General features: G+C 35.7%; 45 protein-coding genes, 1 tRNA gene and 4 pseudogenes (1 of these 50 only partly in view). 17 read left to right on the forward strand and 33 right to left on the reverse strand.

The features are described 5' to 3' along the window. Nucleotides 1-549 precede the first annotated feature (549 nt). Nucleotides 550-1,797 (forward strand): IscS subfamily cysteine desulfurase, encoded by a 1,248-nt coding sequence (locus ACE38O_RS03780; protein WP_353272849.1) that lies wholly within the window; start codon nucleotides 550-552, stop codon nucleotides 1,795-1,797. A gap of 63 nt (nucleotides 1,798-1,860) precedes the next feature. Here the strand turns inward: ACE38O_RS03780 and ACE38O_RS03785 are convergent, their stop codons facing one another. From ACE38O_RS03785 to ACE38O_RS03800, 4 genes are all read right to left on the reverse strand, one after another. Next, complete coding sequence (locus tag ACE38O_RS03785; protein WP_374698289.1) at nucleotides 1,861-2,082, reverse strand: hypothetical protein; 222 nt, start codon at nucleotides 2,080-2,082, stop codon at nucleotides 1,861-1,863. Between the two features lie 170 nt (nucleotides 2,083-2,252). Continuing rightward, entirely contained in the window at nucleotides 2,253-3,167 is a 915-nt protein-coding gene (locus tag ACE38O_RS03790) for an LD-carboxypeptidase (RefSeq protein ID WP_374698290.1), read from the reverse strand. A 56-nt stretch (nucleotides 3,168-3,223) separates the two neighbouring features. Further along, nucleotides 3,224-3,841, reverse strand: coding sequence for a lipoyl(octanoyl) transferase LipB (gene lipB, locus ACE38O_RS03795; RefSeq protein ID WP_374698291.1), 618 nt, complete (start codon nucleotides 3,839-3,841; stop codon nucleotides 3,224-3,226). Then, the gene (locus ACE38O_RS03800; protein WP_374698292.1) at nucleotides 3,819-3,959 is read right to left on the reverse strand and encodes a hypothetical protein; all 141 of its coding nucleotides are present in this window, start codon (nucleotides 3,957-3,959) and stop codon (nucleotides 3,819-3,821) included. Before ACE38O_RS03800 ends, lipB begins: the two co-directional genes overlap by 23 nt. 203 nt (nucleotides 3,960-4,162) lie before the next feature. On the opposite strand from ACE38O_RS03800, the gene ACE38O_RS03805 reads away from it, so the two are divergent. Continuing rightward, a complete protein-coding gene (locus ACE38O_RS03805) occupies nucleotides 4,163-5,356 on the forward strand; it encodes a phage portal protein (protein ID WP_374698293.1) in 1,194 nt (397 codons plus the stop codon). Between the two features lie 260 nt (nucleotides 5,357-5,616). Here the strand turns inward: ACE38O_RS03805 and ACE38O_RS03810 are convergent, their stop codons facing one another. The 4 genes from ACE38O_RS03810 to murJ all read right to left on the reverse strand — a co-directional run bounded on the left by ACE38O_RS03810 (nucleotide 5,617) and on the right by murJ (nucleotide 10,303). Beyond that, the gene (locus ACE38O_RS03810) at nucleotides 5,617-5,778 is read right to left on the reverse strand and encodes a hypothetical protein (RefSeq protein WP_374698294.1); all 162 of its coding nucleotides are present in this window, start codon (nucleotides 5,776-5,778) and stop codon (nucleotides 5,617-5,619) included. A 79-nt stretch (nucleotides 5,779-5,857) separates the two neighbouring features. Beyond that, nucleotides 5,858-8,392: an AsmA-like C-terminal region-containing protein gene (locus ACE38O_RS03815; protein WP_374698295.1), complete on the reverse strand. Its 2,535-nt coding sequence runs from the start codon at nucleotides 8,390-8,392 to the stop codon at nucleotides 5,858-5,860. Further along, nucleotides 8,389-8,814 carry a WPE palindromic element domain-containing protein gene (locus tag ACE38O_RS03820; RefSeq protein ID WP_374698296.1) on the reverse strand — a complete coding sequence of 142 codons (426 nt, stop codon included), beginning with the start codon at nucleotides 8,812-8,814 and terminating at the stop codon, nucleotides 8,389-8,391. Before ACE38O_RS03820 ends, ACE38O_RS03815 begins: the two co-directional genes overlap by 4 nt. After that, on the reverse strand, nucleotides 8,807-10,303 hold the full coding sequence (gene murJ / locus ACE38O_RS03825; RefSeq protein WP_374698297.1) for a murein biosynthesis integral membrane protein MurJ: 1,497 nt from the start codon (nucleotides 10,301-10,303) through the stop codon (nucleotides 8,807-8,809). Before murJ ends, ACE38O_RS03820 begins: the two co-directional genes overlap by 8 nt. A gap of 150 nt (nucleotides 10,304-10,453) precedes the next feature. Between murJ and ACE38O_RS03830 the strand changes: the two genes are divergently transcribed. After that, a tRNA-His gene (locus tag ACE38O_RS03830) sits at nucleotides 10,454-10,529 on the forward strand. 65 nt (nucleotides 10,530-10,594) lie between these two features. Further along, entirely contained in the window at nucleotides 10,595-11,056 is a 462-nt protein-coding gene (locus tag ACE38O_RS03835) for a hypothetical protein (protein WP_374698298.1), read from the forward strand. Between the two features lie 643 nt (nucleotides 11,057-11,699). On the opposite strand, the pseudogene ACE38O_RS03840 reads toward ACE38O_RS03835, so the two are convergent. The 12 genes and pseudogenes from ACE38O_RS03840 to prfB form a co-directional block, all read right to left on the reverse strand. Next, nucleotides 11,700-12,788 (reverse strand): annotated as a pseudogene (locus ACE38O_RS03840) (IS481 family transposase). A 381-nt stretch (nucleotides 12,789-13,169) separates the two neighbouring features. Further along, nucleotides 13,170-13,928, reverse strand: coding sequence for a phosphate ABC transporter ATP-binding protein PstB (pstB, locus tag ACE38O_RS03845; protein ID WP_253307333.1), 759 nt, complete (start codon nucleotides 13,926-13,928; stop codon nucleotides 13,170-13,172). After that, nucleotides 13,925-14,719 (reverse strand): 4-hydroxy-tetrahydrodipicolinate reductase, encoded by a 795-nt coding sequence (gene dapB / locus ACE38O_RS03850; protein WP_374698299.1) that lies wholly within the window; start codon nucleotides 14,717-14,719, stop codon nucleotides 13,925-13,927. Before dapB ends, pstB begins: the two co-directional genes overlap by 4 nt. Before the next feature lie 368 nt (nucleotides 14,720-15,087). After that, nucleotides 15,088-15,432 (reverse strand): annotated as a pseudogene (locus tag ACE38O_RS03855) (transposase); the annotation flags it as partial. 105 nt (nucleotides 15,433-15,537) lie between these two features. Beyond that, nucleotides 15,538-15,819 (reverse strand): reverse transcriptase domain-containing protein, encoded by a 282-nt coding sequence (locus tag ACE38O_RS03860; protein ID WP_374698300.1) that lies wholly within the window; start codon nucleotides 15,817-15,819, stop codon nucleotides 15,538-15,540. A 31-nt stretch (nucleotides 15,820-15,850) separates the two neighbouring features. Next, on the reverse strand, nucleotides 15,851-16,198 hold the full coding sequence (locus ACE38O_RS03865; RefSeq protein ID WP_374698301.1) for a DUF5372 family protein: 348 nt from the start codon (nucleotides 16,196-16,198) through the stop codon (nucleotides 15,851-15,853). A 63-nt stretch (nucleotides 16,199-16,261) separates the two neighbouring features. Beyond that, on the reverse strand, nucleotides 16,262-16,537 hold the full coding sequence (locus tag ACE38O_RS03870) for a reverse transcriptase N-terminal domain-containing protein (protein ID WP_374698302.1): 276 nt from the start codon (nucleotides 16,535-16,537) through the stop codon (nucleotides 16,262-16,264). Between the two features lie 37 nt (nucleotides 16,538-16,574). Beyond that, the gene (locus ACE38O_RS03875) at nucleotides 16,575-16,718 is read right to left on the reverse strand and encodes a hypothetical protein (RefSeq protein WP_374698303.1); all 144 of its coding nucleotides are present in this window, start codon (nucleotides 16,716-16,718) and stop codon (nucleotides 16,575-16,577) included. Between the two features lie 245 nt (nucleotides 16,719-16,963). Then, nucleotides 16,964-17,401, reverse strand: a complete 438-nt coding sequence (locus tag ACE38O_RS03880) for a PD-(D/E)XK nuclease family transposase (RefSeq protein WP_374698304.1) — start codon at nucleotides 17,399-17,401, stop codon at nucleotides 16,964-16,966. Between the two features lie 84 nt (nucleotides 17,402-17,485). After that, nucleotides 17,486-17,644, reverse strand: coding sequence for a hypothetical protein (locus ACE38O_RS03885; protein ID WP_374698305.1), 159 nt, complete (start codon nucleotides 17,642-17,644; stop codon nucleotides 17,486-17,488). Continuing rightward, the gene (locus ACE38O_RS03890; RefSeq protein WP_374698306.1) at nucleotides 17,644-18,783 is read right to left on the reverse strand and encodes an ankyrin repeat domain-containing protein; all 1,140 of its coding nucleotides are present in this window, start codon (nucleotides 18,781-18,783) and stop codon (nucleotides 17,644-17,646) included. The genes ACE38O_RS03885 and ACE38O_RS03890 overlap by 1 nt, the downstream gene beginning before the upstream one ends. 64 nt (nucleotides 18,784-18,847) lie before the next feature. Next, nucleotides 18,848-19,952, reverse strand: a protein-coding gene (gene prfB, locus ACE38O_RS03895) for a peptide chain release factor 2 (RefSeq protein ID WP_374698307.1) whose coding sequence is annotated in 2 segments (ribosomal slippage) — nucleotides 18,848-19,876 and nucleotides 19,878-19,952 — 1,104 coding nt in all. Because the reading frame shifts where the segments join, the coding sequence is not laid out codon by codon here. 154 nt (nucleotides 19,953-20,106) lie between these two features. Between prfB and mgtE the strand changes: the two genes are divergently transcribed. Continuing rightward, the gene (mgtE, locus tag ACE38O_RS03900; RefSeq protein ID WP_374698308.1) at nucleotides 20,107-21,477 is read left to right on the forward strand and encodes a magnesium transporter; all 1,371 of its coding nucleotides are present in this window, start codon (nucleotides 20,107-20,109) and stop codon (nucleotides 21,475-21,477) included. Between the two features lie 19 nt (nucleotides 21,478-21,496). Here mgtE and ACE38O_RS03905 read toward each other — a convergent pair whose 3' ends face one another. Next, nucleotides 21,497-22,948, reverse strand: a complete 1,452-nt coding sequence (locus tag ACE38O_RS03905) for a TrkH family potassium uptake protein (RefSeq protein WP_374698309.1) — start codon at nucleotides 22,946-22,948, stop codon at nucleotides 21,497-21,499. Nucleotides 22,949-23,089: 141 nt separating this feature from the next. Between ACE38O_RS03905 and ACE38O_RS03910 the strand changes: the two genes are divergently transcribed. Beyond that, the gene (locus ACE38O_RS03910) at nucleotides 23,090-24,010 is read left to right on the forward strand and encodes a hypothetical protein (RefSeq protein WP_374698310.1); all 921 of its coding nucleotides are present in this window, start codon (nucleotides 23,090-23,092) and stop codon (nucleotides 24,008-24,010) included. A gap of 159 nt (nucleotides 24,011-24,169) precedes the next feature. On the opposite strand, the gene ACE38O_RS03915 is transcribed toward ACE38O_RS03910, so the two are convergent. Continuing rightward, nucleotides 24,170-25,186, reverse strand: coding sequence for a substrate-binding domain-containing protein (locus tag ACE38O_RS03915; RefSeq protein WP_374698311.1), 1,017 nt, complete (start codon nucleotides 25,184-25,186; stop codon nucleotides 24,170-24,172). A 115-nt stretch (nucleotides 25,187-25,301) separates the two neighbouring features. Here ACE38O_RS03915 and ACE38O_RS03920 point away from each other — a divergent pair, with 115 nt between their 5' ends. Together ACE38O_RS03920 and dcd are read left to right on the forward strand one after the other, a co-directional pair. Continuing rightward, complete coding sequence (locus tag ACE38O_RS03920; protein WP_374698312.1) at nucleotides 25,302-25,565, forward strand: hypothetical protein; 264 nt, start codon at nucleotides 25,302-25,304, stop codon at nucleotides 25,563-25,565. An 89-nt stretch (nucleotides 25,566-25,654) separates the two neighbouring features. Then, on the forward strand, nucleotides 25,655-26,212 hold the full coding sequence (gene dcd, locus ACE38O_RS03925) for a dCTP deaminase (protein WP_064125494.1): 558 nt from the start codon (nucleotides 25,655-25,657) through the stop codon (nucleotides 26,210-26,212). 1 nt (nucleotide 26,213) lies between these two features. Here dcd and ACE38O_RS03930 read toward each other — a convergent pair whose 3' ends face one another. Next, nucleotides 26,214-27,644 carry a hypothetical protein gene (locus ACE38O_RS03930; protein WP_374698313.1) on the reverse strand — a complete coding sequence of 477 codons (1,431 nt, stop codon included), beginning with the start codon at nucleotides 27,642-27,644 and terminating at the stop codon, nucleotides 26,214-26,216. 439 nt (nucleotides 27,645-28,083) lie between these two features. Here ACE38O_RS03930 and ACE38O_RS03935 point away from each other — a divergent pair, with 439 nt between their 5' ends. Both ACE38O_RS03935 and ACE38O_RS03940 read left to right on the forward strand, forming a co-directional pair. Then, entirely contained in the window at nucleotides 28,084-29,964 is a 1,881-nt protein-coding gene (locus ACE38O_RS03935) for a glycoside hydrolase TIM-barrel-like domain-containing protein (RefSeq protein ID WP_374698314.1), read from the forward strand. 65 nt (nucleotides 29,965-30,029) lie between these two features. Continuing rightward, nucleotides 30,030-31,118: pseudogene (locus ACE38O_RS03940) on the forward strand (IS481 family transposase). Between the two features lie 48 nt (nucleotides 31,119-31,166). On the opposite strand, the gene ACE38O_RS03945 reads toward ACE38O_RS03940, so the two are convergent. The 3 genes and pseudogenes from ACE38O_RS03945 to ACE38O_RS03955 form a co-directional block, all read right to left on the reverse strand. Continuing rightward, nucleotides 31,167-31,853: a TerC family protein gene (locus tag ACE38O_RS03945; protein ID WP_374698315.1), complete on the reverse strand. Its 687-nt coding sequence runs from the start codon at nucleotides 31,851-31,853 to the stop codon at nucleotides 31,167-31,169. A 208-nt stretch (nucleotides 31,854-32,061) separates the two neighbouring features. Next, nucleotides 32,062-33,150: pseudogene (locus ACE38O_RS03950) on the reverse strand (IS481 family transposase). A 61-nt stretch (nucleotides 33,151-33,211) separates the two neighbouring features. Beyond that, nucleotides 33,212-34,060, reverse strand: coding sequence for a hypothetical protein (locus ACE38O_RS03955; RefSeq protein WP_374698316.1), 849 nt, complete (start codon nucleotides 34,058-34,060; stop codon nucleotides 33,212-33,214). A 316-nt stretch (nucleotides 34,061-34,376) separates the two neighbouring features. Between ACE38O_RS03955 and ACE38O_RS03960 the strand changes: the two genes are divergently transcribed. Then, a complete protein-coding gene (locus ACE38O_RS03960) occupies nucleotides 34,377-35,654 on the forward strand; it encodes an APC family permease (protein ID WP_264328823.1) in 1,278 nt (425 codons plus the stop codon). 8 nt (nucleotides 35,655-35,662) lie between these two features. Here ACE38O_RS03960 and ACE38O_RS03965 read toward each other — a convergent pair whose 3' ends face one another. Continuing rightward, entirely contained in the window at nucleotides 35,663-36,109 is a 447-nt protein-coding gene (locus ACE38O_RS03965) for a hypothetical protein (protein WP_374698317.1), read from the reverse strand. Between the two features lie 140 nt (nucleotides 36,110-36,249). Between ACE38O_RS03965 and ACE38O_RS03970 the strand changes: the two genes are divergently transcribed. The 4 genes from ACE38O_RS03970 (at nucleotide 36,250) to ACE38O_RS03985 (ending at nucleotide 41,612) form a co-directional block, all read left to right on the forward strand. Continuing rightward, nucleotides 36,250-37,266 (forward strand): aspartate-semialdehyde dehydrogenase, encoded by a 1,017-nt coding sequence (locus ACE38O_RS03970; protein ID WP_374698318.1) that lies wholly within the window; start codon nucleotides 36,250-36,252, stop codon nucleotides 37,264-37,266. 932 nt (nucleotides 37,267-38,198) lie between these two features. Then, on the forward strand, nucleotides 38,199-39,308 hold the full coding sequence (locus tag ACE38O_RS03975; protein WP_374698319.1) for a PQQ-binding-like beta-propeller repeat protein: 1,110 nt from the start codon (nucleotides 38,199-38,201) through the stop codon (nucleotides 39,306-39,308). Then, entirely contained in the window at nucleotides 39,301-40,680 is a 1,380-nt protein-coding gene (gene lpdA / locus ACE38O_RS03980) for a dihydrolipoyl dehydrogenase (protein WP_374698320.1), read from the forward strand. The genes ACE38O_RS03975 and lpdA overlap by 8 nt, the downstream gene beginning before the upstream one ends. A 2-nt stretch (nucleotides 40,681-40,682) precedes the next feature. Then, nucleotides 40,683-41,612, forward strand: a complete 930-nt coding sequence (locus ACE38O_RS03985; RefSeq protein ID WP_374698321.1) for a tyrosine recombinase XerC — start codon at nucleotides 40,683-40,685, stop codon at nucleotides 41,610-41,612. On the opposite strand, the gene ACE38O_RS03990 is transcribed toward ACE38O_RS03985, so the two are convergent. From ACE38O_RS03990 to serS, 5 genes are all read right to left on the reverse strand, one after another. Next, entirely contained in the window at nucleotides 41,609-42,910 is a 1,302-nt protein-coding gene (locus ACE38O_RS03990) for an ankyrin repeat domain-containing protein (RefSeq protein ID WP_374698322.1), read from the reverse strand. The two genes, ACE38O_RS03985 and ACE38O_RS03990, sit on opposite strands and share 4 nt — an antisense overlap. A gap of 81 nt (nucleotides 42,911-42,991) precedes the next feature. Next, nucleotides 42,992-43,930, reverse strand: a complete 939-nt coding sequence (gene trxB, locus ACE38O_RS03995; protein WP_374698323.1) for a thioredoxin-disulfide reductase — start codon at nucleotides 43,928-43,930, stop codon at nucleotides 42,992-42,994. Continuing rightward, a complete protein-coding gene (locus ACE38O_RS04000) occupies nucleotides 43,917-44,516 on the reverse strand; it encodes a peroxiredoxin (RefSeq protein ID WP_374698324.1) in 600 nt (199 codons plus the stop codon). Before ACE38O_RS04000 ends, trxB begins: the two co-directional genes overlap by 14 nt. An 836-nt stretch (nucleotides 44,517-45,352) precedes the next feature. After that, a complete protein-coding gene (purD, locus tag ACE38O_RS04005; protein WP_374698325.1) occupies nucleotides 45,353-46,624 on the reverse strand; it encodes a phosphoribosylamine--glycine ligase in 1,272 nt (423 codons plus the stop codon). A 34-nt stretch (nucleotides 46,625-46,658) separates the two neighbouring features. Further along, a complete protein-coding gene (gene serS, locus ACE38O_RS04010) occupies nucleotides 46,659-47,936 on the reverse strand; it encodes a serine--tRNA ligase (RefSeq protein WP_374699080.1) in 1,278 nt (425 codons plus the stop codon). A gap of 304 nt (nucleotides 47,937-48,240) precedes the next feature. On the opposite strand from serS, the gene ACE38O_RS04015 reads away from it, so the two are divergent. Both ACE38O_RS04015 and dusB read left to right on the forward strand, forming a co-directional pair. Continuing rightward, the gene (locus ACE38O_RS04015) at nucleotides 48,241-50,175 is read left to right on the forward strand and encodes a Ulp1 family isopeptidase (RefSeq protein ID WP_374698326.1); all 1,935 of its coding nucleotides are present in this window, start codon (nucleotides 48,241-48,243) and stop codon (nucleotides 50,173-50,175) included. 5 nt (nucleotides 50,176-50,180) lie between these two features. Continuing rightward, on the forward strand, nucleotides 50,181-51,155 hold the full coding sequence (gene dusB / locus ACE38O_RS04020; RefSeq protein WP_374698327.1) for a tRNA dihydrouridine synthase DusB: 975 nt from the start codon (nucleotides 50,181-50,183) through the stop codon (nucleotides 51,153-51,155). On the opposite strand, the gene ACE38O_RS04025 is transcribed toward dusB, so the two are convergent. Beyond that, nucleotides 51,143-57,671: the 3' portion of a DNA-directed RNA polymerase subunit beta/beta' gene (locus ACE38O_RS04025; RefSeq protein WP_374698328.1), read on the reverse strand. 1,991 nt of this gene lie beyond the right edge of the window; the window shows 6,529 of its 8,520 coding nt (coding positions 1,992-8,520); its start codon lies off the right edge, out of view — the gene reads right to left on this strand; the stop codon is at nucleotides 51,143-51,145. The genes dusB and ACE38O_RS04025 overlap by 13 nt on opposite strands.

Genomic DNA, 57,671 nt, shown 5'->3' on the forward strand with positions numbered 1-57,671 from the left:
ATCGTCATTCCGCTACGTGTTAGCGGCTGAGATACCGTGACGGTATAGTAACTCGTCATCCCGCTACGTGTTAGCGGGATCTATGCTTTGAGATACCGCGAATGAATCGCGGTATGACGGTGTAGATGATGGTTAAGTATTCCGCTACGTGTTAGCGGCTGAGATACCGTGACGGTATAGTAACTCGTCATTCCGCTACTTGTTAGCGGGATCTATTGCCGAGATACCGCGAATGAATCGCGGTATGACGGTTAATTATTCTGCGGCGGTATGACGGTTCGCGGTGGCATGACGTAGGACTGCTGTCATTCCAGTCTGGAATCTAGTTCTTATTGTACATTTACTTGGTGTAGAGTTAAGTTTCCTGGATCCCAGTGTTGGCTACTTGGATGACATCATAGGGGCGCTGGAATGACACCATCACAGAGTGAACCAGCGTCATACACACATCCCTTTGGTGACAATGTTTGTTGATGCAAGATTATACCTTGAAAAAATTAAGTTTTAGTGCTATTAAATAGTTGTAAATTTTGTCCCTGTGGTAGCTTTATGAATATTGAAAGTAAGAAAATACATGATACTAAAATAAAATTACCAATATTTCTTGATTATCAATCTACTACTAAAGTGGATCCCCGTGTTTTGGAGGTAATGATACCTTATTTTGGTGAGTTCAGTAATGCACACTCTCGCAGCCATTCATTTGGTTGGACTGCTGAAGAAGCAGTGGAAAAAGCAAGGAAACACATCGCTGATCTGGTGAACGCAGATAGCAAAGAAATTATCTTTACCTCAGGTGCAACTGAGTCAAATAATACAGCAATCAAGGGCATTGCTCACTTTTACAAAAATAAAGGAAATCATATAATAACTGTCTGCACGGAGCATAAGTGTGTTCTGGATTCTTGTCGGCATCTGGAAAATGAAGGCTTTAAAGTTACATATTTGCCTGTTAAGCAAAACGGAATTATAGATTTATCAAAGCTTGAGGAAGCAATTACTGATAAAACAATCCTGGTTTCAGTGATGATGGTAAATAATGAAATCGGAGTAATTCAGCCTGTAAAGGAGATTGGTAAAATATGCAGAAAGCATAATATATTTTTCCATACAGATGCAGCTCAAAGCTTTGGAAAAGTTCCAATTGATGTTAATGAGATGTGCATTGATCTTATGAGTCTCTCTAGCCACAAAATTTATGGACCTATGGGAATAGGCGCATTATATGTCCGTAGAAAGAATCCTCGTGTTAGGCTGATACCATTGATTAGTGGTGGTGGACAAGAAAGAGGTATGCGTTCTGGAACAGTTCCAACACCTCTTGCAGTTGGTTTTGGTGAAGCGGCACGTATTGCTAAAGAAGAAATGGAAACAGAAGCAAGCAAATTGGAAGGACTGAGAGATATTTTGTACAATAAGATAAAAGAAGCATTTCCTGATATCGTTTTAAATGGTGATTATGAAAATAGAATTCCTGGCAACCTAAACTTGAGCTTTCCCTATGTTGAGGGTGAATCTCTCATCATGGCAATCAAGGATTTAGCAGTAAGTTCTGGTTCTGCGTGCACGTCTGCGTCTCTTGAGCCTTCCTATGTCATACGGTCGCTAAATAATGGCCACGACCTTGAGCATTCATCAATTAGATTTGGCCTAGGCCGATTTACAACTAAAGAAGAAGTTTTGTACGCAGCAGATCTTGTTGCTAAAAATATTGGCCGACTGAGAGAAATGAGCCCACTTTGGGAGATGGTACAAGAAGGAGTAGATTTGAACACCGTGAAATGGGACTTTCATTAAATATATCCATTCAGCCAGTCCAACTGCAAATGCACTTTGAAATTACTCTGTAACCATTCACACTTAATTCTGCAATTCTTTGATCTCACTCCACAACTGTACGAACGTTGTAGTTTGGGCCACCAGTGGGCAGTGCCCAGACACTGGGATCCAGAAATTTTGCTTATAACTGAGCTGATGAGCTAAAGGTAGTTGTCTTACGCTAAAACAAACGTTTTTAATTAAGTTGCATAGAAGCTGGATCCCAGTGTCAAGCACTGGGATGACACCCTCCTGATGGGACAAAATCACAACGTTCGTACAGTTGTGGATACCGTGACGGTATGATGGTTCGCGGCGGTATAATGACTCGTCATCCCGCTTTGTTAGCGCCGCGACGGTATGACGGTTAAGTACGTGTTAGCGGCTAAGAGATACCACGGCGGCATGACGTAGAGCTCACATTAGCTATAAGGTTAGCTAACATTCTGCACATCCATAAAAAACAAACCTTCTTTTTCGTCTTGAACGCTAATAATAGCGTGAGTGTTAAGAGGTAAAGGGTCATTTGTATGTCCATGGCCTACCCCTTTCATTGTAAATACAGGAAAGTTAACACTTTTTGCAAACCTTTCTTTTACAACTTCAACAAGATTATCATTATAACAGTTAACGAAATCCCCAAAGATTACTGCATACACTCCATCAAAAATGTGAGCTTGTTTTAGGTGATCTAAACTGCGCTCTATTGCGTATGGGTAAACTCTTATGTCCTCTAAAAATAGAATTTTACCTTTCGCATTTATTTGCCAAGCGGTTCCTATACTATTTTCAACTAAAGTCATATTACCACCGATGACTTTAGACTCTAATCTGTCATCTTTTAGTCTAATGCCATTGTTTATCATCTTTAGGTTATCAAATCTGATAGAATCCCGCTTGTTAAGAATTAACTCTTTCAATTTTTCAACAGAGCTTTCAGAAACGGAGCTATTTACTATCATTTCCAACATGGTGCCGTGAAGAGTTTGCCAATCATATTTAGCTTGTAGATAGATGTGCAAGGCAGTTATATCGCTATAGCCTATGAGGATTTTTTTGTTTTGAGCAATCCTTTCTTTTTTATCATTAGGTAACTTTTCTAGATAGGGAATTAACCGAGAAGCCCCTTCTCCTCCTCTGATACACCAAATTATTTTACTATTATCAGTTAGTGCATTAATTAAGTCGTTCGCTCTAAATTCATCAGAGTTAGAGTAGAATGGGTTATCATTACTATATATTTTCTCCGAAATATGGGGATTAAAATCCAAAGCTTCTACATACTTTTTTATGGTAGTCAGATCTAGCTCTTTTCCCTTGGAAGAAGGAGCAATAATGTCAACGTTCATTGCATAAATACCTATATTCATGTATAAAGTGAAACATAAAAGAAGGTAAAAATACATTAAAATATCTTATAAAACTCTTTTTTTAGTATATCATCCAATTCAGAAAGTTGAGCTTTCACTCCTAATTTTTTCATTGATGTAACGCCATAACCTTGCAGCCCACAAGGAATAATACCCTTATAGTGAGAGAGGTCTGGAGAGACATTAAGCGCTATGCCATGGTAAGTTACCCATTTTCTTAAACGGATACCAAAAGCTGCGATTTTTTCTTCTACTCCGTTATTACTCACCCAAACACCTATTTTATCCTCTTTAAATTCTCCAGATATATTAAAATGCCTTAAAACATTTATTATCCAATCACCGAGGCCTCTAATATATAGTTTTATATCGCATTTATTTCTTTTTTTAAGATTTAACATTAAATATATAATACGCTGCCCTGGACCATGATATGTGTATTTACCACCTCTACCTGTTTTATATATAGGAAATAATTTTTCAACAATGTCATCATCTGTTGCACTGATCCCTGCTGTGTATAGTGAAGGGTGCTGGAGTAGCCATACCAATTCATCAGATAAATTATTGTGAATTTGTTGAATTTTTGCTTCCATGAATTTTACAGCATAGTTATAATCAATAAGCTGATTAGATATTAGCCATTCTGTCATGTTCAATTTCTTTTCTTTTTAGTATAGCAGTGCGTTCTTTTCCTGTCATCCCAGTAGCGTGACACACAGCTGTACAAACATTGTAATTTGGAAGCAATTGCCACCAGTAGGGTATCATCCCATATTAATTCTACCGCGATTTCAATTTTTTAATAAATTCAATTTTTTTAACAAATATAGCTAAAGTGACTTAGGTTTACCGATAATTTGAAGGACAAAAATTCGTTATCCCGCTGCTTGTTAGCGGGATCTAGAGATACCGCGAATGAATCGCGGTATGACGTAGGGAAACCTGACTTGCATTAGCTATAGGAGGCATATATGAATCTCAATATTTTTCAAAGAAAAAAAAGCGCAGTATTTACTAAATATTCTGCTTTGCAGCTAATGATGGAACCAAGTTGGAGTAAGCGTGATTATGTAAGTTTTGCTGAGGAAGGTTACATAAAAAATGTTATTGCCTTTCGAGCAATCAATATGATTGCAAGTGCTGCATCTTCGGTACCTTTTATTCTCTGCCGGCTTACTGATCAGGGAAAGTCACAACTAAAAGCCCATCCATTACTGAAATTACTTTATTCTCCTAATCCAATGACATCAAAATCGGAATTTATTGAGGGGATTGTAACTTATCGGTTAGTTAACGGCAATTCTTATATATTGATGGTTGAGTCGCAGAACAATAGAAAACCACCAACAGAGCTTTATCTTCTGCGCCCTGATAGGGTTGAAATTGTTCCAGGGAGAAATAACGTTCCTTATATCTATCGTTATACCATAAATAACAACGGTTATGACTTTAAAGTTGATAAACTAACTGGACGTTCAGCGGTGTTGCACCTAAAGACCTTTAACCCTTTAAATGATTGGTATGGGTTATCACCAATTGAGGCAGCTGCATACAGTATAGATCAGCATAATCAAGCAGGTGCTTGGAATCAAGCGATGTTGCAAAATGGAGCAAGACCAAGTGGTGCAATAGTTGTGAAATCAGCGAAGGATGGCAGTGGCGGTAATTTAAGTCAAGAGCAGTACCAACGCTTAAAAGAGCAAATAAATGATCATTATTCAGGTTCTGTCAATGCTGGAAGACCGATATTGCTTGAAGGAGGCTTGGAGTGGAAAGAAATGAGCTTATCACCAAGGGATATGGATTTTATTGAATCCAAACACAGCCCAGCTCGTGATATTGCGCTAGCTTTTGGCGTTCCACCGCAATTGCTTGGCATACCAGGTGATAACACTTATAGCAATTTAGTCGAAGCACGCCTGTCCCTTTGGGAACAGACGGTTTTACCAACGCTAGAAAATATTATCTGTCACCTTAACTCTTGGCTGGTACCAAAATTTGGCAAAGATTTATGCTTGTCATATGACAAGGACGCAATAGAAATTCTCATGGAAAAGAGGCAAAAGTTGTGGAAATACGTAGAAAACGCAAGCTTTATGACACTCAATGAAAAAAGGGAAGCATTTGGCTTGCCACCACTGCCAGGTGGTGATAGATTGGATTGAAATTTTTATATACAATGTAAGTGTAGTAATAGACTTCTTGTATAACCATTGTTTATATGAAAAACCTAGCCCACTCTTTGGCAGCGCGTGACGCTGGAATCTTATTCCTTAATTTCATAATGTAAGTCATTCCAAATTGCACCTATTTGCAAGCAATAATTTGTATCTGTTCAGGATAGCGGCAAGAGTAAAAGTGAGTTTACAAAAAATGGTCAGTGCTTGACACTGGCTTGCCGTAATCTCATCAAGAACGTTGTATTTTAACATAACACTTTTATGCTTACCAACTTAGTAAAATTCCTGGATCCCAGTATCAAGCACTGGGATGACAGGAATAGGCACTGGGATGACAAGAAAGAGGCACTGGCTCTTGGATGGAAACCAGTGTCAGCTACTTTCATGACATCGTTTACTATGTCCATATTGCAATGTTCGTACAGTTACGCTACTTGGATGACAGGAGGTAATGCAAAAAGCCTATTGTCCACTAACCTAAGTAAATTAACTATTTTTCTTGCCAGCCAAAGCGGTGAAGATTTGGTCTACATCAAAACTCATCTTAGGACGCCAAATAGGGCCATTCAAGTGCATATCGATATAGATTGGATTACTATGGTTTGGTGGTATGAAAAAGAACCTGAATATAGAAACTAAAGCAAAGTTAGATAAGATTAAATTAGAAGAGATCGACCCTGATGCTTGATCAATCCCGAATTGTAAACTAGTTGAACATATACCACTCTTAATACTTGCTTTTCCGCTAATATTTTCAAAAAATGTACTGCCATTATATATATCAACATAAGCAAATGTGGAAATTTCAGACTTATTCTTACTGCTTAACAAATTAGTGATAAATGAATTGAAATCTACATTAGTAACTTCTATTCCCTGCGCTTGTAGGTTTACATCTCCTGATAAGCTATTAGCCCAATCATGAAAACTTTTTCCTTGAGTTTTGATTTCACCATTTAAGCTTACCTGACCATTTACATTGTCAATTCCTATAACCTTACCAATCTTTTTAGTGTCCAAATTTACAATAGAAAATCTTGTATTCATTGAGTCTGATCTTAAATAACCCTGAAAAAACACTTGCCCGTGTTCTAATACGTAACTTGCTTGCCTGATAGTGACAACGTTGTTTCTCATTACCGCATCCAAATTAAAATCTTTCAAAACATTCTGCTCGGTTTTAAATTCTGCAGTATTGATTTGCACATTTGCATCAAAGCCTTTTTTGTCATCCAAAAAATCAAGCTGCTTTGTTGACCATTGAATTTGATCTATCTTATTTCTTGAATTTCTTTTTAGCTCTACTAAATTTGGTAATTTAAAGATATTTCCATTAAATTTATTGCCCGTAAGGTTCACATCTAATAAAGGTTTGGCGTATTTTTGATCTACTAATATTTTTGCATTACCGGTAATATCGAAATCTTCTCCAGATAGTTTTATTTTATCTGCAACTAGCTTACCTTTTTCCATTTTCAGCAAAAAATCCAAATTTTTAATTTTCGTATCATTCAATGTAAGGTTATTAACACTGGCCTTTATATTTGCATCATACTGAAAATTTTTCAGCCGTTGCATTTTAGATAAACTGCTAAATAATGAATGATCATATTTATCTGCATCAAGATTATGCATGCTAAATTCACCATCAATCACACTGCGTTTTTTTGTGTGGCTTACTCTAATTGACCCTTGCAAGGATTCCTTATTATTTAGCAGTCTAATGTCTGAGATAGATAATATTCTTGGTGCAAGGTGCAGTTTAGAACTTAGTGTAAATTGATTTTTCTGGTTTTCTTTCATCTTTATAGAAGGAAAAAAACATGAAATGAATGACTCAAAATCATTTCCTTCGACTAATAAATCACCGTCGAATTCAGATAGGGCATTATTATTTGAGATCTCTCCTGATAAGTAAGATATATTATTGATTCCAGGAAATTTAAGAAGCGTATTAACTTTTACTTTGCCATCAGTGGATTTTAGTACAGCACGGAAATTGTCCAATATTTTGTTTTGATATTGAATGTTAGAAGCTTCCATATTAAAATTTAAGCTCAAGTTCTTTGGCACAACTGCTCTAAAGCATTCCAGAAGGTCTTTCATATTCGTTGTTCTTTGTGAATCATTTTGTATGGAATCTAAGTCAACTTTGCTGAAGCTAATATTGAGATTAGTGTGATCGCCTTTTCTATCATTTTGTATTGTACCACTGGCTTGCATGCTTTTGGAATCAATTTTCAAGTCAGTTACCGTAAACTCATTTTCATCGAGGTTGATATTAGATGATATCTCAATATTTTCGCTAGGAATAACACAAGAGAGAAAGCTAAGATTAATGATTTTTGCTAAATCACTCACAGAACCGGAACTATTATTAATCGTTAGTGTTAAATTACCCTGGAGTTCTTCTTGATTTCTATTACCTGTAAATAGCAAATTTACAAAATTTGATTCAACACTAATGTATACATTCTTTTTTGTGATATTAACCTTTCCTGAAAAATCGTAATTATTATCACCTACCTTTACTTCACCAAAAAACTGCTTATTTTTTTTTACAGCAACTTCCTTTATGTTCATAATATCAGCGTTAAAACTTACTTGGCTGTCTTTTATTACTATATCGACTGTGTTACCACTGGCTTTTGTATTTATAATATTAATTAAATTTTCTTTGTTGCTTTTCATGCCAAGCAATGTAATTGACTTTGGTTGCAACGAGAGTAAAAGCAACGATAGGAACGATGGCCTTATTTCAATTTTTCTTACACTAATTAAATCTGATAACTTTTGCTCTTTATTTTCATTGTATTGTACATATACATTATAAATAGTGAGCTTTGGAGTAATGAGTGAAACTTTAATTTTTCCTCCAATATGCACTTTAGCATCATACGTTCTCTCCAACTCTTTTATGATATATCCCTTGTAGCCATTCCAATCTTTGAAAGTTGCAGCAACGTGCATGAGAATGAGTAGCAGCGAGATTGATAATATGGCGTATATTGAGAGCTTCATAATATGCCTCTTAATTGCAATGGAGTTACTCTATTTCCTACCTTTGTCATCTCAGTGTCTATCTTTGTCATCCCAGCACCCACTCCTGTCATCCCAGTGCTTGACACTGGGATCCAGAAAATTTGATTAGACATTAAGTTGGTTAGCAAAAAAGTAGCTAGTCTTATGTTAAAACACAACATTTTTGATGAGGTTGCATGAGAAGCTGGATCCCAGTGTCTGAGCACTGGGATGACACCCTTCCCGGTGGAAATTGCTTTCAAATCACAACACTCATACAGTTGTATGTGTAACACTGAAATCCAGTGTGACTTAAACAAGGTTTTCCAGATCATACAATCAACAAAATTTCTGGATCCCAGTGTCAAGCACTGGGATGACACCGTTTGCTGTTCCTTTAGCAAAAGATCTAGTTTATACATATTTCAAATTATTCAAATTCCCTATAAAAGTTAGGTAAAGAGTACCAAAATAGACAATAACACTCAAAGCTATTAAAGTCGTTAAATAAACAATACGAGCCAATATTTTATCAAAAAATAATCCTGCCAACAAAGAATTAAAAATATAAAGGGCTATTGACATGACTGCCGTTGCTGCAAAAATTTTCATGATATTTAACAATAACGCTTGGCTAACCTTATACATTTTATTTATTGTTAAATAACTAATTAATAGAATAGAATTTATCCAAGTGGAAACAGAAGTAGCGATAGCAATCCCTGTATGCTGGTACTTGTTCATCAACAAAAGGTTCAACACTACATTAATTCCAAGACATATTAATGAGAATATAGTTGGTATTTTCAGACTGCCTTTAGCAAAAAAAGTTGGTAGCAATACTTTATTTATAATAAATGCAGGTAAAGAAAGAGAAAATGCTACTAACGTAGGAACAGTTTGCTGCACTGCATAATGATCAAACTTACCGTAAGAAAAAAGCGTAAGTAAAATTGTGTCGGGAATAATAATAAAGGCAGCAGTTGTTGGCATAATTAACATTAATCCTATGTTGAGAGCCTTGCTTTGTATTTTGACTATATTTTCAGTATTATTTACCTTTTTTGAAATTAAAGGAAGAAGCACTGTACCGATTGCAGTACCGATTATTCCCTGCGGTAGTTGATTTAGTCTATCGGCATAATATATATAAGAAACTGCATTTGGTATAAAACTTGCCATAATTGTATCAATCCATAAGCTTATTTGAGTCACACAGTTGTTGAGAATTGCGGGTATTACACGCTTAAAAAACAACTTTACTTCATTACTTAATTCAAGGCTAAAAGAAAAAGCTGCCTTTAACTTGTATGCACTAAATAGTATCAAAAGTAGCTGGAAAATTCCTCCTATAAGGACAGCTATAGAAAGGTTGTGCGCTGGAGTTTTTACGTAAGGCACAAACAAACTGATGATTAAACAGAGATTCAAAACGATTGGTGCAATAGCTGTTGAAGCAAAATGCTGCTTTACTTGCAGCATTCCACCAATAAGTGATGCAATTGAAACAAAGATTATGTAGGGCATCATAATTCTTGATAAAGTAACAGTAAGGGTAAACTTACTTTGGTCAAATCCAGGAGCAAAAATTTGAATCATATAAGGGGAGAGAGTTTGCATGATAAGGCAAAAAATTACTAGGATAATAAATGCAATTGATATTACACTACTTGCGAAATTAAATGCCTTTTTATCATCGTGTGATTCTGTTGAATATAACGGTATAAAGGACGTGGTAAATGCTCCCTCTGCAAAAAATCCGCGAAATAGATTGGCAAAACGAAACGAAGAAAAAAATATGTCTGCAAGAGAGTTTGCACCAATAACTGTAGCAATTAATACATCTCTTATTAACCCTGAGATCCTTGAAATAGCCGTAAAAAAACTAAATGTGAAAATACTTTTAAACATACCACTACTTCATTAGTGTCAATACAATTAACTATAATAGTAAAAGTATCAATGAAAATATTTATTGGCTAAACTTAAAACCCTCTACAAAAGGAGAGTTAAATAATCAATTGACTATTTGCGCTCGTATGTTAGATATTTTATATCTTGGCGGGCGTAGCTCAGTTGGTAGAGCGTCAGTTTGTGGTACTGAATGTCGCCAGTTCGATCCTGGTCGCTCGCCCCACTAAAATTTTCTGCTTTACAGGAATATGAACAAGTGGTAATATATCAATTTATTATGGAGGTTGTATGGATGACGATACTAAAAGCTTTTTAATATTTTGTGGTGTAGCATCAGTAACAGGTGCACTTATAGGTTTGGGATTGAGTTTCACAGCTTTGTCACCTTTGGTTATAGGTGGAATTGTTGCCGCCATTCCTATAACATTATTAACTGTATTTTTTATATTTGATAATGCAAGAAAAGGAAAATTCTCCAAAAAAGATCTTTTCGAGTCTGCTTGTATATGCATTGCAAGTGCTGCAATTGGAGTTGGCCTTGCTGCAGCTGCGACTGCTATTTTTCCTGGCGCAATGCTTGGAATGGGCTCTGCAGCTTTAGCAGGCGCAACAATAGGGGTAATAGCGCCAGTTGCAGGGTTTTTTGCGGCTATGATGATAGAATTTGCTGCTAAAAAAGTGAATGAGCACATTATATCGCCTATAGTTGAGTGTTTTTCTTCAAAAGGGAAGGAGTACGAATCATTTTAAACCAATTAAGTAAGGTTTCTGCTTTCTGTTATTCTAGTGTGCAGCATATAGCTGTACGAACATTTGTTTGCAAAGGCGGTGTGTTAAGTGTTATAGCCGGTTTTGCCTCAAACACAAAGGCAGTGCCTGGACTCTTGCTTCAATGTTAAACAAAATACCATAGAATTCAAAATGCAAAAAAAATGTTCAACATTGTATCAGGAGTCTAGAAATATATGTATCCGTTCAGAGGTGTGGCTTAAGAGACAATAGATAGAAGGTTTTGAAAGGGATTAAGATTCTTTTGTTTCCAAGTCAGGTATAAAGAAAAGTGGTAAAAATTATTTTAGATATTAAGTAATAAAGCTAGTAATTTATAGACTCTTCTAAAAGAATTATCTTATTTTAGATCAAAATTTCCCAAAAAATAAATGTAACAAACAAGTTTAAATGGTGCTATATTGGGCCTTAACTTGACGCGTATGGTTTATTTAACACTCCCACTATGGCTATACCTAATTGGGCTTTAACTATATCTCAACTTGATATTTTCTTTCCTGGTAGATTGAAAATTGAGTTGAGTTAAAAATGCGGTTTGACACACTTTTTTGAACATTCCCTAACCTCAATTGTAAAAGACAAGATTTAATGTGACAGACAAGAATTAACTGACAGAAGAATTGAGGTAGTCAAAACTAATATCAGGCTCTTGTTTAATGCTACTAATGTTTTTCTGAAAAGCAATATATTTACTATCAAAAAACGTTTGCATAGGTGTTTTGCCATAGCAATACTTACCCGAGTGAGACCTTGTCTCATTATAAGAACGCAACCAATAATCAACATCAATCTGTAGATCTTCCAAAGAATTGTAGATTTTCTTTCTAAAGATAATATTGTAACACTCATCTTGCATGGTTCTATGAAATCTTTCACATATGCCATTGGTTTGTGGAGAGTTGGCTTTGGTTCTAGAATGATCGATATTTTCGATTCCCAAATATAACTGATAAGCGTGATTTTCTGGCTTGCCACAATACTCTGTACCCCTATCAGTTAGAATGCGTAATAATGGAATTTTCTGCTCATCAAAAAATGGAATAACTCTATCGTTGAGGAGGTCTGCAGCTGTAATAGCTGTTCTGTCCGTGTAAAGTTTAACCATTGCAACTCTCGAATAAGTATCAACAAAAGTCTGCTGATAAATTAGCCCTATACCTTTGATATTGCCCACATAATAGGTATCTTGAGAACCCAAATAACCTGGATGTTGTGTCTCAATTTCACCATGAGCTTCCCTTTGTTCTTTAACTTTTTCTAAAGCTGTAAGTTGTTCTTCAGTTAAAATGATTCCTTCTTAAGCTACTTTTGTCTCTAGCGCTTTAAGTCTCTTTTTGAGAGTTTCAAGGTCATTTCTTAGCCATACAGACCTTACTCCTCCCTGAGAAATTATTATACCTCTTTTTCTCAGTTCATTTGCAGCTCTTTCTTGCCCATATGCTGGAAATTCTGTTGCTATACCAATCACTGCTCTTTCTATATCGTCGGAAACTCTGTTCGCTAATAGCGGTTTTTTCTTACTTATTTCATGTAATGCTTCCTCTCCTCCATTTTCATATAACTCCTTAAACCGATAAAATGTATCTCTTGAGTATCCCATCACTTTGCATGCTTGAGATACATTTCCTAGTTGTTTTGCTAGCTCTAATAACCCTAGCTTTGGTTTTAGTATTTTTGTTTGTATTGTACTCATTTCTAACACTCCTTTCTTTTATTATTTTATAACTTACTTATTTTAAGTGTCAGATCAAGTCCTATTTAATACACTTAAATATTTCTCACTCAAGTTTCACTTTAGATCTATAGCTAGTGCAAGTCAGTACGTCATACCGCGGCGGTATCTCTATAGCTAACCCAAGAAAGGTTTCCCTACGTCATACCGCGGCGGCGCTAACTAGTAGCGGAATGACGAATTTGTTGTTTTTCAAATTGTAGGTAAACCTAAGCCACTTTAGCTATAACAAGCAGCGGGATGATGGTTGTCGGTAAATCTAAGTCAGTTTAGCTATACCATGCTGAACGACAGATATGGATACATTTTTTAAAGTAGCCAAGCTACTTTGATGACAGAAATTTAATGATCCAGGATATACTCCTTTGTTAAGGGAGATTGAGCATTTTCGAATATTTCTTGAGTGCTTCCAGACTCAACAATTCTGCCATTATGAAAGAAAATTACACTATCAGATAACTTTTTAGCTTGCTTCATTGAATGAGTTACCATAATTATAGTAAACCTTAATTTCAGCTCTTGTATAAGATTTTCGATTGCATTGGTTGCCATTGGATCAAGAGCGGAGCACGGTTCATCCATTAATAAAATAGTTGGCTTCACTGCAATTGCGCGAGCGATGCATAGCCTCTGTTGTTGGCCACCGGATAAATCGAGTGCACTATCTTGCAATCTGTCTTTTAATTCTTCCCATAAGCCAACTTTAGTTAAACTATTTTCCACCATCTCATTCAATTTTTGCTTATCCTTCACCATACCATGCAGTTTTGGCCCATAAGCAACATTGTCATATATTGATTTTGGAAAAGGATTTGGCTTTTGAAATACCATGCCAACTTTTGCTCTGAGTAGCACAACATCCATATCGCGTGAATATATATCACCCAGCCCATCGATATCTAATTCACCAACAGTTTTGCATCCAGGTACATAGTCATTCATACGATTAAAACAACGCAAAAATGTTGATTTACCGCACCCAGATGGTCCGATAAAAGTAGTAACTTTTCTTTTATAAATATTCAAATTTATATCGAATAAAACTTGCTTAGAGCCATACCAGAGATTTAAATCTTTAACAGAGGCACGTGTATTGCTCATATCACATCCTGCATTGAATAGAGCCCCGGAATTTCTCTTTTATTTTCATATAGCCATACTGCTGCTTGAACAGCTCCTCTAGCAAATGTTGTGCGATCAATTGCTTTGTGGTTTAGTTCTATCCGTTCATCAGAATTAACAAACATCACGCTGTGATCTCCTATTACTCCACCTCCACGAGATACTGCAAAACCTATTCCCCCCTTTTTTCTTATGTTTGAACCACTATGTAAATATTGATTGGACTGAAAATCCACTTTTGAAGCGTTAGCAATTGTTTTGCCAAGTTCTATAGCTGTTCCAGATGGTGAATCCTTTTTTAAGTTATGATGCATTTCCCAAATCTCAACGTCATATTCATTACCTAAAAGCTCAGCAGCTTTTTTTACCAATTTCAGCAACACATTAACCCCAACACTCATATTTGCTGACCATAATATTGGAACTTCAGCAGCATACTCTTTTAAATCGACACCTTCTATTCCAGTTGTGCCACTAACTAGCGGTGTTTTAAATTTTACAGCTGCTTTAAGGCAGTCTAACATACATTCTTTAGTTGTAAAATCTATTACAACGTCAGATGACTCAAATATGCCACTAATAGAGTTAGTAACTTTAATTCCTAGATTAGAACCATAGCCTATAATTGGTCCAATATCTAAGCCTATGTACTTACTGCCTGAGCGGGCAACAGCACCTGCTATTTCCACTTCGGTATTTGTAATTAATTCATTGAGTATTTTCTTGCCCATTCTGCCTAAGCAGCCTATTACTCCAACTCTGATTTTCATAAAGCTTTTTGTGTTATATTAGGCCTTTTTTTAAGCTCTGTCACTTCTGATCTATATTCTATAGCTGACCCAAGCAACACCCGCGGTATCTCATCCGCTAACTAGTAGCGGAATGATGGTTTTTCAAATTGTCGGTAAATCTAAGTCAGTTTAGCTATATATGACTCATTTCTTTACTGTAACTTAACAAGAACTGGTCTTTAGCTAATAGTTATTGACAATAAGGGTAAGTTAACTTTGATAAGAATCTTTTCTGTGTTCAATTGAAGTCTGTATGTTCTGGAATATCTATATAGTAAATTATGCGGTAATCGTAGACTACGCTGCCCACTTAAATTATGCCACAAAGGTTTTCCAAGTGTAACCGTTCACAGATTTCCACTTAATTCTTCAATCTCACTAATAGAAAGGCCTGTAAACTTGACAATAGTGTTGACATCAACATTCTTAGCCAGCATTGCTTTTGCAACTTCAATTTTCCCTTCAATTTTCCCTTCAATTTTCCCTTCAATTTTTCCTTTCTCTTTACCAATTTTTTTACCTTTCTCTTCAGCAAGATCAAGTCTGTATTCAAGAATGGCTTCTTCTTTCCGTAGATCCATTATTCTTTCTTCGTAAGCTACTAAATCTTTTTCGTTCCAACGAAACTTGTCTAATTCATCATATGCTAGCTTTATTATTGGCGCTTTTTCTGCTATCTCTTTTAAGTCCTCAGCTCTTTACCAAAGCAGCTTATGGCTGTTTGAAGCCTGCTCTTGCAAACCGGCTCCGAGGGGCCCTCCCTCATCTATTGCACAGCTTCAACACTTCACGTGTTTCTACGGCGCACAGTCGTCTGCGTACCTGATTACATTCACTCCACTTCTGATTTTTCCTCTTCTTTTGCTACCTAATTTACCAAAGCTACTTTCTAATAACTGTTCAAGACCATCTAAGGTAAAGTTAGCTAGTATTGGAGAAATTATACCTCCTTGCGGAGTGCCAGCAGTTGTGGGATACAAGGTTTTTGACTCTAGGAAACCAGCCTTTAACCAACTATGCAGAATTTTCTTCTCCATAGGAATATGCTTCATTACGGAGGTTTTTCCTTCCGATGGCATAATTTCTTTCCTATAATCATTCTTGCGTTAGTCATTGATCAACCTCCTTGCTATTTTTAGCTTGATCAAGGTCGGTAACCAATTTAACTAACTGCTGAAGATGGGAAAACGATAAAATAGGCGATAAATCAGTAAGGATTTGATAAGGATTAGGATCTGCTTTGTCTGTCCAATCACGTGAAATACCTACTGTACCACGTGCCAACGTTCTCAAACTAAATATATCACGATTATTAAAGTTTTTTGTTGATAATATTTGAAAACTTTGTCCCTTCCATGGATGGAATGGATGAGTAATAGTAACATATCCCGAATACTGACTGGACTTAGGTGCAGTTAATTCTAACCATGGGTATACCAAGAGGCCTTCTTTTGCCATTAGATTTACTGATATAAATTCGTTTGAGCGGAGAAGGTTTATATCCTCTTTGTTTTAACAGCTTTATTCCTTGAAATTTAGCATTGCAAGTTGACCATCCACACCTGCTGTGGTTTTTCCTTGGTTTTCAGTTACTCTCTTAACAGCCAAGGCTTTGCCGCTAAAAGAGCGTGTGAGAAGATGTTGTAAAGTTTTCACCTTACCCCATCTTCCTTGTTGGACAGCCTTAACAATACGTCTTTGTAGCCTCATAACAACTTTTTGGCATTTCTTCCAGGATAACTGGTTCCATACTTCGGAGTTGTTGGTGGGTGCACTTACAGTTTTACTTGTAATCATCTGCTTTCCTACCTTAAGTGGTTAACAAAGTTTCTTGTCACGAAGGACCAAATGGAAGTCTGCTCGTTTTCACGCGAATTAATGTTACAAATTCTATCCATTTCGTTACAAAATGGCATTCGCTTTCTCCATTATCCTTTACCTGCACATCCATCAGCATTCCTTGCGGTTTGCCTGCCATATAGGCGAAAATACAGGCTTACCCTGTTCCTTCTGTCATACAATAGTGGGTTAGGTGACTTCTCTATACCGATTATTTGCGTACATCCAGAAATGAAAAATGTCACATTACCTTTTGGTCGGAGCTTATCAGCATCTTTAGCTCCTTAATCGTTACGATACTTATGAAGCTTCACTTAAGTTCACCATACCACTTAGCCTAGCCCTCCAACCACATGATGCTTGTAGTTTATGCTCCTCTTACGATTACGCATCTTCTTTTTCAAGAGGAGGTTCATTGTCCGCATCGCTCGGCACCAACTGGTTACCCGATTCGCACTGATGCATAGACTCAGATGGCAAAACATCTGGTTTAATAAGTTTTAGAATCCTTTCAGTTTCTTTCTGAATGAATTCCTCTCCTTTTAAACAATATGACCGAAGACTTTCAGGTCGCACCATTTCAATAATTAGCTGGGTTCCAGCAGAATCAGTACAGAGAACATCAACAATGCTCTGCTTTTGAGAAGCAATATCAGGGGCCTGAATGGGACTTAAGAAAGAAACATCTTCTATCTGATCAACACCAGTAAGGCCTAGCATATCATTAAGAAAGTGAATAAGAATGTCCTTATTATTTACAGAGCCAAAAATACGCCGAAAGGCAAAGTCGTTCTTAGGATCGAGAAACTTAGAAATAGCCATAGTAAAAATGCTTAGAAAAGATTAATAATTATACACACAACTATTCAATCATATTTTAAGCTTAACTTGATACTATAAACTGTGTCAAGCTGCCGCCTTGCCACCTCCTAGCACATTCCCATTTACGTTTTGCGCTTCTTTCGTTTCGTCCATTTTAGTACTAGGTTTTAATATGCTATATGTAATACCACCAACTGCTAGTGCCGCTGCTGTAACTATAGCTGCTGCTATCATCATAGACATCAATTCAACTGCAACTGTCCCGGTTGCAAAAGTGCCACTGCTATAGCAGTACTGAGTGCCGCAGTTGCACAGCCGGCAATAATACCGCTTTTAATCGCCTTCTTTTCTAAAAATTGCTTTATATATCCGCTTTTATCAAGATCCATTGGAGTTTTACCATCCTTATTTTTCAATAAAGGATCTGCACCTTTCGCCATTAGAATATCTATTGCCTCTTTATGGCCGTTTTCAGCAGCATAGTGCAAAGGAGTACATCCATTTTCATCTATGGCATTAACACTTATACCTTCTGCTATTAGCACACTTACTATTCCTACATTTCCATATTGAGCAGCTGAATGTAGAAGAGTAAGTCCATCTTTATCTGTTTCATTAACACTTATTTTTTTTATTTTTAGTAAAGTCTTAACTATTTCCGTGTTTCCCCATTTAACAACTGAATGTGAGAGAGTACTTCCATTTTTATCTAATATATTAATATCTATATCTTCTCTCTTTAATAGAGAATTTATTATCTCTATATTTTTGTATATAATAGCCCACTTTAAAGGAGTATCTCCAAATCCATCTATTGTATTAACATTTAAATTTTGTATCTTCAATAGAAAATTTACTACCTGTACATTGCTCTGCTTAACGGCCCAATGTAAAGGAACCCCCTCATTTTCACCTGCATTAACATTTATATCTTTTCTTTTTAATAGGAGGGTTACTATTTTTGCCTCATTGTTCTCGCAAGCCAAATCTAAAGGGGTATACCCAGCTTCATTTATTGCATTAACATCTATATCTTCTCTTTTCAATAGAAGACTTACTACTCCTATTTGACCATTTGCACAAGCCAAATGCAAAGGAGTATATCCATTATATTCGTTTACTGCATCAACATTTATACCTTCTATTCCTAATAGAACATTTACCAATACTAAACAGTCATTTTCAACAGCTAAATATAACAGTGTTTCGTCAAAAACAGTAAATTTATGATTTACGTTAAAATTATCTTGTTTCCACTCTTCGTATTCAGGATATGATTGCAACCTCTCCTGTATTTTTGTAATTATATTATTTTTATAATAATCTGCGTAAGCATTTACATCAGTTAATACTTTTCTCCACTCATCATTGCTCATTGTCATAACTTTACTCCTACTTTAACAATATTTTAATTATCATATATTGTGACAAGAAAGTCAACCCTACCTAATTTTGATTAGTAAGTACACTAACTATGAAACAATCTATATTACCATCAAAAACAGAATTTATATTACCCACTTCATGTCCGGTTCTTAAATCCTTCACCATTTGATATGGATGCATAACGTACGATCTGATCTGATTGCCCCAGCCTATATCGCATTTTTTACCATATTCTTCAGCCATCTTTTGTTCTTTCTTTTCCAGTTCAATTTGGTATAAACGTCCTTTAAGTAATTTTAACGCCTCATCTTTATTTCTGTGTTGAGAACGACCATTTTGGCATTGAACTACAACACCAGTTGGAATATGCGTAATGCGTACCGCACTTTCAGTCTTGTTCACGTGCTGACCGCCTGCTCCGGAAGCACGGTAGGTGTCGATCTTTAGATCCTTTTCATCCACAGCAATATCAATTGAATCTTCTATCACTGGAGTTACTCCTACACTTGCAAAACTGGTATGACGTTTACCATTTGCATCAAATGGCGATATTCTAACCAGCCTGTGAATTCCACTTTCACTTTTTGCCCACCCATAAGCTTTTTCTCCAACGATTTTTATCATTGCAGACTTTATACCAACCGACTCTCCTTCTAATTTTTCTACAACTTCAACTTTAAAGTTGTGATAAATTTCTGCCCACCTTACATACATGCGCATCAGCATTTCAGCCCAATCATTGCTCTCTGTTCCACCAGCTCCTGAGTGGATTTCTAAAAAGCAGTTATTATTATCTGCTTCACCAGTAAATAAGGACTCTGTTTCTTTACACTTGATTAATTTCTCTAGCTTAGCTAATTCATTTTCAACTTCAGAGAAAAATTCTTCATCATTCTCATCAATAGCGGATTTCATTAAATCGATAGCGTTGCTGTAGTCGCTTTCCAGCTTTAAAAACGACTCTACGTCATTCTTAATTTTAGAACGTTCTTTTAAAATTTCTTGTGCCTTTTGATTGTCTTGCCACAGATTATCATTCGACGCTTGGGAGTCCAGCTCTTCAAGACGCAACTTTAATTTTTCTATGTCAAAGACACCTCCTGATAAGAGAAATACTTTTATTTAAGCCTTGAAAGTATTCGAAAATTTCTGAATAAGTTTTCATTATACTTTAGATTTTAATATATTTACTATTACTAACAATAACAGCAAACAAAATAGAAATTTAACCATATGATAGTTAATTCAAAATAATTTCATTATACTTTAATGTTTAAGGAAATCAAGTGTGTATATTTATTAAAAAATAAGGTAAAGTAATGAATATTAAAATAAGTTCTCATTATGGTTTAGACAAAAAGGCTATTGATGACTTAATAGAGTCACTTGATAACGAGGAGCTAGAAAATGTTCGTAATATTGTAAAAACGATAGATAGCGTTCAGTTAGCTTATTTTTTATCTACTTCAATCAATGATCACAGGGAGAAATTAGTTAATATCCTCGATCAACATTTGTTAAGTGATGCTCTAGTGCATGTAGTGCCAGATTTACAAAGAGAGATCATAGAAACATTGGGAATAGAAAATACAGCAAAGTTACTAATGCTCCTTGATGTAGAAGATATAGTAACCATAGTGAAAGATTTGGATAGAAAGTCTATAGAAAACATACTTAACTACTTACCCAATGCAACTCAAAAATTAGTAGAGGAATTGTTATCATACCCAGAAGAAAGTGCAGGAAGGTTGATACATAAAAATATGGTTATAGCTCCATATTATTGGACGATAAATCAGCTAATGGAATTCTTGCGCAACTATAAAAAAATACCAGAAAGATTTCACCAGATATTCATTATCAACTCAAAATTAGAGCCTATAGGCAGTGTTAATTTAAATAAGGTAATATCTCACTCAGGAGACACAATAATAAAAGAGATAATGGATCATGACATAAAAATCATTAAAACTGGAGTAGATCAAGAGGAAGTAGCAAGAATATTTAAAGATTACTCTCTATTATCGGCTCCGGTAGTAAATAAGAATGGTAAAATTATTGGTGTGATCTTAATTGAAGATGTGATAAAAGTTGTTCAACAAGAAACAGAAGAGGATGTACTCAAAATAAGCGGTGTATCTTCTAAAGCCGATATAAATGCCCCTATACATAAAACTATAATTAAAAGGCTACCTTGGTTACTGTTTAACCTCTTAGCTGCAACAATGTGTTCCATAGTAGTTGGCTTTTTCGATGATGTAATAAAAAGTTTTATAGTACTGCCAATAATCATGCCGATAATTGCATCAATGAGCGGAAATGCAGGATCCCAAACAGTAACGCTAACCATCCGGGCAATCGCAACAAAATATCTAACTGAGCAAAATGCAAAAAGAGTACTGATGAAAGAATTTTTAATAGGTCTTATAAACGGGGTGATTTTATCTACCATTTCACTCGTAGTATTAGCAATAAGATTTCACAATTTCAAAGTGGAGATGATTTTTGTGGTCTCCATGATTATGATGTCAATTATTGCAACGTTCATCGGAACTTTCATTCCTATAATGCTTCACCGTTTAAAGTCTGACCCTGCAGTTTCTTCTTCAATCCTAACATCGGCAACAACTGATATTCTCTCAGCTCTTATATTTCTTGGTTTAGCTACGATCTTTTTATTAAACAGTTGACAATATCAAGTTTCACCAACTATTTCTTTCTATTAAATAAGAATAAATTTCCTATACAAAAATAGATTGGCAATATTTCAAGTCTACCAAGCAGCATTAAAAACGACAAAAATAATTTTACTTCATTACTGAAAGAAGAATAGTTACCTGAAGGGCCTATTAAATTACTAAATCCCGGGCCAGAATTTGTAAGCGTTGCAGAGACTGAGCTGACACTAGTTATAAAGTCCGCATTGCTTAAGTAAGACATCACTACTGATGAAATGGTAAACGTTAACATGAAAATTGCAAAAAATATAAAGACAGAATGAACTTCATTATTCTCCAGGGTTTTTCCATTGAATTTTACTCTATTGTCTGCATCAGGGTTTAATAAAAGGTAAAAGTAATTTCTTATAGACCTTAAAAGAACAATCAAGCGGAAGATTTTGACACCACCACTTGAAGAACCACTACATCCACCAACAAAGGTTAGAAAAAAAGCTAAGACTGAAATGAAGCTCCAATCTATATGATTACAGATTGCATAACCAGTTGACGTAATTAAGGAGGTGATGGTAAATGTGCTGCATCTAAATGATAATGATACTCCTAAATCAACATTTTTATACAACCAAAAACAAGCAAATAAAGATGAAACAATAGCTATCTTAACAAAGTAAGAGACCTGTTCATCATAGCAAATGTCTAACCGTCTTATGATTTTTAAATAGCTAAGAAAAGGCAGAGAACCCAAAATCATAAAAACGATCGTTATGACTTCTAACATAGGGTCATTATAGTGCCCTATAGAATCATTATAGTTAGCAAATCCACCAGTTGATACAGCGGACATTCCGTGACATATTGCGTCAAATAGTGGCATACCAGCCAGATAATAGGAAAATATACATAACAAAATTAGGCCATAATATATTGCTGTAATATGAATTACTACGCTTCGCGTGTTCGGCAACTTCCTTTTTGTAGCATCTGAATATTCAGAATAAAGTAAATTATTTAGGCTGAGAATCTTAAACATAGGAAAAACTGCAATTCCTAAAGTGATTACACCAAAACCCCCTATGCCATGTAGCATTGCTCTCCATAGCAGTATTCCTGGAGATTGTTTTTCAATATCATTAAATATAGTTGCCCCTGTGGTTGTGATGCCAGATATCGTTTCAAATAATGCATCAACATAGCTCAGATTATCAAAATAGAAAGGAGTAGCTGCAAACAAAGACAAGGCAATCCAGGTGCAACTAGTAATTGCAAAAATTGCCGGCATGCCATTTAATTTACCGAGTAAAATAAAAATTACGCCAGATGTGCAGGTAATTATGAATCCAGCGAGAAAATTTTTCCATTCGTAGCTGAGATACTTATTGGTAATAGCAGGAATAAGCATTGCTAAGCTAAACAGCAATAGGAATATTCCCACAATAAATGCAATTGAACGTAAAGTTTGTAAACGTTGATGACTTTTCATAGAGTTATTTCCTCGCTATACAAAGCCATAAAAGCTACTCTAACGTCAAGCACTTTGTTGGCCTTTATTAACAGTGATTAACAATATACTTGATTTACTTGTAAATATGTATGATAATTAAATTTTTATTAGAGGTAAGATATGGTTGAATTAACTGATATACAAAAAAAAATTCGAGCTTCATTAATTATAGCAATTAGCAATAACTACCCTCAAAAGGTCCAGGGCATATTCGACAATAATGAATGTGATAATATACAAGCAGTTTTGAACCACGAGGGGATTGGGGCTGGTTACAAAGATAATTTTTTAGATTTTGCTATTATTGGTCTTGACGCTGGAGTTAAAGCTCAAGGAGAAATTGGAGAAAACGTAGAGATCATTAAACAAATTTGGAAAGTTGCTAATCAGAAAACTCGTGATTTTGTGTGTTGTCGTGCAATAGAGAGTTTTCGAGGATTTGGCCTTTATAACATACCTGCTCTTAAAACAGTTATTCAAGAAATAGAAGAGCACAAGAGGGTAATGGATCTTGATATGGCACTAAGGCGTGCAATAAGAAGTCTTAATGTTGATCAAGTTAAAACAGCACTAGAGAATTGCGGTGAAGATGTAGAAAGTGTTTTGACGCGAAATGTATATTGGAGTGATGCTACTGATATTGATTGCTTGTTAATTTATCCTCTGATGGTTGACTATGAAAGAAATCTTGGCAAAGAAGAATTTGAAAAGATAAAAGAGATCACTAAACTTCTTTGGGATAAAGCTTCCCCTGATGTTCGTAACTTCTGGCTTGAAGACCACATGGTTAATAGAGAAGGTCAAAATACAGAAGATAACTATATAATAGGTTCTCTTGAAAAGCAACAAAAAAAGTATGCTAATATAGCTGGTGAGGGATGGCTTGAAGACTTTATTCAAGAAGTTAAGGGTTATAAAAAGGACAGAGAAATAAAGCTTAATGAACACAAAGGGAAGATTGCTCTAAGCGTTGTTGGACTATGCGCAGCTGGTGCTATTGCAGCCTATGTGCTAGCGTATCCTGCAGTTGCACTGGCTTAGCAGTTTTGGCAGCAGTTATATTAATGGGTGCTGGTATTGCTAAGGTTTTAGAAGATCAAAGTGTAGAAAAACAGTTTACACCACAACAAGGAGTATAACGTTAATAATGTCATCCCAGCGCGCTGCGCTGGGACAAAGAATATAAAAGAAGTGTTGCCGTCACGTTATATCATAAACTTTTGCTGAAGCTTTCTTTATATCTTCACTTGAAAGTGGAATTAGACCAAGCCTAGATAGATACCCATCTTCAATGCCGATCGAATCTATAATTTCTTTTATGAATTCTCTTAATCCATCAACAGTATCCAGGTGTTCTTTCTTTATGTAAAGGTATAGAGGTCTTGCTAATATATATTTTCCCGATGATATATTTTCGTAAGTTGGCTCAATTCCTGCAATTGTGCTCCCTTGTATTTTATCTTGATTCCTCATTAAAAAGCTAAAACTAAATATCCCTAAGGCATTCTTGTTACTTTTCAATTTTTGTATTATTATGTTTTCATTAATTCCAACTTCTATATACCTTCCGTCATCCCTTATATTACCACATGCTTTCTTTCTTTCTTCCTGATCTTTATAATTCTCTTTAAAAATTCTCGAGTTCATACATGAGTATTGATCAAGCATAATAGAATTAACCAAAGTTTCGTATGTGCCTGTATTTTGATGTGGACCATAAATTTCAATTTCTGTTTTTGGTAAGGCTTGATTTACATCAGACCAAAACTTCTTATTATTTTTTACTAATTTATCATTTTCTTGAGAATATGCAGATAAAGTTTCAAATAAGTCCTTCTTTGTGAAATCAAATCTATGGCTTTGATTTGAATTTGCAATGACAATTCCATCATAGCCAATGATGATCTCTATCACTTCATTAATTTTATTCCTTTTACATAGTTCTCTTTCTACTTCCTTCATAGGGCGAGATGAAGTGGTGATGTCTGGCGTGTCTTCCCCTATTCCTGAGCAAAACATTTTAAACCCTGATCCACTTCCTATCGATTCCACAACTGGAGTCTTAAAAGAGAATACACGATTGAACTCCTCGGCTACAAATGAGATAAAAGGAAAAACGGTTGAAGATCCAACAATTCTGATGTATTTCCTGGCATCAGCATTTGACAGCGGCGTGAATAATACGAATACAAAAATCAGGAGAAAGTTTCTAAGCATTATTTTTAGTTAAGAACATAAATCTAATTATTGTAACAAAAGATCAAACTGAAAAGCTTTAATTTTCTCTTGTGATTGACCTATAGCTAATCCAATTGACCGCTATTTCAATTGCATGAACATTGTAACAATGGTGTCTGCAAGCAGCTTACTGTACGAACATTGTGATTTGAGAGCAATTTTCACTAGGAGGATGTCATCCCAGTGCCCAGACACTGGGATCCAGTTCTTATTACCTGGTGTAAAGTTAAGTTTTCTGGATTCCAGTGTCAAGCACTGGAATGACATCGTTTACCATGTGACGAAGTACAATTTGTTAGTTAATAATCCATTGTCATCCCAGCGCCATGCGCATAACTGTACGAACATTGTGATTTGATACAAGCTACTTGCATGACAAAAGCTACAGTTTACATTTAAATTTTATTTTATATTATTGTAAGTATTACACAACTTTAAGGGGCAATTATGGCAGTTATGCCAGATAAATGGATAAGAGAAAAAGCTGAAAATTTTGGAATGATAGAGCCTTTTGTGGATCACAAAAGCAGCAAAGGTGTTATATCTTTCGGACTATCGTCTTATGGGTATGATGCAAGAGTGGATAATAAATTTAAAATTTTTACTAACGTTAATTCAGCCATCGTGGACCCTAAAAATTTCTCTGAGAATAGTTTTATAGATAAAGAAACAGACGTATGCATAATTCCACCAAATAGCTTTGTGCTTGCAAGCACAGTGGAATATTTTCGTATACCAAGAAATGTACTGGTCATTTGTGTTGGTAAATCAACTTACGCAAGGTGTGGAATTATAGTAAACGTTACTCCCTTAGAACCTGGATGGGAAGGTCATGTCACACTCGAATTCTCAAACACCACTCCACTTCCCGCGAAAATTTATGCTAATGAAGGCGCATGCCAATTCGTATTTTTAAGCGGCGAAAGTGAGTGTGAGAAATCATATGATGATATGAAAGGAAAATATATGAATCAGCATGGTATCACTTTGCCGCTGGTAAAGTGATTTACTGCGTATTATTTAACACTCCCATTTCGAATGCATCTTTAACTTCTATTTGATATTTTTTTCGCATTTCTTTTTTCTGATCATAGTCTGTAGATGTATTTGTTAAATTGGAGGATGGTAACTCCGCGTATTTAAGATTTTCTATAATACCTTTTATATCATTTGGTATTCCCGGAAATTCTTCATCTAATCTCTTTTTAACCTCTTGCTTTACTTCTTCTAAAAATTCAACGTAAATTTTGTTGACATCACTAGCTTTTTCATCATCGCCCCAATACTCTCTTATAACTTCTTTATTGCTTTCAGATTGTTTTTTGAAAAGCTCATTAACTATTACTGGAGCTTTATATACTGCTGCCTGTTTAGTTCTATCACTACCTAAAGGTGTTGCAACAAGGGGGTGTGAATAATCTAATGTTTCTATAATTTTATTGAAACTACCAACAAAACATGCCTCCTGATTACCATTGTAGGTTGTTTGAATATCGAGTAAATGTCTTATTAACGTAGCTTTTCTTTCTTCATCACTTATAATCGAGCTATCTTCAAGGGCCGTCATTATTAAATTAATGGCTTGCCTTAGTGTCAAGTTATAACGCGTGTCGTTGTTCTGCCTTATACGTTCTAAACATTTAATAACTAACCTTCTCTTTTCTTCCTTAATTTCATCGATAATTTCTCTACTAGAAAAATCTACTCCATATACTCTTAAAGAAGAATTACTACTTTTTGCTTCTTCTATTGCTTCAACCAAAACTTTTGTAAATTCTGTTGAATTAGACTGGTTTAATCTCTCTTGTATTCCTTGATTTTGCATGATTTTCTCAGCAATCTCCTTAGAAGCTACATCAATAGGAAAATCTTTTGTTTCTTTAACATATGTTAAAAGAGCTTCATCAAAGCTTTCAGAAGGTGTGCCATACTTTGCAATTAAATTATCAATAGCTGACTTAATATGTTCATTAACTTGTGTGTCATGAGTGCTTTGACCTCCAGCCAATACATGAAGATTGCGAACCATTAGTTGCCAGGTCTCACGAACAATATTTATTAACTCTCTTATTTCTGAGTAATTTACAAGAGCAAAACACAATAATAATGGAGAAATAAGAATGATAAATAATAAGACTGGTAAAAGAACTATAATATTAAAAATCGTATTTATCACTTTTTTTACTACAGCTAACAGCCTTGGATCTGCCCCATTAGGCTGTAATCTTAATAAGGAAGATATTAGCCCTAAAACGATTGCTATAGGTAGTATGATAAAAAGTGCTGTACATGAAAAAGCAAGGATAATAAAATAATATGTTGTTTTATTGAACGTACGTTTTATTTTGTTTGGGTGATTTACAATATTATCTGCTCTTCTACCCACTTCATGGAGTCTATTTTCTAATTCCGCTTCAATATTCCGATTACCAAACATATTTTCCTCACTTGAATCCGTATATATTAACATTAGATAATTTACAGCATAAAGTCAAGGATCTTATTTAGCGTAGCAAAAATTTACTTCCGCACTTTTTCATTGTTGCTTACAATGATTATAGCTACATCATGTGCTTTTCTTGATTAAAAACTTCAACTATTCATTGTAAGCTGTTGAATTTCTTATCATAGCATCTGTCATCCCAGGGCTCCGACACTGGGATCTAGCAAGCTTTGCTTGCAAATAAGTCTAATACGCGTCGCGTTTTATGCCAAAACACAATTGGAGTTACATGCAAAATAGATCCAAGTGTCACGCTACTTGGATGACAAAGGAGGAAGCACTGGAATGACAAGGTTATAGGTGTCATCCAAGTAGCGTGACACTTGGATCTTTCTCAACAATTTCAAAAAAATCTATCAAAAGGAGGATTATCATGTCCACAATAATTTTATCATCAATTTTTGGTCAAGCAGGCAGCATTTTTGGTCCAATTGGCCAGATTATCGGCTCAGAACTCGGTGCTCTTCTTGGTGCTCAGCTTGATGGTGCGATGTTTAGCCTTGATGCTGAGCAGAAAGTAACGCATGGTGCGAGACTAAAAAATCTGCAAGTTCAAACCTCAACCTATGGAAGGACGATACCAATTATCTATGGCACTGCTCGCATTGCAGGGAACATTATTTGGTCACAGCCAATAAAAGAAGAGGCGATAACCACCAAAAGCAAAATTGGAAGAGGTATGAATGTTGAGTATAATTACTATGCAACGCTTGCAATTGCGATCTGCAAGGGGAAAGTAGAAAAATTAAACAGAATCTGGGCAGATACAACATCACTTAGCTTTGATGAAATAGATTATACTTTTTACCGCGGTACAGAAGACCAAAATCCTGATCCATTTATGTCGTCAATCGAAGGTATGCCGGCTTATAGGGGAATATCTTACATAGTCATCAAGAATTTTCCTTTAGCAGACTATAATAATCGTGTTCCGGTATTTACATTTGAAGTGCGGACTGCATTAAAGTCAAATGAATTTTTAGTAGCGAAAAATATTCAGAATATCAATATAATACCAGGCTCAGGAGAGTTTGTATATGATACAAAAATACAGAAGAAAATCGCGCAAGAGAAAATAAGCAGCAACCAATATATCCCATATGGGCTGGCACAAAGGGTAAATCATAACAACCACACTAAAAAGAGCGATGCAGTGCTTTCTTTGGATCAATTAAAGGGAGATTTACCAAATGTTGAGTGGGTATCGGTAGTAGTCAATTGGTTTGTGAATGATCTGAACATTAAAGATTGTAAAATATACCCTGCAGTTGAATTTCAAGATGATTCCGCAGTCTTGCCTGATGATTGGCAAGTAGGAAGTAGTACCAGAGATGATGCTCAGCTAATTTCAAAAGACGATAATGGAAACCCAAGATATGGTGGCACAGTTAGTGATTCAGCGCTAATAAGATATATAGAAGAGCTACACAGCAGAGGCTACAAGGTGATGCTCTATCCGATGCCCTTACTTGATACAAAGAACAAAGAGTGGCGAGGAAGATTGAGCGGGACCCCTGGGGATATAAGTAATTTTTTTAAGAATCAGTACAACAAATTTATAGAGCATTATGCAAGCATTGCCAAACAAACTAAAGTGGAAGGGTTTATCATCGGTTCTGAACTTGTGCAGCTTACCAAAATTAGAGATGAACAAGGTAATTACCCTGCAGTGGCAGAGCTAGTTAAGCTTGCAAAGCAGATAAAACTTGATCTTGGAAAAGAAGTAACAGTAACTTACGCTGCGGATTGGAGCGAATACCACTCATATGATGGTTGGTATAATATGGATGAACTGTGGTCTTCACAGTACATCGACGTTGTTGGCATAGATGCTTATTTTCCACTGACTGATGGGCCAGAACCTCCTTTTGGCTATTCTGCGGAAGATGTAATGGGTGGTTGGAGCAGTGGAGTGGGGTATGATTATTTCTATGATTACTCAAAGAGTGAACCTGAAAAAGTAAAGTATAACGACAGCAGGTATGCGTGGAAAAATATAGAGAAATGGTGGAGTGAAACTCACATAAACCCTGGTGGTAGTAAAACAAAATGGCAACCAAAAATGAAAAAAATATGGTTTACTGAATATGGATTTCCCAGTATGAACGGCTGCACTAATGAGCCAAATGTATTTGTTGATAAAGGCAGCATAGAGAGCAAATATCCACGATATTCAAACGGAGAGGTAAGCTTTCTTGCGCAGAGAACGGCAATCGAAGGAACGCTGAGAAAGTGGCAAAATTCGATGTATTAAATAGGACTTGATCTGACACTTAAAATAAGTAAGTTATAAAATAATAAAAGAAAGGAGTGTTAGAAATGAGTACAATACAAACAAAAATACTAAAACCAAAGCTAGGGTTATTAGAGCTAGCAAAACAACTAGGAAATGTATCTCAAGCATGCAAAGTGATGGGATACTCAAGAGATACATTTTATCGGTTTAAGGAGTTATATGAAAATGGAGGAGAGGAAGCATTACATGAAATAAGTAAGAAAAAACCGCTATTAGCGAACAGAGTTTCCGACGATATAGAAAGAGCAGTGATTGGTATAGCAACAGAATTTCCAGCATATGGGCAAGAAAGAGCTGCAAATGAACTGAGAAAAAGAGGTATAATAATTTCTCAGGGAGGAGTAAGGTCTGTATGGCTAAGAAATGACCTTGAAACTCTCAAAAAGAGACTTAAAGCGCTAGAGACAAAAGTAGCTTAAGAAGGAATCATTTTAACTGAAGAACAACTTACAGCTTTAGAAAAAGTTAAAGAACAAAGGGAAGCTCATGGTGAAATTGAGACACAACATCCAGGTTATTTGGGTTCTCAAGATACCTATTATGTGGGCAATATCAAAGGTATAGGGCTAATTTATCAGCAGACTTTTGTTGATACTTATTCGAGAGTTGCAATGGTTAAACTTTACACGGACAGAACAGCTATTACAGCTGCAGACCTCCTCAACGATAGAGTTATTCCATTTTTTGATGAGCAGAAAATTCCATTATTACGCATTCTAACTGATAGGGGTACAGAGTATTGTGGCAAGCCAGAAAATCACGCTTATCAGTTATATTTGGGAATCGAAAATATCGATCATTCTAGAACCAAAGCCAACTCTCCACAAACCAATGGCATATGTGAAAGATTTCATAGAACCATGCAAGATGAGTGTTACAATATTATCTTTAGAAAGAAAATCTACAATTCTTTGGAAGATCTACAGATCGATGTTGATTATTGGTTGCGTTCTTATAATGAGACAAGGCCTCACTCGGGTAAGTATTGCTATGGCAAAACACCTATGCAAACGTTTTTTGATAGTAAATATATTGCTTTTCAGAAAAACATTAGTAGCATTAAACAAGAGCCTGATATTAGTTTTGACTACCTCAATTCTTCTGTCAGTTAATTCTTGTCTGTCACATTAAATCTTGTCTTTTACAGCTATATCTACACACTACGTTTTCTTTATTTTGCTTATAACTTCCACAAACAGTGCAAACATAAATGAAGAATACAAATATCCTTTTGGTAATTCTATATGAAATCCATGAAGTATGAGGTACACACCGACAAGTAAAACAAATAAGATAGCAATTACTTTTAAACCTGGATTAGATTTGATTAACTGGGCGGTATAACTTGATAAAAACAGCATTGCTAGCATGGAAAATGTAAACGCTGTGGCAATTATTATCATGTTATAAGTTAGTGCTATAGCAGTTAATATCGAATCAACTGAAAAAACTAAATCTATTAATATAATTTGTAGCACAACTAAAAAAAATTTTGATTTAACGTTTGCTTTCTTTTTATTTTTCTTACATACAAAGATGTCATCTCGTAACTCCATAGAGCTTTTAACAATAAGGAATAATCCCCCTGCAATCATAAGTAAATCCCTTGCTGAAATATTTAGCGATGCAGTGTGAAATATAGGTTTTTGCATTGACAATATAGATGATGTAAAAAATAGTATTACAAAACGCATTAATAGCGCTAATCCAAGGCCCATAAGGCGCACTCTTTCTCTCAGCACATTTGGTACCTTATCTATTGCTAGAGAAATAAAGATTAAATTGTCTACACTAAGTATAGTTTCAAGTAGTGTAAGTGTCAGTAAAGTCCAAGCATCAGCTAGCATTTTTGTCCCAAATTCGGCTCTTCTTACTCTACAATAGATGTGTAAAAATTAAGTGACTTCACTCAGAAGTTTTATGGCAGTTCTCCAGAAAAACAAAAGGTAAGGGAGTTTTTTTAGGAGATACAATATAATTAAACATGAAATGAATAAAGATTATATAGAATATAGAATTAATGTAAAAGACAAGATTTAATGTGACAGACAAGAATTAACTGACAGAAGAATTGAGGTAGTCAAAACTAATATCAGGCTCTTGTTTAATGCTACTAATGTTTTTCTGAAAAGCAATATATTTACTATCAAAAAACGTTTGCATAGGTGTTTTGCCATAGCAATACTTACCCGAGTGAGGCCTTGTCTCATTATAAGAACGCAACCAATAATCAACATCAATCTGTAGATCTTCCAAAGAATTGTAGATTTTCTTTCTAAAGATAATATTGTAACACTCATCTTGCATGGTTCTATGAAATCTTTCACATATGCCATTGGTTTGTGGAGAGTTGGCTTTGGTTCTAGAATGATCGATATTTTCGATTCCCAAATATAACTGATAAGCGTGATTTTCTGGCTTGCCACAATACTCTGTACCCCTATCAGTTAGAATGCGTAATAATGGAATTTTCTGCTCATCAAAAAATGGAATAACTCTATCGTTGAGGAGGTCTGCAGCTGTAATAGCTGTTCTGTCCGTGTAAAGTTTAACCATTGCAACTCTCGAATAAGTATCAACAAAAGTCTGCTGATAAATTAGCCCTATACCTTTGATATTGCCCACATAATAGGTATCTTGAGAACCCAAATAACCTGGATGTTGTGTCTCAATTTCACCATGAGCTTCCCTTTGTTCTTTAACTTTTTCTAAAGCTGTAAGTTGTTCTTCAGTTAAAATGATTCCTTCTTAAGCTACTTTTGTCTCTAGCGCTTTAAGTCTCTTTTTGAGAGTTTCAAGGTCATTTCTTAGCCATACAGACCTTACTCCTCCCTGAGAAATTATTATACCTCTTTTTCTCAGTTCATTTGCAGCTCTTTCTTGCCCATATGCTGGAAATTCTGTTGCTATACCAATCACTACTCTTTCTATATCGTCGGAAACTCTGTTCGCTAATAGCGGTTTTTTCTTACTTATTTCATGTAATGCTTCCTCTCCTCCATTTTCATATAACTCCTTAAACCGATAAAATGTATCTCTTGAGTATCCCATCACTTTGCATGCTTGAGATACATTTCCTAGTTGTTTTGCTAGCTCTAATAACCCTAGCTTTGGTTTTAGTATTTTTGTTTGTATTGTACTCATTTCTAACACTCCTTTCTTTTATTATTTTATAACTTACTTATTTTAAGTGTCAGATCAAGTCCTATTTAATACATATTAGGTCAGGCTCTAGTTGAGCTATAAAGTTATTTTTTACTTCAAGACAACCAAGCGAATAAATAATACGATCGAACATTCCCAGATAACATAAACCAAGTCCATCCTGTAAATTCATTAGTAATAGTGAATTCACATCTGATTTTTGATTCTCAGCAGCAGCTAAAACTAAATTTGCAGCTTGCGTGAGAGTAAGGCTAGTTTTTGATTCTCTATAAGCTGCTCCATTGGAACCATTAAAGTTAAGATAAAGTTTTAATTGCTCTTTTTGTTGAGTTGTAAGCTCATCTGAATTATTTATGTAGTCTTCAAACTCTTTATTGAGTACATTTGGTTGAGCTCCAAATTTCTGTTTTAACTCTTGAGCGCATTGGAGAATACTATGTTCAAAACTACTCGTGTGAACACTCTGACTACTAGTGCCCACATCACTTACATTAAACAAAAAGCTTAGCTGCTTTACATTCAAACCCAAAGGTGAGAAGAGCCTTATCAATGGATACTTTATTAACTCAAGAAGTGCTACTGGAACTAGCAATGCATAATTTAACAATAATAAACCAAAATTAAATATAAGAAACCCACGTAGAGCTGATACCTTTGATGCAACGTACAAAAACGGAAGCTGTAGGTAATATATCAAGTGTATATTGAAGAATAAGATTTTGTCCTTTAATTTTATTGTTGGATCTTTATAAACCTCAAACAACATGCTATTGCTATCAATATTGTCGTTTTTAAAGGAATTATAGTTGTTTATGATTTTTGCTTGCAAAGGAAGGAGCATTTTATCCAGGCAAATAAGCGCAGCAATAACAATAAAACCTGTAGCCAAAAATGCTAGTAAAGGACTGGAAGTGCTCGTGAATAAATAGGTATAAAGATTACCAATTAAGTTTTTACAAGGACGAACTAAAATTGGCTCAAGAATATAATTAATAAGAAGGTTTAGATAATAAAGGAGAAAAAGTGAACATACAATAATACCACAAATAACTAGAAATCTTCTTAATCTCGGATTCATAACCTTCACTTAACAATTAATATAATTCATTTTAGGCATAAATTAAAAAAAATGCAAGTTTTTATAAAGATCGATTGAAATTTCTGAGCTTCAGTTATATCGTTAGTCTATTTAGATAAAAATTATTGTGTCAAATAAAATAGGTTTTTGGGCTATTTTTGCCTTAGTGATTAGCAGCCAAATTGGCTCTGGAATTTTTATGCTTCCAATTAGCCTTGCTCCATATGGCGCTTATAGCCTTATAAGCTGGGTGATATCAGGGCTTGGTGCTATATCTCTTGCTTTGGTTTTTGCCTTACTCTGCGCAAAATTTCCAGAAACGGGTGGCCCTCACGTCTATGTAAAGCATGCTTTTGGCCCTGCTGCAGCTTTCTTTGTTGGTTGGACGTATTGGGTGATTTCATGGGTTAGCACGACAGCAGTAATCGTTGCAAGTATTGGCTATCTTACTTCGCTTTTTCATGGAGATATTCAAAATATACGCTTATTTTTAGAAATACTATTATTTACGATCATTACACTAATAAATTTAAGAGGTGTCACTGCTGCTGGATGTGTTGAGCTTTTATTGATGACTGTCAAAATTACCGCACTGCTTGCTATACCAGTAACAGCGTTGTTTTTCTTTGATAGGAATAATTTTATCATAAGTGAGGAAATATCAACCCTCACGATGTCTCAAGTCCTTGCTCGCTCTACACTACTCACTCTATGGTGTTTTATTGGCCTTGAATCAGCAACAGCACCTGCAGGATCAGTCAACGATCCAGCCAAGACTATACCAAGAGCCATAGTGCTTGGCACAATCTCTGTTGCAGTTATATATTTCATTAATAGCCTTGCAATCATGGGATTGATAAACGGCAATGATCTAGTTAATTCAAAAGCGCCGTATGTTGACGCAATAAAAATTATGTTTCCAGGTAATTGGCATTTGATCATTTCTATTGTTGCTTTTATTGTTTGTGTTGGCAGTTTAAATGCTTGGGTACTAGCTAGTGGACAAGTGGCCCTTGGCCTTGCAGAAGATAAACTGATGCCACAGTTCTTTGCTAAAAGAAACAAGCACGGTTCTCCTTTCTGGGGCATAACAATCAGCTCCGTTGGCACTTCAGTTCTACTAATTCTCACTTCAAGCAACAATTTTGCTAAACAGATCACATCAATTATCGACTTTTCTGTAGTTTCATTTTTATTTGTTTACCTTGCCTGCAGTCTTGCTTTTCTCAAGGTTATTATAAAGGAGAAAAACTATTACAAATTTTTAATTGGCAGTATAGCAACAACCTTTTGCTGCTGGGTAATATTTGAAACTTCTGTGAATACCTTGCTGATCGCAAGCTTATTCACCGCAAGTGGCATACCCATTTATTTATTTTGGTACTGCAGAGCTCCTGCACAATAAAATAGAGTTTAACGACTTTTCTTATTGTCCACTTGTTCAACATTACCCTTCTCAAGTTTACTATCTACTTCTTTTGCATGTTCATCATCTACACTAGTCTCATCTTTTATCTTACTGGAGTGACCTGCTTGCGATTTTTCATATGCTTCCATGTTGTCATACACAGGGTTACTGATAATTTCTATTTTTTCAGGTGTGAAAATCCTTGCTAAAAATCTCCCTATTATTGGTATTGATCTTAAGAAATCTCTTAGCTTTGAAGATTCTTGTCTTTTATTTAGGAACTGTTGGTCTATTTTAAGGTTTTTTACACCATATTTTTTATCATCAAAATTTATTGCAGGCTTTCTTTTTTTCGAAAGAACATTTTGAGCCTTTAATCCATTGGTTCTTTCAGGCTCTTGAGGTGTAGACATTGCAGGTTTAACCTTAGTTTCATTGTATTCTTTATTCATCTCTCACTTTATTATGTAATATTACTAATATTGCATAATAATAGCTGAATTACAATTAATTGCAAGGTGAAAATATTAAAACAATTGTAAATTTTGTCAGTAAAAATATAATAGAACTTTAAAGTTAGAGGTTCATCTATATGGGATACAAAATTGCTGTTATTGGAGCAACCGGAAGAGTAGGGCGTGAGGTATTAAGCACGCTTGCTGAGTTTCAAGATGAGGCAATAGATTCTGTAATTGCACTTGCATCGAAAAAATCAGAAGGGAAGAAGGTGAGTTTTGGTGACAAAGAGTTAACAGTTTTATGCCTTGAGGATTATGACTTCGTTGGAACTAATGTAGCCATTTTCTGTACTGGATATCATGTTTCTGAAAAGTATGTACCAATTGCAACACAGGCTGGATGCATCGTGATAGATAACAGTTCCCATTTTAGAATGAAAGAAGGTGTGCCACTCATTATTCCGGAGATTAATAAAGAAAAAATTATGGAATATAAAAACCACAACATAATATCCAACCCAAACTGTACTACAATACAGATGCTGCTAGTACTACATCTATTACACCAGAAAGCAAAAATAAAGAGAATCGTTGCTTCAACTTATCAATCAACTTCTGGCGCAGGCAAAGCAGCAATGGATGAGCTCTATGACCAGACAAAAAAAATCTTCATGAATGAGACTAAAAAGCCCGAGATATTCCCCAAGCAAATAGCGTTTAATTGCATTCCCCATGTAGGGAAATTCATGGAGAATGGTTCTACAGAAGAGGAATGGAAAATGCAAGAGGAGACAAAAAAAATTTTAGAGGAAGATATAAAAGTTACTGCAACTTGTGTAAGAGTACCCGTCTTTATCGGTCACGCTATGGCAGTAAATGTAGAATTTGATCAACATATCACTGAAGAACAAGCTCGTGAAGTGCTAAGTGAAGCCGAAGATAGTGGAGTTTTAGTGTACAACAGGCGTGAAGACGGTGAATACATCACTCAAATTGATGTTGTACAGGAGAATGCTGTATATGTATCGCGTATTAGAAGAGACAATACTGTTGAACACGGATTAAATATGTGGATAGTGGCTGATAATCTGCGCAAAGGCGCAGCATTAAATATAGTGCAGATTCTTGAGATTTTGATAAGAGAGTATTAAGTGCATATAGAGTGCACGTACGTTGTAATTCGAAGGAAATTTGTATACCACATGGCAGCGTGTGACGCAAAAACCATGAGAGCTACAAAAACTTCCTTGACAAACTCCGCCAGCCCCCTTATCATGACAGTGAAGCTATTTATTTATCTTCCCAATCTGTGCAGGTTAATGACAAAAAACTTAGGGTATTTGGCGTCTCATGTTTAATTTTTCGCACTACGTGCATACTATGTCTTTATAAAAATTTTGGGTTTTTACCCATATAAGCTGAAAAGCGCTTATAAAGCGTTTAAGACATCACCCAACGTCAAATTTTAAAATAAAGAGTGGAATAACTAGCTACTCCGGGGATTCTTTGTCTTTTTTTTCTGCTGGTAAATTTCTTAAACATTTATAGCTTAAGTTAGTTGCACTTAAAAGCAGCTAAATTGCAGTGTTTAAGACTTAAAGAACGCCGATACTGAAAATAGACAATGACCAGGGCTTCTTTTGCCTTTTTTTTCATTTGATAAATTTCTTAAATATTTATGGCTAACATGAACTGGGATGATACTATTATAGAGTGAAATGAGATCCCAGTGTCACGCACTGGGATGACAAGAAAGGAGCACTGAGATGACAAGAAAGGAGCACTGGGATGACAAAAAAAGGAGCACTGGGGTGACAGGAGAAGGGGCTACTCGGATGACAAGAAAGAGGCTACCTGGATGACATCTTTCTTCTTGGTATAAATTACTTTTATATCTCAATGTTCATACAGCTATGCACGTTGCCGCATAGTGGATGAGGTGTATTACCTCTAAGAGTATGGTTTTTACATAATAATATAATATTCTGTTCATAAATCAATGTTTCAACGTACAACAAGAACATTTTCATTGTGATTAAGATTTCTAGTATGTATATTAATAAATCTTGTTCTCAACTAAGTAATGAAAGTAATAATTGTCATGATAATGTTATTGTGTAGCAGTTACACAATGGCAAGCGAGCGAATAAGTCTAGTGGATAAAAAACTATCTCAAGGATATGTAGCTCCAGTGCTTACAGAAGATAGCGTTATTTTATCAGACAAGCACGGCGCTTTATATTCCTTTGATATTGATAACTCAAAGGCTATGAATTGGAAATTACACCTCCCACATAGGAAAAAAATTGGTAACATGAGCCTATCGCATTATGAAAAAAATGTTTTCTTTATAGTGGATAACACTTTACACGCAATAGATGCAAAAACTGGCAAGATTGAGTGGGAAAAAGAATTGAGAGCTCCAGTAAGAGGAAAAGCAGCAGTAATAAATAATAAATTGGTAGTATTGACTATTGATGATTATCTGTACGTGTTTGATATAAAAGATGGCAGCTCCGTTTGGACTTATCAAAACGGTATCAATGAGGTTCGAGGTTTGTATTCCATATCGCCAACAATTTCTAACGATAAAATAATAGCACCATTTTCAAATGGTGAGTTAATAGCTTTTAATGAAGACGGTAAAAAATTGTGGAGCCAAAAATTGGCTACAAACCTTTTGGATACACAGCTCACAGATGTAACCACTACACCGAGAGTGCTTGGTGATATTTTAATAGCTACAAATAATTCTTATGTTTATGGTATTGACATAAAATCAGGAAATATTTTATGGTTAAAGCCACTGCAAGTAAAAATTGTATCAGACATTGAGTCATATTATAGTCCTCTTATTCCTGCAGAGAAACAAAAAGAAGGCGGAAGAATTTTTATAGTAACTGAAGATAATAAAATAATTGGCATTGACATACAAAATGGAGAAATAGTCTGGACATCTGATTTAATAGAAAATACGCAATTGTTTGCTCCAATTATGCATGCACATACACTGTGGGTGACAAGCAATAAAGGTTCAATGCTTGCTTTTCCTGGATCTGAAAGTGCAGGAAAGGTAGTCAAAGTACCTGGTAATGTGTTTCACACTCCAGTGTTTACTCACGATAAAATATATGTAACAACTGAGGGGAATGGTGTTTATTCTTTAGAAAATAGGTTTGTTCTTTATGATTGATTATGACCTGATTGTTATAGGTGGTGGTCCAGGCGGTTATAAGTGTGCTATCGCTGCTGCAAAACTTGGATTGAAAGTTGCCTGCATAGATAAAAATAGCATTTTTGGTGGTACATGCTTGCGAGTTGGGTGCATACCTTCCAAAGCACTACTTCATTCTTCCTATCAGTATGCTCACACGAAAAATGATCTGTCGAAGCTTGGCATAAAAATTAAGGATGCAAGTTTCGATTTAAAAGAAATGCTAGGCTATAAGGACGCCAGAGTTCAGGAACTTGGAAAAGGTATAGAATATCTGTTTAACCTTCACAAAATCACTAAAATCAATGGACTTGGGAAAATTACTTCTTTTGACCAAGGTAATCTTGAAGTTTCAGTTGAAGATAAGGCGCTGAAGACAAAAAATATAGTAATTGCAACCGGTTCTGACGTTATTTCTTTGCCAGGAATTAATATCGATGAGAAAAGTATTATTTCATCAACTGGTGCATTGTCTTTAACTGAAGTACCAAAAAAACTTGTCGTAATCGGAGCCGGGGCAATAGGGCTTGAAATGTCTTCTGTATGGAGGAGGCTAGGGTCTGAAGTCACTGTAGTAGAATTTTTTGACAGAATCGCTGCAGCAATGGATGGAGAATTAAGTAAGTCTCTACTTTCTAGTCTACAAAAACAAGGAATAAAATTTTTACTTAGCACTAAAGTTGAGGGAATAAAACAAAGTAGTAACTCTTTGAGTGTGAAAGTTTGCTCTGTAAAAGATAATCAAACAAACACTATAGAGGCGGATAAGGTATTGGTGGCAGCAGGGCGCAAACCATGCACTGAGGGTCTTGAAAAAATAGAAAAAGATAATCGTGGCTTCGTTCAAGTTAACACCAGATATGAAACTAATGTGAAAGGAATATTTGCTATTGGTGATGTGATTGGTGGAGCAATGCTTGCTCATAAAGCAGAGGAAGAAGGAGTGGCAGTTGCAGAGATAATAGCAGGACAGTCACCTCACGTTGATTATGAAATTATACCATCTGTCATTTACACTCACCCTGCGGTTTCTTCGATCGGTAAAGCCGAAGAGGAACTCAAAAATGCTGGCTATAAGTACAAAGTTGGTAAATGTCAATTTGCTGCAAACGGCAGAGCAAAAATCACTGATGATGCTGAAGGATTCGTGAAAGTGCTGACTTGTAGCAGAGCAGATACAATACTAGGTGTGCATATCATAGGAGCATACGCTGATACGCTAATCAACGAAGCAGCGGTTGCAATGGCATATGGTGCAGCAGCAGAGGATATATACAGAATTTGTCACTCTCATCCTGATATAAATGAAGCCTTTCGAGATGCGTGCATCGATGCTTTCTTTAAAAAATAATTGTGGACCTCGGTTCAATCATTGAAAAATGGTATGAGTGGCTGAGGTGCAACAGATCTTATTCACCAAACACTTTAGAGTCATACATGAGGGACTTGAAGGATCTTATAAGTTTCCTAAATACTCACATTGGTGGAGAAGTAAATGTTGGTACTCTGAAAAATTTAAGCATACCTGAGTTAAGAAGTTGGCTTACCTCTCGTTACGCAAGAGGTGTGAATGCAAGATCTAACGCTCGTGCATTGTCAGTAATCAGAAATTTTTTCAAGTACATAAAAAACAACTACAATATAGACAATGAAGCTGTATTTTCCTTATCAAGGCCAATTCAGAGAAGAACTCTGCCCAAAGCATTATCAATACCTGATATAAAAACTTTGGTGAAAGAAATGAAATCATCTGACTTGAGCGAACCTTGGGTGGTAAAAAGAGAAATTGCAATTATCGTCCTGCTATATGGTACAGGCTTAAGAATCAGTGAAGCGTTGAACCTTAGGGTTAGTGATATTAACAATGAAAGTTTAATAGTAACAGGTAAGGGAGATAAACAAAGGCAGGTATTCATTCTTCCGGTAGTAAAAAAATGTATACAGGAATATGTAAAAGCCTGTCCTTATCTTGGCATTAATAATGAAACACAATATCTTTTTTTGGGAGTAAGAGGAAAAAAATTGGGAAGAACTTATGTGGCTAATCGTTTGCAGAAAATAAGGAGAATGTTAAATTTACCAGAAATTTTATCTCCACATGCATTTCGTCATAGTTTTGCTACTCATTTGCTTCAGGAAGATATTGACATAAGATCAATACAACAACTGCTTGGTCACTCAAGCCTTGAAACCACCCAGGTTTACACTCACCTCAATTATCAAGATGTTTTTAATATGTATAAGAATTTTCAGCAGGGTTTGGAGAAGAAATCAAAATCTTAACTTCGTTCTAAATCACCAAGCTGAGTGCTTTTAACATCACTAAGTATTGTGTTTGCTTTATATAAACTATGACATCCTACTAAAAGAAGAACCAATGCAACTGCTGCAAAGAAAGCACTCACCCCTGGATAATCTTCTATTACTAAACATGGAGCAACAGCATATACTCCAAGCAATATAAAACATGCAGAAGCGTAGTTGCTTTGTTTTTTACCAGGAGAAATTGCTTGCGAGGGTTTTTTGTTTTTATTACTCAGACTTTCAGTACAGAGCCATCTATTTTCTGATGAAAGCCTATCTCTTTCTTCCTTTACTTGTTTCAAATCTCTTTCTAATTGTGAAATTTTGCCAGTTTTATTCGTATTTGCAGGAAATTTCTCATTTAGATAATTTGTAATAGATTCGATTGGATTATTAACATTCCTCAATGCAGCAGTAACAATTGTATAATTCATGAAGCAATTATCATCTACCAATTCTTTTACACCATCTAGATCTTTTCTATTAATAGCATCAGTTAATCGCTCTGTGATAGCTTGTTCAATTGTTTGCTTTAATTGTGCATACTGCTCGTAACTAAAATCTAGGTCTTTATGTTTTAAAAGTTTTGTCAATACTTCTTTTTTATCTTCTGTTATCGTTCGTAAACATGATCGAATAATTAAGCTAAGCGGCGTTTCTATTTTTTCACTTCGGCTTCTTTTCCAGCAATTAGGGTTGAATTCTTGATTTAATAGTACTTTTGCTTCATAGAAATTTTCACAAGAAAGAGCGTTTAATAATTGTCCTCCTGTTCGTGCTTTTTGTATTTCTTTCGTAAGATACGAAAAGTCTCTCTTCTGCGATCTTCCAATTTGTTCAGTATATTTTTTGGAAGTATAACCTTCGTTTATCCCACAATAATTTTTAATACCTACATTTAAGTTAGGATGCCTAAGTAACATCTGTATAAAATTTTTATTTTCCATACGAAAAGCTAGATGTAGAGCTGTATTGCATTCTTTAGTTTCTTGAGCATTAATATTTAAATTTTGATGTTGTAAAAGCAACATTATCATTTTCAAACATATAGGGCTGTCATCACCATTCATGATAATAGTCATTAATGGTGTATATCCTCTATCAAACACATTAACGTTCGCACCTTCTTCCAGAGCTTGTTTAAAATCTTCTAGGTTTCCATCATTAATGGCCTTAAATAACTTTTTTGTTGAAGTTGTCGGATTTCGAGCTTGCGATGCCGTGTTATCACCACCTCCATAAGCTCCATAATATGCTACACCGTTTCTATAAAGCATGCTAAATCCTCTTTAATTAATGTATAATTATGTAAAAGAAAAGGAAAATTGCAAGCGATTTATTCAAAATCCTAGAATTAACTACGACTCTAAAAACTTCTCTGCATCAAGTGCAGCCATGCACCCTGTTCCTGCTGCAACTACTGCCTGACGATATACCTTATCTTGAACATCACCTGCAGCAAATACTCCTGCTTTACTAGTTAAAGTTGTTCCAGGTTTCGTAATTATATAACCCTGCTGATCCATTTCAACAAAGCCTTTAAAAACACCTGTATTTGGTGCATGCCCAATTGCAATGAACACTCCATCCACTTTCAATTCTTGAGCTTCCGTTGATTTAACTATAATACCAGTAACTTTCTTCGGATTTTCTTCTCCAAGAATCTGCTCTACGGTATGGTTCCACATTACTTTTATTTTATCATTTTTAAAGAGCCTATCTTGCATTACTTTTTCCGCTCTCAATTTATCACGCCTGTGTATTAGTATAACTTCTTTGGCAAATCGAGTTAAAAATATCGCCTCTTCAACAGCAGTGTTTCCACCACCAACCACAGCTACGACTTTATTCCTAAAAAATGCACCATCACAAGTTGCACAAGCTGAAACTCCGTAACCTTGAAATTTCTTTTCACTCTCCAAACCAAGCCATTTTGCTTGCGCACCAGATGCAATTATAATTGCATCTGAATAGTAGTCATTGATATTACCAGAAGATCTAAATCTATACTTATTAGAATCCTCAAGTTGTTCAACGCTTTTTATCTCATCATCTATTATTTTTGCTCCAACCTGTTCTGCATGCAACCTCATTTGCTCCATTAGTTCTGGCCCTTGTATTGAAACAAAACCAGGATAGTTTTCAACATCTGTAGTAATTGTAAGCTGACCACCAGGCTGCATTCCCGTTACTACAATTGGTTCTAAGTTTGCACGTGCTGCATATATAGCAGCAGCATAACCCGCTGCTCCAGATCCAATAATAAGAACTTTTGTACTAAATCTATAATTTTTCACTGTATGAGTTTAGATAATCAGCTACTCCTTCATCGCTTGCCTGCATTGCTGGCTTACCTTTTTTCCACCCTGCTGGACATACTTCACCATGCTCTTCATTATGTTTAATTGCATCAACGATTCTAATGAATTCATCGATATTACGCCCTAAAGGCAAATCATTTATCGATTGATGACGTACAATAAATTTATCATCAATAACGAAAGTTGCTCTCAGCGCAATTGAGTCATCATATAAGACCCCATAGTCTCTTGATATAGACTTTTTGATATCAGACACTAAAGTGTAGCTAACCTCTCCAATACCACCATCATTAACTGGAGTGTTTCGCCATTTATAATGTGAAAATTTTGAATCTACACTTATTCCTATCACTTCAATACCACGCTTTGCAAACTCATTTATTCTATTATTGAGCGATATCAATTCAGTTGGGCAAACAAAAGTAAAATCAAGTGGATAGAAAAAAAGGACAGCATACTTATTTTTTATGTGCTTACTCAGACAGAAATCATCAATAATTTCTCCGCCGGAGAGAACAGCTGAAGCAGTAAAATCGATAGCAGATTTTGTTACAAGATTCATAATTGACCTATTCTTTTAAAACAACTCTAATTTTACACTTGATGAACTTATATGCAAGTTTTCTTTAGTTTTAGCCCTATAAAAACTTCCTAAAATAGCTCTTCTTTTTTACCGATAAGATACAATCTAGTTTCACTTTATGACGGTGTCATCCCAGCGCCTCTATGATGTCATTCCAGTGCCCAGACACTGGGATCCAGGTTGCTCACAAGCAAACTAGCATAGAAAGTGGTTACAACATTTCCGATGGATTATATGGAAAACTGGATTCCAGACTGGAATGACACCCTACTTAACCGTCATACCGCGATTCATTCGCGGTATCTCTTAGCATAGATCCCGCTAACACGTAGCGGGATGACGGTAGCTATAAATATTAAGCAAATGAAAAAAAAGGCAAAAGAAGCCCTAGTCATTGTCTATTTTCTGTATTGGCGGTTTTTTAAGTCTTAAACACTGCAATTTAGCTGCTTTTAAGTGCAACTCACCTTAGTTCAAATGTTTAAGAAATTTACTAAGCAGAAAAAAAGGCAAAAGAAATCCCGTGTTAGCTAGTTGTCACTCTCTAATCCTGCAAATTGGCGTACTATACTGTCTTAAACGCTTTATAAGCGCGTTTCAGCTTATATAGGTAAAAACCTAGAAATGTTGTGAAGACATAAGGTGCACATAGTGCAAAAAATTAAAAATAAGACGCCAACTACGTTGTTTTCTTGCTGTTTAATCTGCACAGATGAAGATAACTGAATACCTTCAGTTTCATGATAAGGGGGCTGGCGGAGTTTGTCAAGTAGGTTTTTCGTTTCTGCGGGCTACCTGCTAACCGACAGCTAACATTAACTACCAATATCGTATCTGAAGAAGCCCCCTGGCCATTCTAAAAAATTTAATGCTGAGTACACCTTAATTTTGGCTTCCTCTATAGTGCTCCCTTCTGCTACTATATTTAGCACTCTTCCGCCATCTGAAACCCAATTACCACTCTCATCTAATTTAGTACCAGCGTGAAATACCAATATACCAGGAATGCTTTCAATTTTATCTAATCCCTTAATTACTTCTCCCTTTTGATAATCACCCGGATAGCCTTTACTTGCAACAACTACACAAACTGTAGATTTGTTGTTAAGTTCCACCATTTTGACATTTAACTTTCCTTCTGCAACTGACAACATCAATTTTAACAAATCGCAATTTGAATCAAATCTAGGTAATATAGATTGCGTTTCTGGATCACCGAATCTAACGTTATACTCGAGAAGTTTTGGGCCATCTCTGCAAATCATTAAACCAGCAAAGAGTACTCCCTTATAAGGCGTACCCATGTTAACCAATGCTTGAGCTGTAGGGTATATTATTTTTTGGATAATTTTTTGCTCCATGTCCTTACTTATAATTGAAGGTGATGAGTACGATCCCATACCCCCAGTATTTTGGCCTTCATTATTTTCATTCACTCTCTTATAATCTTTTGCGCACCCAAGAGTTACTACTTTCAACCCATCAACAAGAGCAAAAAAGCTTACTTCTTCTCCAATTAAAAATTCTTCTATGATTATTTCTTCACCTGATTCACCAAATTTTTTCTCCACTAGCATTGAATTTATTGCTGAAAAAGCTTCGCTTTCTGTATTACATATAACCACCCCTTTTCCTGCTGCAATTCCATTTGCTTTCACTACAAGTGGAAACTTTATTTTATTGCTACGTACAAAATCTTTAGCTAACCCTTCATCAACAAAACACTCGTACTTGGCAGTTGGTATACCATATCGTTTACATAGTCCCTTGGTGAAAGACTTCGATCCCTCAAGTTTTGCAGTTGCTTGACTTGGAGCAAAAACATTTATTCCCTCTGCAACTAAATCATCAGCAAGCCCATCAATTATTGGTTGTTCTGGACCAATAACAACCAACTCTATATTTTCTCTCTTGCAAAATTGTGTAACATCCACTGAATTTTGAATATTTACATCCACAAGAACTCCCAAATTTTCCATGGCCTGGCGACCAGGAGTTACATATAACTCAGTCAAGATAGGAGATTTTTTTAGAGCCCAAAGTAGAGCGTGCTCACGCCCACCAGAACCTATAACCAGAACCTTCATCTTTATTTCCTCGCTTTTCTATATGTCAAAATTATTATTTGCTTATAACAGTATCATTACTCATGTATTTTTGCAACACGTTTGGTATTGCAATCGACCCGTCAGAATTTTGATAATTCTCCATTATGGCAATAATCGTTCTTCCTATAGCTAAAGCTGAGCCGTTTAAAGTGTGAATATATTTTTTCATCTTTTTATCAGTTTCTGAAGAGTATTTAGCGTTCATCCTTCTTGCTTGAAATGCACCACAATTTGAGCAGCTTGATATTTCTCTATATTTATCTTGCTCAGGTAACCATACCTCTATGTCATAAGTCCTTTGTGCAGCAAAACCCATATCACCACTACAGAGTAGCATTACTCTATACGGTAATTCTAGTTTTTTTAATATCTCTTCAACAATACTCGTCATGCGCTCAAGTTCATCATTTGATTGGTCTTCAGTTGTGATACTCACCAATTCCACTTTACCAAATTGGTGTTGCCTTATCATGCCTCTCGTGTCTCGCCCTGCGCTGCCTGCTTCTTTACGAAAACACTCTGAATACGCAGTAAAACGAATAGGCAGTTCTTTTTCCTCTACTATTTTATCAGCAACCAAATTTGTTAAAAACACTTCACTTGTGGGAATCAACCTCAATTCGTCGGTAGTTAAATACGAATCGTCAGAAAATTTCGGTAGCTGACCAACGTTATACATCGCCTCGTTTTTCACTAAAGCTGGGTGATACACCTCAGTATAGCCAAATTCATTAACATGCATTTCAAGCATAAAATTTATTAGCGCTCGTCCAAGCTTAGCTAACTGTCCTTTTAATATCGCAAATCTTGATCCGGAAATTCTCGCCGCTTGTTCGAAGTCCATTAAACCTAACTTTTCTCCGAGTTCATAATGAGATTTTGCTGTAAAATCAAATTGCCTTTTTTCTCCGTATTTTCTAACTTCTAAGTTAGAACTCTCATCTGCACCTATTGGCACATCTTGCGCAGGAATATTCGGCAAGTTAGATAAAACATTCACTAACTTATCCTTTTCTGCTTGTTCCTTTAAGCTAATTGCCTCTATCTCATTCGTGATGTCTTTTGACAACTCTATTTGCTCTTTACAAGGGCTCTTGCTCATTTTAAGCTTCTTTATTTCCTCTGTGATTTCATTGCGCTGCCTATTTAAATCTTGCAATTTAGTGGTTAATGACCTTTTCTCGTGATCAATTTCTAATACCTCTTTTGCAGTAAACTCTCTTATCCCCCTGCTTTTCATTGCCTTTTCAAATCCTTCAGGGTTTTTGCGTATATATTCTATATCGTGCATATATTGTGCTATTACTAACATTATTACTGTACTTCAAAAGCTCTTAATATTCAATATTTTCTCATACTACTAAAATTATTATGGTTGATTTTTTTGTTAGAATTTGTTAAAATTAATTAACTTAGCGTTCATAAGATATAGTATGTTGAGCATCACAGAAAAATATAATCAATTTAAAAAGAGCACTGACTTCGCTGGTGGAAAATTTGTTATCCGCGCTACTTGTATACTCCTAGTAGCCACATTCGCTGCTGGCTGTTTAGGAGCGGTAATAGGATTCCCTCTATTGACTTTTCCACTTGCTATGCTCATCTCTAACCCCGTAGTTTGGGTTTTAATGGGAATAATTCTTACAGTAGCATACAAAATGGTTGTTGAACCTTTATTTTACTTAGCGAAGGGTTATATTAATGGAAAAAGAGCTTCAAAGGAAGAAAAGAGTAAGGAAGCAGAGATTAGGCCACAAGAATTACAAAAACAACCTGAAGAAAATCAAGAAAGGCCAAAAACTCCAGATAGGGATAGTGGTGTTATTACATTGGAAAAAGCTATAGATAATAATTCTTTTTTACATAAAACAGAGAAAGAAGAGAACTATAATTACAAATTAACTACTACTGATATTAGAGATATTGCAGAGGCTTGCTACAAATGGACAGCGTATAAAAATAGAAAGGGCTTAAAAGATACTTCTAAAGGGGTGTACTTTGCTTGCTCTGATAATTCCTCTCTAGAGGTAGGGTTACAAGAATATAAAAATGTAGAACGAGAGGATAGTAATTTAGTGTTCACTTCAATCGTTAATTTAAATGGGAATCATTGGGTAACACTGGTCATTGCACGTGACTCAAATAACAATCAATTTAGAGCTTACTATTGCGATTCATTTGGTAATACATTGCCAAGTGAAACATCAAGTGTATTACAGAAAACTCTAGAAATAGACAGCAGTAATGTTGAAATATCTAAAACTAAACAACAAACTGATACTCATAATTGTGGAATATTTGCCTTAGAAAATGCTAAGAAAATTACAGATATGCTGAAAGTAGGCAAATCATTTGATGAAATTAATGCAGAGTTATTAAAATACAAGCCTAGTAAAAAAGAATTGAAAAAGAAGAGAAAAGAGCTTGCAGAAGCGTTGAAAAATGATAAGCAAAGCAGAGGTAATGCGCCAATAGGTGGTCCAGGAAATATAAGTCGTAAAGATAGCGGAGTAAGTTTAGATTCAGTAGAAAGTAAGCAAACAAAAATTGTTACATATAATACTGCGGGAGCTGGAAATAATTGCTTTTTCCATTCTGTATTTGGTCAAAATAATTCTGGCACATATAGGGCTGAAAAAGCACAAGAAATGAGATTAGAGTGGCACAAATTTTTAAGTCAATTTGAACATTTAGATGATTACAAGATGAGCAATGCTTTAATTAAGCAGATGCAGACAGTTTTTACTATGTTCTTAGACAGGCCACAAGATTTAACTGGCAAATCAGATGAAATAAAACGATTGGTTGAACAGACAAATAACAAAATCAAGGAAGCTGACAGTAAAACTGAGAAATTAAAAGAAGAAATTGTAAAAAACTTTCGTGATGATGGTGATTTCAGAAAAGTAATATATCCAGTAATAGAAAGAGCTATTAACCAGCGTAATAAGCGTAATATCGCCTTTCCGAGAGACCAAAAAACTTTACTCAGTGTTGAAGACTTACTTAAAGAAGAAAATAGGGAGAGGTTATATAATGATATCGCAGAAGATCTTGAGTCTTGTGCATTAATATTGAATCCTACCCTCAGTAAAAGGGAGTATGGTAATACATATGACCCTAACGTTATAAAAGATTCATTTATTAATGACGAAAGCGTTTATAAGGCTTATCGAGAAGCAATACGTGGATCCTATTGTGTTTTTATCGAAGAAATTCCTATTTTGGCTTCTTTAGCCGATATTGAGATTACAGTTCATCATCAAAATAATGGTAATAATGTGCATACAGTATTTGAACCAAATCCAGAAATAATAGAAGTGTCTAATTTAAATACAAGCAGTGTAGAAGTTTATCAAAGAAATAGTGAATTATGGGGTGATAAAAGACAAGAAACAATATACTTAAAACCTGGTCATTACGAGAGAGCTGAGATAGTAGAGGTAGAGCCTTCTCTTATGGAAAAAGTAAGTTCGGCTGTACAAAATACTGCAGCAACATGTGTGAATGCATTAGGTTTGAACACATAGAATGTATGTCCCTCAAAATAGGAAGTTTGACGATTGATTCCCCGGTAATCTTAGCTCCAATGTCTGGAGTGACTGATTATCCATTTAGAAGTATTGTGAAGAAACTTGGTGCAAGTTTGTTAGTCTCAGAAATGATTGCAAGCAGAGCCATGATTATGCAAACTCGTCAGAGTCTGCAAAAAGCAAAAGTCGATGAATTAACTGCTGTGCAGCTTGCTGGATGCGAGCCGGATGTAATGGCAGAGGCTGCAAAGCTCAACGAGGATATGGGAGCAAAAATAATAGATATAAATTTCGGTTGTCCTGTTAAAAAAGTTGTAAACGGTTATGCAGGATCAGCACTAATGCGCGATGAGAAAAAAGCCGCTGAGATAATTGAGGCCGTAGTCAAAGCAGTGAATGTGCCAGTTACGGTGAAAATGCGCACTGGATGGAACGATGAAAATCGCAATGCACCGAGACTTGCGAAAATTGCCGAGGATTTAGGAGCAAAAATGATCACTGTGCATGGAAGAACGAGGGCACAGCTCTATAACGGCCAAGCAGATTGGAAATTCGTTAGAAATGTTAAAGAGCAAGTGAAAATTCCAGTTATAGTAAATGGCGATATTAAAAATTTAAATGATATTCAGAATGCTCTCAAAGAATCTGGAGCAGACGGAGTGATGATAGGTCGTGGTGCCTACGGTAAACCTTGGCTGATTAATCAAGCAATGAACTTTCTCAGTGGAAGTGAAACTTCTGAGCCAACAGCTTCAGAGAGATTAAGCATCATACTCGAGCATTACGACAATATTCTTGAGTACTATGGAAATGACACAGGAATAAAGATGGCCCGCAAACACATAGGTTGGTACAGTAGCGGGCTTCAAAGCTCATCTGAATTTCGCATGAGAGTAAATAACATGACAGATAGCACAGAAGTGAAAGAAAATATTGTTGGCTTTTTTGGTCAAACTAGCTGTACTCAATTCGACTGATCATATGCCACTACGCTCTCTTCCTCACCAGAGTGTAAATGACAACCATTATCCATCAACCATTTCTCGTCATAAGTTTCAATATCAAAATATTTTTCATATTTATCTACATTATCACAAAGTGAAAGTGCTCTGATCTTATTCATAATCAAACCTGTACCAGCAGGAATTAATCTTCCTACTATAACATTTTCTTTTAATCCACTTAAAGGATCACTCTTCCCGCAGAATGCTGCTTCTGTAAGTACTTTTGTTGTCTCTTGGAAAGAGGCAGCAGAAATAAAGGAGCTAGTTTCAAGACTTGCCCTAGTAATCCCCTGCAGAATAGGAAGATAATGAGCAGGCCGTTTGCCAGAGTTACTCATAGCATCATTTTTCCTATCAACTTCCAGCTTGTCAATGCTTTCGCCAACCAAGTACATAGTATCACCAGGATCAGTAATTTCCACTTTTTGTAGCATTTGTTTTAAGATCACCTCTAAATGCTTGTTGTCTATACGAACACCCTGCAATCTATAAACTTGCTGTATTTCAGAAATCATATAGTGTGCTAAAGCTTCTAACCCAAGCACACGTAAAATATCATGGAGATCAGGGTCACCATCCATCAATAGATCGCCTTTACGTACAAAATCACCTTCATTGACTATTACATGCTTACTTCTTGATACCAAATATTCAACTGGAGAAATTTGTTCATCTACAGGTTTAATTAATATACTGCGTTTTCCTCTACGGTCTTTTTCAGAAAACGCTACATAGCCATCTATCTCACTAACAATAGCATGCTCTTTAGGACGACGTGCTTCAAATAACTCTATAACCCTCGGTAAACCACCAGTAATATCACGAGTTTTAACTGACTCTCTTGGTGTTCTTGTAATAACATCACCTGCATGAACCTTCTGGCCATTTTGTACATTGAGCACTGCACCAATTGGTATAAAATAACATGCTTCAACGCCACTTGCGAGTGTCATTACTTTACCATTATCGTCAAGCAGCACAATACGAGGACGTAAATTAGCTCCACCAGAATGCAATTTCCAGTCTTTTACTACTTTGCTTGATATTCCTGTAGATTCATCCATCACTTCAGTGATCGAAATTCCATCTTTTAAGTCCTGATAAGATACTGTACCTGTCTTCTCCGTGATAATAGGCAATGTATAAGGATCCCATTCCGCAACTTTATCGCCAATTTTTACTGACCCACTCTCATCCACATAAAGTTTAGCACCGTAAGGTACACTATGCTTCAACTTCTCACTACCAAGGCTATCAATCAACACGACTTCACAGGAACGGCTTATCACAATTTTATTTCCGTTTCTATCTATAATTATATTACTATTGTTTAACTCTATTTTAGCACTAATAGAAGCTATAATATTCGAGGATTCAACACCTCTAGTCATTACCCCACCTATATGGAAAGTACGCATCGTTAACTGAGTACCTGGCTCTCCAACAGATTGAGCAGCTATAACACCAGCTGCTTCACCTATTGAAACAATTTTACCAGATGCAAGATCTCTTCCATAACATAAAGAACACACACCAGGACTTATTTCACAAGTTAAAGGCGATCTAATTTTTACAGCATCAAGACCTGCAATGCTGATTTGCTTTACTTTATCCTCATCAATTAATTCCCCTGCTTTTACTAATAATTCTTTTGTCACTGGGTTATATATATCATTTGCAGCTGTTCTACCCAGCACAACACTCTCTAGGGATGCAACTATAGTACTTCCTTCAACTGTAGCCCTCACGACAAGACCATTTTTTGTTTTACAGTCATGCTTTGTAACTATGCAATTTTGAGACACATCAACCAAACGACGAGTTAAGTATCCAGAGTTTGCAGTTTTAAGCGCAGTGTCAGCTAAACCTTTACGCGCACCGTGAGTAGAATTAAAGTACTCAAATACGTTCAATCCTTCACGAAAATTAGAAATTATAGGTGTTTCTATAATCTCACCAGAAGGCTTGGTCATGAGCCCTCGCATTCCTGCTAGCTGTTTCATCTGTGAAGTAGAGCCCCTTGCACCAGAGTTAACCATCATATACACTGAGTTGTACTTACTATTTTCATCATATATAGATATTGCTTTTAACATGTCATTGGCTATCATATCCGTACACCTAGACCATTCATCTATAACCTTGTTGTACCTCTCACTTCTAGTTATTAGCCCATCTTGATATTGCATAGAGAATTTCTTAATTTCACCCCTCGCGTGATCAACATGTGTGGCTTTAGTTTCAGGTATAACCATATCACAACGACCAAAAGAAACACCAGAAAATGTGGCATACTCAAAGCCAAGTACCATTAATTTATCAGAAAATGCCACTGTAGCACTTTGACCACAGTTACGATATACTAAATCAACTATACCAGTTATTTCCTTGACTGTTAATATCTGATTTATTAGATCGAAGCCTAGATTCTCATGCTTAGGAAAAATTTGCCATAATATTAAACGGCCAGGAGTTGTACAAACAGTTTTATAGTGAGTTTCACCGCTGCTATTAATATACTCCATCCTATACTTTATACTAGAATGAATATGTAAAGTACCATCACTCAAAGAATGCTCAACTTCACAAAAAGCGCCAAAAGATGGCAAATCATCTTCATTATTAATTTGTTCTTGTAAAGTGAGATAATATATACCAAGTACTATATCTTTACTAGGCACTATAATTGGTCTGCCATTAGAAGGACTTAAAACGTTATTAGTGGACATCATCAACACCCTAACTTCAAGCTGAGCTTCCAATGAAATTGGCACATGCACTGCCATTTGATCACCATCAAAATCAGCATTAAACGCTGTGCAGACAAGCGGATGAAGCTGTATTGCTTTGCCTTCAATAAGGATTGGCTCAAAAGCCTGAATACCAAGTCTATGTAGCGTAGGCGCTCTATTCAACAAAACAGGATGCTCTTTTATTACCTCTTCAAGCATATCCCAAACTTCTGGTTTTTCTGCTCTTATCAACTTACTAGCAAACTTAATAGTTGGAGCCATACCATACATCTTAAGCTTTGAGTAAACGAAAGGTTTGAATAGTTCAAGAGCCATTCTTTTTGGTAATCCACACTGATTTAGTTTCAAAGTTGGACCAACAACTATTACAGAACGTCCAGAGTAATCTACCCTTTTTCCTAAGAGGTTCTGGCGAAAACGACCCTGTTTTCCTTTTAACATATCACTAATGGACTTTTTATATCCAACAGCACCAGCTTTATTTACCAGAGTATTACGACGGCTATTATCAAAAAGAGAATCAACCGCTTCTTGTAACATCCTTTTTTCATTACGAATCATAATCTCAGGAGGATTTAAGCTCAACAATTTCCTCAACCTGTTATTTCTATTAATAATAGTCCTATAATGATGATTCAGATCAGAAACTGCAGGACGACCACTTTCAAGCGATACCAAAGGACGCAAATCAGGTGGTAAAATAGGTATAGTTGTAAGTATCATCCACTCAGGCCTATTTCCAGATTTAATGAAGTTTTCAATAATACGCAATCTCTTTATAATTTTCTTTCTTCTTATCTCAGAAGCAACAGACTCTAATTCTAGTCTTAAATCCTTCCTAATTTCATGTAAATCAAGGCGCGTTAGCAACTCTCTTATAGCTTCAACACCTTGCATAGCTACAAAACTATCGATCCCGTAGCTATCTTTAGCTTCATTATAAGCTTTTTCACTAATAATCTCACCTTTTTCAAAAGGCGAAACAAGAGGATCTATCACGATATAATTATCGCTATATAAAATATTCTCAATATCTCTGAGAGACATATCCAATAATGCTCCAATTCTTGAAGGAAGCGATTTCAAAAACCATATATGAGCAACAGGAGATGCAAGCTCTATATGACCCATCCTTTCTCTTCTTACTTTAGAAGATGTAACTTCTACTCCGCATTTTTCACATATGCGACCTCTGTGTCTTCTTTTTTTGTATTTTCCACATAAACATTCATCGTCATTGACAGGGCCAAAAACCTTAGGGCAAAATAATCCACCTTTCTCAACTTTGAACGTACGATAATTTGCAGTTGAAACATCTTCTATCTCACCACAAGATATACGCTTAATACTTTCAGGGCTAGCAATCGATATGCTAACCTCATTAAAAGGTTGTGCAATGTTAGTGTGAGATATATCTTCAATCACTACATCATTTTGCTTTAAATTTACATTTAAACATAAAGAACGTAGTTCTTTTATCATCACATTAAAGGATTCAGGAATTCCACATTCAAAATTACTGTCACCTTTTATTATCGATTCGTAAATCTTAACTCTACCATTAATATCATCAGACTTCACAGTTAACATTTCCTGCAAAGTATAAGCAGCACCATAGGCTTGTAATGCCCAACATTCCATTTCACCAAAACGCTGACCACCAAAATGAGATTTTCCTCCTAGAGGTTGTTGAGTAACCAAACTATAAGGACCTACTGAACGCGCATGAATTTTACCATCAACCAAGTGGTGCAACTTAAGCATGTACATGTAACCAACTGTAACCTTGCGGTCGAATTTTTCACCACTACAACCGTCATATAATACAGCTTGTCCAGAGTTATCCAAACCAGCAAGTTCAAATAATTTTGCTATTTGTTCATCTTTTGGACCCTCAAATACAGGTGCAGCAACAGGAACGCCATCACGTAATTTACGTGCAAATTCAATGAGATTATTATCACTAATATTACGAATATCATTACAGATAGATACGTTACTACCATAGCTATAAACCTCAATCAGGAAATTACGTAAATTGCTGTATGAACTTTTACAAGAGTTCAAATAGTTCTCTACTAACGCATTCAACTCGTCATTTAGTGCATTCTTATTAGGTGTATTTAAAACAGAAGCCATTATTTCATCATCATCAATATTTTTAATTTTTTTATTGTCAAGGTATGCTACTGCAAATTGTGTAAAATTATCATCGTTAAGGGACCTAATTCCCTTGCAAAAAGCACTTTTGATTTTATTGATCCCATCGAGAATATTACTTACCCTTTCCCCTAATTTTCTACAAGCCCAACCTACATGCGTTTCCAGTATTTGCCCTACATTCATTCGTGAAGGAACACCAAGAGGGTTAAGAATAATATCAACAGGAGTACCATCTTCCAAATAAGGCATATCTTCCACTGGCACAACTCGAGAGATCACACCTTTATTCCCATGTCTACCAGCCATTTTATCCCCTGGTTGCAGACTATGTTTCACAGCAATGAAAACTTTTACTGACATCGACACACCTTGAGGCAAGTCATAACCTTCATGTAATTTTTCTACTTTTCGCTTAAACTGTGCTATTGCATGTGATACTTTTTCATCAAAATCTTTTTTTAAGCTCTTAACTTGCTCAGAAATGGATTGATTTTTTAATCCTATACCCCACCATTGCTCACGTTCAATAGAGTCAAATTTTTCTCGATCTTGAGAACCAGAATTAATAAGAAGTTTCTTCAGTTCATCATAGAAATATTCACTAGTAACATTGATTATATAATCTCGCTCTTCCTCAAAGTCATTTACCTCTTTTTGTTTGATGAGTAATGCCCTTTCATTTTCTTCAACCCCCCTACGTGTAAAGACTTGTACATCAATTACTGTCCCTTCAACATCTGGAGATGTATATAAAGAGGAATCCGCACAATCGAATGACTTTTCACCAAAAATTGTCATTAATAACTTCGTTTCAGGAGGCAATGAAAGAGAAGGTTTAGGTGTAACTTTACCTACCAGAATATAGCCTGGACCAACTCTTGTACCAATTTTCACTATACCACTATCATCCAAGTGATATAGATTTTCTTCATTAACACCAGGTATAGCACGAGTTATTTTTTCTGATCCTAAAGGGGTATCATGTACAACACAGTCAAATTCTTCTATATGAATAGAAGTAAAGAGATCTTTTTTAACAACTTCACTAGAAATAATAATAGAGTCTTCAAAATTATAACCTTGCCAAGACATAAAAGCGACTAGCAAATTTTTACCAAGCGCCAACTCACCACTGTTAATTGCAGGACCATCAGCTATTACAGCACCCTTTTTAACATAATCACCTACGCACACTAGCGGTCTTTGATTAATACAAGTATTATGGTTAGAACGCTGAAATTTCCTTAGATGATAAATATCTACGTCCAAGTAGTTAACCCTTTCTTTATCAAAAGCACGTATAACTATAGAGTTACTATCAGAACTATCAACTATGCCATCGCGTTTTGCTAAAACTACAGCACCAGAGCCAGAAGCTACAAAAGACTCCATACCAGTAGCAACCAGAGGAGCGGTAGGCTTCAATAAAGGTACGGCCTGACGTTGCATATTTGAGCCCATTAATGCTCTATTAGCATCATCATTTTCTAAAAATGGAATCAAGGAAGCCGCAACTGATATTACCTGCTTAGGAGATACGTCAATGTAACTCACCTGATCACTACTTACCATA

The organism is Wolbachia endosymbiont (group B) of Limnophora tigrina (assembly GCF_964263235.1).
Lineage (GTDB): Bacteria > Pseudomonadota > Alphaproteobacteria > Rickettsiales > Anaplasmataceae > Wolbachia.

Bases quoted from the DNA above. Each gene is read 5' to 3' on its own strand.
- ACE38O_RS03890 (WP_374698306.1), bottom strand. From the start codon at position 18,783: ATGACAATGAGCAATGATGAGTGGAGAAAAGTATTAACTGATGTAAAT.
- ACE38O_RS03835 (WP_374698298.1), top strand. From the start codon at position 10,595: ATGGATGACGATACTAAAAGCTTTTTAATATTTTGTGGTGTAGCATCA.
- dusB (WP_374698327.1), top strand. From the start codon at position 50,181: ATGTCCCTCAAAATAGGAAGTTTGACGATTGATTCCCCGGTAATCTTA.
- ACE38O_RS03910 (WP_374698310.1), top strand. From the start codon at position 23,090: ATGGTTGAATTAACTGATATACAAAAAAAAATTCGAGCTTCATTAATT.
- ACE38O_RS03780 (WP_353272849.1), top strand. From the start codon at position 550: ATGAATATTGAAAGTAAGAAAATACATGATACTAAAATAAAATTACCA.
- serS (WP_374699080.1), bottom strand. From the start codon at position 47,936: ATGCACGATATAGAATATATACGCAAAAACCCTGAAGGATTTGAAAAG.
- ACE38O_RS03860 (WP_374698300.1), bottom strand. From the start codon at position 15,819: ATGCCATCGGAAGGAAAAACCTCCGTAATGAAGCATATTCCTATGGAG.
- ACE38O_RS03975 (WP_374698319.1), top strand. From the start codon at position 38,199: ATGAAAGTAATAATTGTCATGATAATGTTATTGTGTAGCAGTTACACA.
- ACE38O_RS03810 (WP_374698294.1), bottom strand. From the start codon at position 5,778: ATGGACATAGTAAACGATGTCATGAAAGTAGCTGACACTGGTTTCCAT.
- murJ (WP_374698297.1), bottom strand. From the start codon at position 10,303: ATGTTTAAAAGTATTTTCACATTTAGTTTTTTTACGGCTATTTCAAGG.
- ACE38O_RS03805 (WP_374698293.1), top strand. From the start codon at position 4,163: ATGAATCTCAATATTTTTCAAAGAAAAAAAAGCGCAGTATTTACTAAA.
- purD (WP_374698325.1), bottom strand. From the start codon at position 46,624: ATGAAGGTTCTGGTTATAGGTTCTGGTGGGCGTGAGCACGCTCTACTT.
- ACE38O_RS03885 (WP_374698305.1), bottom strand. From the start codon at position 17,644: ATGTCTATGATGATAGCAGCAGCTATAGTTACAGCAGCGGCACTAGCA.
- dcd (WP_064125494.1), top strand. From the start codon at position 25,655: ATGGCAGTTATGCCAGATAAATGGATAAGAGAAAAAGCTGAAAATTTT.
- ACE38O_RS03820 (WP_374698296.1), bottom strand. From the start codon at position 8,814: ATGTATAAACTAGATCTTTTGCTAAAGGAACAGCAAACGGTGTCATCC.
- ACE38O_RS03945 (WP_374698315.1), bottom strand. From the start codon at position 31,853: ATGCTAGCTGATGCTTGGACTTTACTGACACTTACACTACTTGAAACT.
- ACE38O_RS03970 (WP_374698318.1), top strand. From the start codon at position 36,250: ATGGGATACAAAATTGCTGTTATTGGAGCAACCGGAAGAGTAGGGCGT.
- ACE38O_RS03790 (WP_374698290.1), bottom strand. From the start codon at position 3,167: ATGAACGTTGACATTATTGCTCCTTCTTCCAAGGGAAAAGAGCTAGAT.
- ACE38O_RS04015 (WP_374698326.1), top strand. From the start codon at position 48,241: ATGCTCATCTCTAACCCCGTAGTTTGGGTTTTAATGGGAATAATTCTT.
- dapB (WP_374698299.1), bottom strand. From the start codon at position 14,719: ATGAAAATCAGAGTTGGAGTAATAGGCTGCTTAGGCAGAATGGGCAAG.
- lipB (WP_374698291.1), bottom strand. From the start codon at position 3,841: ATGACAGAATGGCTAATATCTAATCAGCTTATTGATTATAACTATGCT.
- ACE38O_RS03905 (WP_374698309.1), bottom strand. From the start codon at position 22,948: ATGAAAAGTCATCAACGTTTACAAACTTTACGTTCAATTGCATTTATT.
- ACE38O_RS03930 (WP_374698313.1), bottom strand. From the start codon at position 27,644: ATGTTTGGTAATCGGAATATTGAAGCGGAATTAGAAAATAGACTCCAT.
- mgtE (WP_374698308.1), top strand. From the start codon at position 20,107: ATGAATATTAAAATAAGTTCTCATTATGGTTTAGACAAAAAGGCTATT.
- ACE38O_RS03965 (WP_374698317.1), bottom strand. From the start codon at position 36,109: ATGAATAAAGAATACAATGAAACTAAGGTTAAACCTGCAATGTCTACA.
- ACE38O_RS03935 (WP_374698314.1), top strand. From the start codon at position 28,084: ATGTCCACAATAATTTTATCATCAATTTTTGGTCAAGCAGGCAGCATT.
- ACE38O_RS04000 (WP_374698324.1), bottom strand. From the start codon at position 44,516: ATGAATCTTGTAACAAAATCTGCTATCGATTTTACTGCTTCAGCTGTT.
- ACE38O_RS03800 (WP_374698292.1), bottom strand. From the start codon at position 3,959: ATGATACCCTACTGGTGGCAATTGCTTCCAAATTACAATGTTTGTACA.
- lpdA (WP_374698320.1), top strand. From the start codon at position 39,301: ATGATTGATTATGACCTGATTGTTATAGGTGGTGGTCCAGGCGGTTAT.
- ACE38O_RS03915 (WP_374698311.1), bottom strand. From the start codon at position 25,186: ATGCTTAGAAACTTTCTCCTGATTTTTGTATTCGTATTATTCACGCCG.
- ACE38O_RS03865 (WP_374698301.1), bottom strand. From the start codon at position 16,198: ATGGCAAAAGAAGGCCTCTTGGTATACCCATGGTTAGAATTAACTGCA.
- ACE38O_RS03870 (WP_374698302.1), bottom strand. From the start codon at position 16,537: ATGATTACAAGTAAAACTGTAAGTGCACCCACCAACAACTCCGAAGTA.
- ACE38O_RS03990 (WP_374698322.1), bottom strand. From the start codon at position 42,910: ATGCTTTATAGAAACGGTGTAGCATATTATGGAGCTTATGGAGGTGGT.
- ACE38O_RS03920 (WP_374698312.1), top strand. From the start codon at position 25,302: ATGAACATTGTAACAATGGTGTCTGCAAGCAGCTTACTGTACGAACAT.
- ACE38O_RS03875 (WP_374698303.1), bottom strand. From the start codon at position 16,718: ATGGCAGGCAAACCGCAAGGAATGCTGATGGATGTGCAGGTAAAGGAT.
- ACE38O_RS03880 (WP_374698304.1), bottom strand. From the start codon at position 17,401: ATGGCTATTTCTAAGTTTCTCGATCCTAAGAACGACTTTGCCTTTCGG.
- pstB (WP_253307333.1), bottom strand. From the start codon at position 13,928: ATGAGCAATACACGTGCCTCTGTTAAAGATTTAAATCTCTGGTATGGC.
- ACE38O_RS03815 (WP_374698295.1), bottom strand. From the start codon at position 8,392: ATGAAGCTCTCAATATACGCCATATTATCAATCTCGCTGCTACTCATT.